This is a genomic window from Nocardia sp. NPDC057353 (assembly GCF_042667085.1).
Classification (GTDB): domain Bacteria; phylum Actinomycetota; class Actinomycetes; order Mycobacteriales; family Mycobacteriaceae; genus Nocardia.
The window spans coordinates 143,203-189,220 of the sequence record NZ_JBHVAK010000004.1 but is presented as its reverse complement, the minus strand read 5'-3'; the positions used below and the strand labels follow the sequence as shown (position 1 = coordinate 189,220).

33 protein-coding genes (1 of these 33 cut by a window edge) are annotated in these 46,018 nt (G+C 73.4%); 19 read left to right on the top strand and 14 right to left on the bottom strand.

What is annotated here, in order from left to right:
• The coding region (locus tag ACFUUZ_RS03825; RefSeq protein ID WP_378692233.1) for a protein kinase at window positions 1-1,653 on the bottom strand (1,653 nt) is incomplete at its 3' end.
• Window positions 1,654-2,026: 373 nt separating this feature from the next.
• On the bottom strand, window positions 2,027-5,614 hold the full coding sequence (gene metH / locus ACFUUZ_RS03820) for a methionine synthase (RefSeq protein ID WP_378692231.1): 3,588 nt from the start codon (window positions 5,612-5,614) through the stop codon (window positions 2,027-2,029).
• 100 nt (window positions 5,615-5,714) lie between these two features.
• On the opposite strand from metH, the gene ACFUUZ_RS03815 reads away from it, so the two are divergent.
• Window positions 5,715-6,599, top strand: a complete 885-nt coding sequence (locus tag ACFUUZ_RS03815; RefSeq protein WP_378692229.1) for a PAC2 family protein — start codon at window positions 5,715-5,717, stop codon at window positions 6,597-6,599.
• A 48-nt stretch (window positions 6,600-6,647) separates the two neighbouring features.
• On the opposite strand, the gene ACFUUZ_RS03810 is transcribed toward ACFUUZ_RS03815, so the two are convergent.
• Window positions 6,648-6,953: a hypothetical protein gene (locus ACFUUZ_RS03810; RefSeq protein WP_378692227.1), complete on the bottom strand. Its 306-nt coding sequence runs from the start codon at window positions 6,951-6,953 to the stop codon at window positions 6,648-6,650.
• Between the two features lie 299 nt (window positions 6,954-7,252).
• On the opposite strand from ACFUUZ_RS03810, the gene ACFUUZ_RS03805 reads away from it, so the two are divergent.
• Window positions 7,253-8,446, top strand: a complete 1,194-nt coding sequence (locus ACFUUZ_RS03805) for an XRE family transcriptional regulator (protein ID WP_378692226.1) — start codon at window positions 7,253-7,255, stop codon at window positions 8,444-8,446.
• Window positions 8,447-8,452: 6 nt separating this feature from the next.
• Here the strand turns inward: ACFUUZ_RS03805 and ACFUUZ_RS03800 are convergent, their stop codons facing one another.
• Both ACFUUZ_RS03800 and ACFUUZ_RS03795 read right to left on the bottom strand, forming a co-directional pair.
• Window positions 8,453-8,959 (bottom strand): M15 family metallopeptidase, encoded by a 507-nt coding sequence (locus tag ACFUUZ_RS03800; protein WP_378692269.1) that lies wholly within the window; start codon window positions 8,957-8,959, stop codon window positions 8,453-8,455.
• A 160-nt stretch (window positions 8,960-9,119) separates the two neighbouring features.
• On the bottom strand, window positions 9,120-10,796 hold the full coding sequence (locus ACFUUZ_RS03795) for a fumarate hydratase (protein WP_378692224.1): 1,677 nt from the start codon (window positions 10,794-10,796) through the stop codon (window positions 9,120-9,122).
• A 165-nt stretch (window positions 10,797-10,961) separates the two neighbouring features.
• Here ACFUUZ_RS03795 and ACFUUZ_RS03790 point away from each other — a divergent pair, with 165 nt between their 5' ends.
• Window positions 10,962-11,426, top strand: a complete 465-nt coding sequence (locus ACFUUZ_RS03790) for a MarR family winged helix-turn-helix transcriptional regulator (protein ID WP_378692222.1) — start codon at window positions 10,962-10,964, stop codon at window positions 11,424-11,426.
• Here ACFUUZ_RS03790 and ACFUUZ_RS03785 read toward each other — a convergent pair.
• Complete coding sequence (locus ACFUUZ_RS03785; RefSeq protein WP_378692220.1) at window positions 11,402-12,955, bottom strand: DHA2 family efflux MFS transporter permease subunit; 1,554 nt, start codon at window positions 12,953-12,955, stop codon at window positions 11,402-11,404. The two genes, ACFUUZ_RS03790 and ACFUUZ_RS03785, sit on opposite strands and share 25 nt — an antisense overlap.
• Before the next feature lie 144 nt (window positions 12,956-13,099).
• On the opposite strand from ACFUUZ_RS03785, the gene ACFUUZ_RS03780 reads away from it, so the two are divergent.
• The 3 genes from ACFUUZ_RS03780 (at window position 13,100) to ACFUUZ_RS03770 (ending at window position 16,663) form a co-directional block, all read left to right on the top strand.
• Window positions 13,100-14,161, top strand: a complete 1,062-nt coding sequence (locus tag ACFUUZ_RS03780; protein WP_378692218.1) for an AraC family transcriptional regulator ligand-binding domain-containing protein — start codon at window positions 13,100-13,102, stop codon at window positions 14,159-14,161.
• Window positions 14,162-14,300: 139 nt separating this feature from the next.
• Window positions 14,301-15,413, top strand: a complete 1,113-nt coding sequence (locus ACFUUZ_RS03775; protein WP_378692216.1) for a ferredoxin reductase — start codon at window positions 14,301-14,303, stop codon at window positions 15,411-15,413.
• A gap of 8 nt (window positions 15,414-15,421) precedes the next feature.
• Entirely contained in the window at window positions 15,422-16,663 is a 1,242-nt protein-coding gene (locus ACFUUZ_RS03770; RefSeq protein ID WP_378692214.1) for a fatty acid desaturase family protein, read from the top strand.
• On the opposite strand, the gene mftD is transcribed toward ACFUUZ_RS03770, so the two are convergent.
• Together mftD and mftE are read right to left on the bottom strand one after the other, a co-directional pair.
• On the bottom strand, window positions 16,664-17,875 hold the full coding sequence (gene mftD / locus ACFUUZ_RS03765; protein WP_378692212.1) for a pre-mycofactocin synthase MftD: 1,212 nt from the start codon (window positions 17,873-17,875) through the stop codon (window positions 16,664-16,666).
• Window positions 17,872-18,606, bottom strand: a complete 735-nt coding sequence (mftE, locus tag ACFUUZ_RS03760) for a mycofactocin biosynthesis peptidyl-dipeptidase MftE (RefSeq protein ID WP_378692210.1) — start codon at window positions 18,604-18,606, stop codon at window positions 17,872-17,874. The genes mftD and mftE overlap by 4 nt, the downstream gene beginning before the upstream one ends.
• A 54-nt stretch (window positions 18,607-18,660) precedes the next feature.
• On the opposite strand from mftE, the gene mftR reads away from it, so the two are divergent.
• From mftR to ACFUUZ_RS03730, 6 genes are all read left to right on the top strand, one after another.
• On the top strand, window positions 18,661-19,314 hold the full coding sequence (gene mftR, locus ACFUUZ_RS03755; protein ID WP_378692208.1) for a mycofactocin system transcriptional regulator: 654 nt from the start codon (window positions 18,661-18,663) through the stop codon (window positions 19,312-19,314).
• A 95-nt stretch (window positions 19,315-19,409) separates the two neighbouring features.
• The gene (locus ACFUUZ_RS03750; protein WP_067659190.1) at window positions 19,410-20,315 is read left to right on the top strand and encodes an STAS domain-containing protein; all 906 of its coding nucleotides are present in this window, start codon (window positions 19,410-19,412) and stop codon (window positions 20,313-20,315) included.
• A 16-nt stretch (window positions 20,316-20,331) separates the two neighbouring features.
• A complete protein-coding gene (locus tag ACFUUZ_RS03745; protein WP_357023549.1) occupies window positions 20,332-20,718 on the top strand; it encodes an STAS domain-containing protein in 387 nt (128 codons plus the stop codon).
• Window positions 20,708-21,121 carry an ATP-binding protein gene (locus ACFUUZ_RS03740; protein WP_378692267.1) on the top strand — a complete coding sequence of 138 codons (414 nt, stop codon included), beginning with the start codon at window positions 20,708-20,710 and terminating at the stop codon, window positions 21,119-21,121. The genes ACFUUZ_RS03745 and ACFUUZ_RS03740 overlap by 11 nt, the downstream gene beginning before the upstream one ends.
• The gene (locus ACFUUZ_RS03735; protein ID WP_378692205.1) at window positions 21,114-21,746 is read left to right on the top strand and encodes a SpoIIE family protein phosphatase; all 633 of its coding nucleotides are present in this window, start codon (window positions 21,114-21,116) and stop codon (window positions 21,744-21,746) included. The genes ACFUUZ_RS03740 and ACFUUZ_RS03735 overlap by 8 nt, the downstream gene beginning before the upstream one ends.
• A complete protein-coding gene (locus tag ACFUUZ_RS03730) occupies window positions 21,743-24,058 on the top strand; it encodes a SpoIIE family protein phosphatase (protein WP_378692203.1) in 2,316 nt (771 codons plus the stop codon). The genes ACFUUZ_RS03735 and ACFUUZ_RS03730 overlap by 4 nt, the downstream gene beginning before the upstream one ends.
• Here the strand turns inward: ACFUUZ_RS03730 and ACFUUZ_RS03725 are convergent.
• The 4 genes from ACFUUZ_RS03725 to ACFUUZ_RS03710 form a co-directional block, all read right to left on the bottom strand.
• Window positions 24,046-24,867, bottom strand: coding sequence for a TIGR03619 family F420-dependent LLM class oxidoreductase (locus ACFUUZ_RS03725; protein ID WP_378692201.1), 822 nt, complete (start codon window positions 24,865-24,867; stop codon window positions 24,046-24,048). The genes ACFUUZ_RS03730 and ACFUUZ_RS03725 overlap by 13 nt on opposite strands.
• Window positions 24,868-24,937: 70 nt before the next feature.
• The gene (locus ACFUUZ_RS03720) at window positions 24,938-25,081 is read right to left on the bottom strand and encodes a hypothetical protein (protein ID WP_378692200.1); all 144 of its coding nucleotides are present in this window, start codon (window positions 25,079-25,081) and stop codon (window positions 24,938-24,940) included.
• A gap of 138 nt (window positions 25,082-25,219) precedes the next feature.
• Window positions 25,220-26,038 (bottom strand): mycofactocin-coupled SDR family oxidoreductase, encoded by an 819-nt coding sequence (locus tag ACFUUZ_RS03715; RefSeq protein ID WP_378692198.1) that lies wholly within the window; start codon window positions 26,036-26,038, stop codon window positions 25,220-25,222.
• Between the two features lie 9 nt (window positions 26,039-26,047).
• The gene (locus tag ACFUUZ_RS03710) at window positions 26,048-26,704 is read right to left on the bottom strand and encodes a TetR/AcrR family transcriptional regulator (protein ID WP_378692196.1); all 657 of its coding nucleotides are present in this window, start codon (window positions 26,702-26,704) and stop codon (window positions 26,048-26,050) included.
• Window positions 26,705-26,846: 142 nt separating this feature from the next.
• Here ACFUUZ_RS03710 and ACFUUZ_RS03705 point away from each other — a divergent pair, with 142 nt between their 5' ends.
• The 6 genes from ACFUUZ_RS03705 (at window position 26,847) to ACFUUZ_RS03680 (ending at window position 43,444) form a co-directional block, all read left to right on the top strand.
• Window positions 26,847-27,266: a DoxX family protein gene (locus ACFUUZ_RS03705; protein WP_378692194.1), complete on the top strand. Its 420-nt coding sequence runs from the start codon at window positions 26,847-26,849 to the stop codon at window positions 27,264-27,266.
• A gap of 163 nt (window positions 27,267-27,429) precedes the next feature.
• Window positions 27,430-27,822, top strand: coding sequence for a hypothetical protein (locus ACFUUZ_RS03700; protein WP_378692192.1), 393 nt, complete (start codon window positions 27,430-27,432; stop codon window positions 27,820-27,822).
• Window positions 27,823-27,865: 43 nt separating this feature from the next.
• A complete protein-coding gene (locus ACFUUZ_RS03695) occupies window positions 27,866-40,873 on the top strand; it encodes an amino acid adenylation domain-containing protein (protein WP_378692190.1) in 13,008 nt (4,335 codons plus the stop codon).
• Window positions 40,870-41,829 carry an ATP-binding cassette domain-containing protein gene (locus ACFUUZ_RS03690; protein WP_378692188.1) on the top strand — a complete coding sequence of 320 codons (960 nt, stop codon included), beginning with the start codon at window positions 40,870-40,872 and terminating at the stop codon, window positions 41,827-41,829. The genes ACFUUZ_RS03695 and ACFUUZ_RS03690 overlap by 4 nt, the downstream gene beginning before the upstream one ends.
• Window positions 41,826-42,638, top strand: coding sequence for an ABC transporter permease (locus ACFUUZ_RS03685; protein WP_378692186.1), 813 nt, complete (start codon window positions 41,826-41,828; stop codon window positions 42,636-42,638). Before ACFUUZ_RS03690 ends, ACFUUZ_RS03685 begins: the two co-directional genes overlap by 4 nt.
• Window positions 42,638-43,444 carry an ABC transporter permease gene (locus ACFUUZ_RS03680; RefSeq protein ID WP_378692184.1) on the top strand — a complete coding sequence of 269 codons (807 nt, stop codon included), beginning with the start codon at window positions 42,638-42,640 and terminating at the stop codon, window positions 43,442-43,444. The genes ACFUUZ_RS03685 and ACFUUZ_RS03680 overlap by 1 nt, the downstream gene beginning before the upstream one ends.
• Before the next feature lie 78 nt (window positions 43,445-43,522).
• Here the strand turns inward: ACFUUZ_RS03680 and ACFUUZ_RS03675 are convergent, their stop codons facing one another.
• Window positions 43,523-44,059: an LppA family lipoprotein gene (locus ACFUUZ_RS03675; RefSeq protein ID WP_378692182.1), complete on the bottom strand. Its 537-nt coding sequence runs from the start codon at window positions 44,057-44,059 to the stop codon at window positions 43,523-43,525.
• Between the two features lie 56 nt (window positions 44,060-44,115).
• Window positions 44,116-45,678 carry an alkaline phosphatase D family protein gene (locus tag ACFUUZ_RS03670; protein ID WP_378692265.1) on the bottom strand — a complete coding sequence of 521 codons (1,563 nt, stop codon included), beginning with the start codon at window positions 45,676-45,678 and terminating at the stop codon, window positions 44,116-44,118.
• 318 nt (window positions 45,679-45,996) lie between these two features.
• Between ACFUUZ_RS03670 and ACFUUZ_RS03665 the strand changes: the two genes are divergently transcribed.
• Window positions 45,997-46,018 carry the 5' portion of a tellurite resistance TerB family protein gene (locus tag ACFUUZ_RS03665; RefSeq protein WP_378692180.1) on the top strand. The gene runs 476 nt beyond the window's last position, so 22 of the gene's 498 nt are visible here — the first part of the coding sequence; its start codon is at window positions 45,997-45,999; its stop codon lies off the right edge, out of view.

Below are 46,018 nucleotides of genomic sequence, written 5' to 3'. Positions count from 1 at the left end.
AGTGCCCGACGCGGCCCCGCTGTCCGCGGCGCCCGATGCGGCCCCGCTGTCCGCAGTGCCCGACGCGGCCCCGCTGTCCGCGGCGCCCGATGCGGCCCCGCTGTCCGCAGTGCCCGACGCGGCCCCGCTGTCCGCGGCGCCCGATGCGGCTGCGCTGTTCGCTGCGCCCTGCTTCGCGGAAGGCCCGTCCGTGGCGCTATCCGTCGCGTCGGCCCCCTCGGCGGCGGGACTGCTCGCGGCCCCTCCGGAGGCGGCCACCGGATCACTTCCGGACGCGTCGGAGCCGGTGGAGTCGCCTGCCTCGGAGGCCGCTGCGGCACCCCCCGCTCCGGCGAGCGCACCCGCCGCGGCGGAGCCGCCCCGCTTCTCGGTCAGCTCGACCCGCTCCTCGGAGCCCGCGGCCGCCGTCCCCCCGGTGCTCGCTGCGGAGTTCCCCGCGCCCGGCACCGAGCCCACGGCACTGCCCGGCCCGCTCGGCGGGCCCTGCGGCACCGGAGCGGGCCCGGAGCCCGGAGTTCCCGGGCCGTAACCCGGCGTCGCAGGCCCGTGTCCGGGGCTCGCAGGCCCGTATCCCGGGCTCCCGGGCCCGTGTCCGGGGCTCACGGGCCCGTACCCCGGAGTCGCGGGCCCGTTGGCCCCCTGCGCCCCCGACCCCGGCCCGTACGCGGGCCGGAAGGCATTCACCCGCGGCCCCGGCGGCACGCTGCGCGGATCACTCGGCGGCGGCCCGCTGAACCGATTCGGGTCGGGCAGGACCGTGGTCCCGCCCGGACCGGCGAGCACGGCGGTGCGCGGGTACCCGCCGGGCGGCAGCACCGGGGCGGGCCCGGCGGGCCGCCCGACGGCGACCCCTTCGAGCACCTCGGCGGCCTGCCGCATGGTCGGCCGCGCCTCGGGGGTGGGCGCGAGCAGCTGCATGAGCACCGGCCCGAGCGCCCCGGCGTGCTGCGGCGGCTGCACGTGCCCGCGCGCGACGGCGTGCAGCACCGCCAGCGGGTTGTCCCCCTCGCCGAAGGGCGGGCTGCCGGTCACGGCGGCGTACAGCGTCGAACCGAGCGCGAAGACGTCGGAGGCGGTCTCCCCGTTCTCCCCGCGCGCCACCTCCGGCGCCAGGTAGGCGGGCGTCCCGGCGAGGAACCCGGTGGCGGTGACGGTGACGTCGCCGACCGCCCGCGAGATCCCGAAGTCCGTGATCTTGACCGTGCCGTCGTCGGCGACCAGCAGGTTCCCCGGCTTCACGTCCCGGTGCAGGATCCCGGCCTTGTGCGCGGCGGCCAGCGCGGCGGCCGCCTGCGCCCCGATCCGCGCCACCTCCATCGGCGGCAGCGTGCGCCCGCCGGAGATCCGCGCGGCCAGGCTCGGCGCGTCCATGAACTCCATGACGAGCCAGGGCCGCCCGTCCTCCTCGGCCACGTCGAAGACGGTGATGGCGTTCGGGTGGTGCAGCCGGGCCGCGATCCGCCCCTCGCGCATGGCGCGGGCCCGCGCCTCGACGGTCTGCGCCGGCGTCAACCCCGGGTCCAGCCGCAGCTGCTTGACCGCGACGGTCCGCTGCAACCGGACGTCGGTCGCCTTCCACACGACGCCCATGGCGCCGGTGCCGATCGGGTCGGAGAGCCGATACCGTCCCGCGATCAACCGGTCCGACGTCATCTGATCGTGCTCCTTCCCGCCGAGCAGTACCGCAACTCGGCGCACGAGCCCCGGAGCCCGGCGAAAATCCTACGCCCCGAGCCGCTTCGACTCCGGGCGGGCCGCACGCCGCCGGGTGCGGCATACGACGGGCGCACCGGTGCGCGATGTCCGAGGAGTGGCATACCCGAATCGGGCCGTTCCATCGGCGGACCTCAGCACGGTACGCCACCGCGGCGCGCGCTCCCCGTCGAGCACGCCCCGCGCTGCTTCCGGCGCCGCGGCGAATCCGTTCCCCGGCACCCGGTTTCGGACGCGGCACGCCCGCGCCATGATCCGGTACGGACCGCCCTGGCGGGCGCGATTCCGGCGTGAAACCGCTCACACCCGGGTTTCAGGCGTTGAAGTACTTCGCCTCCGGGTGCAGCAGCACGAACGCGTCGGTGGACTGCTCCGGGTGCAGCTGCAGCTCCTCGGAGAGCCGGACCCCGAGCCGCTCGGCCGCCAGCAGGTCGACCAGCTTGGCCCGGTCCTCCAGCTCCGGGCAGGCACCGTAGCCGAAGGAGAAGCGCGCGCCCCGATACCCGAGCTTGAAGTACTCCTGCACGTCGTCCGGGTCGGACTCGGCGACCGCGTGCCCCTCCAGTACCAGCTCCTCGCGGACCCGGCGGTGCCAGTACTCGGCCAGCGCCTCGGTGAGCTGCACGCCGATGCCGTGCACCTCGAGGTAGTCGCGGTAGTTGTCGGCCGCGAAGAGCTGGTTGGCGAAGTCGGCGATCGGCTGCCCCATGGTGACCAGCTGGAAGGGCAGCACGTCGACCTGCCCGGTGCGCTCGGCGTACTCCCGCGACCGGATGAAGTCGGCGATGCAGAGGAAGCGGTCGCGCTGCTGGCGCGGGAAGGTGAAGCGGTAGCGCTCGGGGGCGTCCGGGCGCGGCTCGGTCAGCACGATCACGTCGTCGCCCTCGGAGACCGCGGGGAAGTAGCCGTAGACGACCGCCGCGTGCTGCAGCACGCCCTCGGTGCTGAGCCGCTCCAGCCAGGCGCGCAGCCGCGGCCTGCCCTCCGACTCCACCAGCTCCTCGTAGCCCGGCCCGTCGCCGCCGCGCTGCCCGCGCAGCCCCCACTGCCCGAGGAAGAGCGCGCGCTCGTCCAGCAGCCCGGAGTACTCGTGCAGCGCCAGCCCCTTGACAACCCTGGTCCCCCAGAACGGCGGCACCGGCACCGGCAGCTCGGCGGCCACGTCGGAGCGCGCGGGCACCTCGATCGGCGCCTCCTTGGCCTTGCGCTCCTCGGCGATCCGCTTGGAGCGCTCGTGCCTGGCCTTGCGCTCGGCCGCCTTCTCCCGCTCGGCGATGGCCTCCGGGCTGTCCGGGTCGGGGCCGCCGCCGCGCTTGCGGGTCATGATGGTGTCCATCAGCCGCAGCCCCTCGAAGGCGTCCCTGGCGTAGTGCACGTCGCCCTGGTAGACGGCGGTGAGGTCGTTCTCCACGTAGGAGCGGGTGAGCGCGGCGCCGCCGAGCAGGACCGGGAACTGGTCGGCCACGCCCCTGGTGTTCAGCTCCTCCAGGTTCTCCTTCATGATCACGGTCGACTTGACCAGCAGCCCGGACATCCCGATGACGTCGGCCTTCTTGTCGACGGCGGCGTCCAGGATGGTGGCGATCGGCTGCTTGATGCCGAGGTTGACCACCTCGTAGCCGTTGTTGGAGAGGATGATGTCGACCAGGTTCTTGCCGATGTCGTGCACGTCGCCCTTGACGGTGGCGAGCACGATCCGGCCCTTGCCGCTGTCGTCGGTGGCCTCCATGTGCGGCTCCAGGTAGGCGACCGCGGTCTTCATCACCTCGGCCGACTGCAGCACGAACGGCAGCTGCATCTGCCCGGAGCCGAACAGCTCGCCGACGGTCTTCATGCCCGCCAGCAGCGTCTCGTTCACGATCTGCAGCGGCGGCACCTCGCGCATGGCCTCGTCCAGGTCCGGCTCCAGGCCGTTCCGGTCGCCGTCCACGATGCGCCGCTCCAGCCGCTCGAAGAGCGGCAGCGCCGCCATCTCCTCGGCCCGGGACGCCTTGGACGACGCGGTGGAGACGCCCTCGAACAGCTCCATCAGCCGCTGCAGCGGGTCGTACCCCTCGCGTCGCCGGTCGTAGACCAGGTCCAGCGCGGCCTCCCGCTGGTCCTCCTGGATCCGCGCGATGGGCAGGATCTTGGAGGCGTGCACGATCGCCGAGTCCAGCCCGGCCTGCACGCACTCGTGCATGAAGACCGAGTTCAGCACCTGCCTGGCGGCCGGGTTCAGGCCGAAGGAGATGTTCGACAGCCCCAGCGTGGTCTGGACATCGGGGTGGCGGCGCTTGAGCTCGCGGATGGCCTCGATGGTCTCCAGGCCGTCGCGGCGCGACTCCTCCTGGCCGGTGCCGAGGGTGAAGGTCAGGGTGTCGACGATGATGTCGGACTCGTGCAGCCCCCAGTTGGTGGTGATGTCGGCGATCAGCCGCTCGGCGATCTCCACCTTCTTGGCGGCGGTGCGCGCCTGCCCCTCCTCGTCGATGGTGAGCGCGACCACGGCGGCGCCGTGCTCGGCGACCAGCGCCATGGTCTGCTGGAACCGCGATTCCGGCCCGGCGCCGTCCTCGTAGTTCACCGAGTTCACCGCGCAGCGCCCGCCGAGGTGCTCCAGCCCGGCGCGCAGCACCGGGGTCTCGGTGGAGTCGAGCATGATCGGCAGCGTGGAGGCGGTGGCGAGCCTGCTCGCCAGCTCGCTCATGTCGGCGGTGCCGTCCCGGCCGACGTAGTCGACGCAGAGGTCGAGCATGTGCGCGCCGTCGCGGGTCTGGTCCTTGGCGATCTCCAGGCACCGCTGCCAGTCGCCCGCCAGCATGGCCTCGCGGAAGGCCTTCGAGCCGTTGGCATTGGTGCGCTCGCCGATCATCAGGACGCTGGCGTCCTGCTCGAACGGGACCGCGGTGTACATGCTGGAGACGCTCGGCTCCGGCTCCGGGTGCCTGCGCTCCGGAATCGGCGGCAGCGCGCGCTCCACCTCGTGCACCGCGGCGCTGACCTGCCGGATGTGCTCCGGCGTCGTGCCGCAGCAGCCGCCGACCAGCGCCAGCCCGAACTCGCTGACGAAGTCGCGCAGCGCGATCGCCAGCTCCTCCGGGGAGAGCGGGTACTCGGCGCCGTTCGCGCCGAGTACCGGGAGCCCGGCGTTCGGCATGACCGAGACCGGCAGCCGCGCGTGCCGGGAGAGGTGGCGCAGGTGCTCGCTCATCTCGGCCGGGCCGGTGGCGCAGTTCAGGCCGATCATGTCCACCCCGAGCGGCTCGATCGCCGTCAGCGCGGCGCCGATCTCGCTGCCGACCAGCATGGTGCCGGTGGTCTCGACGGTGACGTGGGTGATGATCGGGATCCGCCTGCCCGCGGTGGCCATGGCGTGCCTGCTGCCCACCACCGCCGCCTTGACCTGCAGCAGGTCCTGGCAGGTTTCGATGAGGATGGCGTCGGCGCCGCCGTCGAGCATGCCGAGCGCCGCCTCGCTGTAGGCGTCGCGCAGCGCGGCGTAGGGGGCGTGGCCGAGAGTGGGCAGCTTGGTGCCCGGCCCCATCGAGCCGAGCACGTAGCGGGGGGTGCCGTCGGCGCCCGGCCCCATCTCGTCGGCGACCTCGCGGGCCAGCCTGGTGCCGCGCTCGGAGAGGTCGCGGATGCGGTCGGCGATGTCGTAGTCGGCCAGGTTGGGCAGGTTGCAGCCGAAGGTGTTGGTCTCGACGGCGTCGGCGCCCGCCTCGAAGTACGCGCGATGGATGTGCCGCAGCACGTCCGGCCTGGTCTCGTTGAGGATCTCGTTACAGCCCTCGAGGCCGCGGAAGTCGTCGAGCGTGAGATCCGCGGCCTGCAGCATGGTGCCCATCGCGCCGTCGCCGATCACGACGCGGCGCGCGAGGGTATCCAGCAGGGTGGTGTCGAACCGGGGCGCAGCCATGGGACCAGGGTAGTAGGCGGCTCCGACGCCATCGGCCGGACGCCGGGACGCGCCGTCACCGGGCGCCGCGCCCCGGCGTGGCACGCCGTAGGCTGACCGGGTGAACCGCAGTGAAACTCCCGATTCGGAACTGCCGACGTTGCGGGATCCGGTGCTCGTCGCGGCCTTCGAGGGCTGGAACGACGCGGGTGATGCCGCCAGCGGCGCGGTCGAGCACCTGGAACTGATCTGGGACGCCGAGCCGCTCGCCGAGCTGGACTCCGAGGACTACTACGACTACCAGGTCAACCGCCCGACGGTGCGCCAGGTGGACGGGGTGACCAGGGAGATCCAGTGGCCGTCGACCTCGCTGTCGGTGTGCTCGCCGCCCGGCAGCGACAAGGACATCGTGCTGCTGCGCGGCATCGAGCCGAACATGCGCTGGCGCAGCTTCTGCGCCGACCTGCTGGAGTTCATCGAGCAGCTGGGCGTGCAGACCGTGGTGATCCTCGGCGCGCTGCTCGCCGACACCCCGCACACCAGGCCGGTGCCGGTCACCGGCTCCGCCTACAGCCCCGAGGCCGCGGAGCGCTTCGCGCTCGAGCAGACCCGCTACGAGGGTCCGACCGGCATCACCGGCGTGCTGCAGGACCAGTGCGTCCGGGCGGGCGTGCCCGCCATCTCCTTCTGGGCCGCGGTGCCGCACTACATCTCGCAGCCGCCCAACCCCAAGGCCACCATCGCGCTGCTGCACCGGGTCGAGGAGGTGCTCGACATCGAGGTGCCGCTGGGCGAGCTGCCCAAGCAGGCCGAGGAGTGGGAGGAGACGGTCAACGAGATGACCGAGGGGGACGAGGAGATCAGCGAGTACGTGCGCTCGCTGGAGGAGCGCGGCGACGCCGCGGTCGACCTCAACGAGGCCATTTCGAAGATCGACGGCGACGCCATCGCGGCCGAGTTCGAGAAGTACCTGCGGCGGCGGGGTCCGGGGAACTTCGGGCTGTGAGGCGCGCCGGCCCCGCCGGGGATGGGGCGGGGCCGGGCGCCGGGCCGCTCACCCGTCCAGGGTGAGCACGTGTGCGGCGGCGTCCCGCGCCAGCCGGGCGATCAGGATCTCGCGCGGGATGGTCTGGCCGCCCAGGTGGTCCAGCGACGGCGTCAGCACGTGGTGTGCGTCGGCGCGCTGGAGTTCGTGGGTCAGCTCCGCCAGCGCCGTGCCGTCGCCGTCGCAGGACTCGTGGAAGGTCGCGGCGAAACAGAGGCCGCGGGAGCGGGCCAGATCGCGCAGCGCGCGCTCCAGCTCCTCCCCCCGCCCGTCGGCCAGATCGTCCCGCACGTACCCGTAGGTCAACGCTTGCACCGAAACCTCCGTTGGATCGGTATGTCTTCGCGTCCTGCGGTCCCCGGGAGCGCCTCCAGGGACCACCCGCCGGCTCCTACCCCTGCGCGTGCGCCCGCATTAGCGGATGCACAACCATCTGCACTTACAGGAACCTTCGGGCAAACTTCTCGCTCCCCTACAGGATGCCGAACGACATAGTGCGAATGCAGATGTCAACCCGGTGACATCGGGTTGCCCTATCGAGGACGCCGAAGGTTAACTGGTGCGATACTGGCGGCGTGGCCATAGCCGACGATCGACCCGTCTGGGCAGTCCGCATGCGCTCCGAACGCGACGCGAGGGGGTGGTCCCAAGCCGACGCGATCCGGGTGATGCGCGCCAAGTCCGCGCACAATCTGCCGACCGACAGCACGCTGCTGCGCAATTGGCGCAGGTGGGAGGCGGGCGAGTCGAAACCGGACGACTTCTACGCCCCCATCATCGCGGCGGCCTTCGACTCCGCCGCCGCCTCGTTCTTCCCCAAGGCCAGGCCGAACCGCGACGACGAGCTGCTCTCCGCGACCGGCATGGACACCCTGGAATTCGTCGGCAGGCTGCGGATGTCGGATGTCTCCGGCTCCACGCTGGACGCGGTGCGGATCACCGCGGAGCGGCTTTGCTGCGAGTACGCCTACGCCGACCCGATCGAGCTGCACAGCGAGGGCACGGCCTGGCTGCGGCGGATAGCCGCCTTGCTCGACGGCAGGCTCACGCTCGCCCAGCACCGGGAGATCCTCTCGCTGGCGGGCTGGGTGGCGCTGCTGGTCGGCTGCGTGGAGTACGACCTCGGCAAGCGCGCGTCGGCGGAGTCGACCCGGCAGGCGGCGCTGTCGCTCGGCACCGAGTCGGAGAACCCGGAGATCGTGGGCTGGGCCGCCGAGATGGCGTCCTGGTTCGCGCTCACCCAGGGCAACTACCGCGGCGCGATCGAGGCCGCCGAGCCGGTGCTGGAGTCCTGCCGCGGCTACGGGGTCGGGGTGCAGCTGGCCGCGCAGCAGGCCAAGGGCTGGGCCCGGCTCGGCGACCGGGCCAGGGTGGAGACGGCGCTGGAGCGCGGCCGCGCCATCCTCGACCAGCTCGAGCACCCCGCCGACCTGGACAACCACTTCGTGGTGGACCCGCAGAAGTTCGACTTCTACGCCATGGACTGCAGCCGCGTCGTCGGCGACGACCGGGCGGCGCGGGCCTACGCCAGGGAGGTCATCCGGGATTCGTTCCGGGTGGACGGCACCGTGCGCAACCCCATGCGCGCCGCCGAAGCGCACCTGACGCTGGCCGTGCTCGCCGCCCGCGAGCGCGACCTGGAGTGCGCGCTGGCCGAGGCGGAGGCGGCGTTCGGGCACGATCGGCGCTCGCTGCCCTCGCTCGGCTGGATCGCGGGCGAGCTGGCGCGGGAGATCAACGACCGGTTCCCCGGCGACCCGCGCGGCCAGGACTACCTGGACCAGCTCCGGGCGCTGGCCCGGGTGTGAGCGCGGTCAGTACCTGACGCTCGCGTCCGGGAAACGCGCCGGGCACGCCGTGCCCGGCGCGGTGGCGAGTTCGAAGTGCCACCACTCGTTGTCGAAGGTGCGGCAGAGCCCCCAGCGGAACCCGTTCGCCTCCAGCCACTGCGCGCCCGCGAGCGGCCCTACGTCGACCGCGTCCCCGCTGACGTGCGTCGACTCGTCCGGCGGCAGCACCCAGCGGCGCGCCTCCTCCGGGCTGCCGTAGGTGGCGAGCCCCTCGTCCCACAGCGCCTGCTGCTCGGCCGGGCTGCGGTACCCGGAGGTGATCGAGAGCGGCACCCCCTGCGCGTGCGCCTCCCCCTCGGCGAGGGTGTAGGCCAGCGCGAGCGCCGGGTTCAGCCCCTCGGTGCCGGTGGCCGACCCGATCCCCTCGCGCTGGTCGATCGCGCCCGCCCTGAGTTCGGGCGCGGCGCCCACGGGCGGTTCGGGCGCGGCGGTGGCGACCGGTGCGGTCAGCGCCAGCCCCGCGGCGAGCAGCAGCGCCGCCGATCCCCGGCGCGCACCGACCGGGAGGCCGCGCCCGCCGCGGTCACGGCCGGGTCGCGCGCATACCGCGGGCGGTGCGGCGGAGGCTCGCCGATCGTCCTGGACATCGGCACCGCGCTCCGCTTCGACCATGCGGCGATCGTAGGCGCGCTCAGACCCGCTCGGCGGACCGGGTCCGCACCCGCAGCGCGATCGGCTTCTGCGTCTCCGCGAAGAAGTCGTTCCCCTTGTCGTCCACCACGATGAAGGCCGGGAAGTCCTCGACCTCGATCTTCCACACCGCTTCCATGCCGAGCTCCTGGTACTCCAGCACCTCGACCGACTTGATGCAGTCCAGCGCCAGCCGCGCCGCGGGCCCGCCGATCGACCCCAGGTAGAACCCGCCGTGCTCCTTGCACGCCCTGGTCACCTGCGCGGACCGGTTCCCCTTGGCCAGCATGACGTGCGACCCGCCCGCCGCCTGGAACTGGTCCACGTAGGAGTCCATCCGCCCGGCGGTGGTCGGCCCGAACGACCCGGAGGCGTACCCGTCCGGCGTCTTGGCGGGCCCCGCATAGTAGACGGCCATGTCGCGCAGGTACTCCGGCATCGGCTCGCCCGCGTCCAGCCGCTCCTTGATCTTGGCGTGCGCGATGTCGCGCGCCACCACCAACGGCCCGCTCAGCGACAGCCGCGTCTTCACCGGGTACTTGGAGAGCTCCGCGCGAATGTCCGCCATCGGCCGGTTCAGGTCGATCCGGACCACGTCGCCGCCGAGGATCTCATCGGTCTGCTCCGGCAGGTACTGCGCGGGCTCCCGCTCGAGCTGCTCCAGGAAGACCCCCTCCGCGGTGATCTTCGCCAGCGCCTGCCGATCCGCCGAGCAGGACACCGCGAGCGCCACCGGACAGCTCGCCCCGTGCCGCGGCAGCCGCACCACCCGCACGTCGTGGCAGAAGTACTTGCCGCCGAACTGCGCCCCGATCCCGAAGGACTGGGTGAGCTTGAAGACCTCCTCCTCCAGCTCCAGGTCGCGGAAGGCGTGCCCGGCGAGCGAGCCCTCGGTGGGCAGCGAGTCCAGGTAGTGCGCCGAGGCGTACTTCGCGGTCTTGAGCGCGAACTCCGCGCTGGTCCCGCCGATCACCACCGCCAGGTGGTAGGGCGGGCAGGCCGCGGTGCCGAGCGAGCGGATCTTCTCGTCCAGGAACTCCAGCATCCGCGTGGGGTTCAGGACCGCCTTGGTCTCCTGGTAGAGGAAGGACTTGTTGGCCGAGCCGCCGCCCTTCGCCATGAACAGGAACTTGTAGGCCGGGTGCGCCGGGTCGCCGGGCGCCGAGTACAGCTCGACCTGCGCCGGCAGGTTGGAGCCGGTGTTCCTCTCGTCCCACATGGTGATCGGCGCCAGCTGCGAGTACCGCAGGTTCAGCTTCGTGTAGGCGTCGAAGACGCCGCGGCTGATCCACTCGGCGTCGTCCGCGCCGGTCAGCACGCCCTCGGACTTCTTGCCCATGACGATGGCGGTGCCGGTGTCCTGGCACATGGGCAGGATGCCGCCCGCCGAGATGTTCACGTTCTTGAGCAGGTCCAGCGCGACGAACCGGTCGTTCCCGCTGGCCTCCGGATCGTCGATGATCCGCCGCAGTTGCTGCAGATGTGCCGGGCGCAGGTAGTGGCTGATGTCGTGCATCGCCTCCGCGGTCAGCAGCCGCAGCACCTCGGGCTCCACCTGGAGGAAAGTGCGGCCGCCGACCTCGACGGTGGAGACCCCCTCGGTGGTGAGCAACCGGTACGGCGTCTCGTCGGCGCCGATCGGCAGCAGGTCGGAATAGCGGAACTCGGGCGCGGTCACGGAACGCACTCCTTCAAGCGGGCTGTCTGCGAAGTCACCGGAGCGTAACGACCGCGACCCGGGCGATCGTTGCTTAGGCTCCCCTATGCACGGCGGTGCACACCGAAGTTGTACCTTCAACTTCAAGCGCGACGACAGCGACCGGCGAGGATGGGAACACAGGCGGTGACCGACCCACAGTGGCTCGACGACCTGGAGATGCGGGCGTGGCTCGGCTACGTCCGCACCCGCGACCTGGTCGCCGCCGCGGTCGGGCGGGACTCCACCCGCGCGTCGAACCTGACCTTCGCCGAGTACTCGGTGATGGCCTACCTCTCACTCAATGGTGAATCGCTGACCTTCGCCGAGCTGGCGGCCAAGCTGGAGTGGTCGCAGAGCAGGCTCTCGCACCAGATCACCCGCATGGAGCGGCGCGGGCTGGTCGCCCGCGAGCCGCTCCCCGACGATGCGCGGCGCACCGCCGCCCGGCTCACCCCGGACGGCATCATGGCGCTCGGCGAGGCGGCGCCGATGCACGTCGCGAGCGTCCGGCGGAACATGATCGACGTGCTCGACCGCGCGCAACTCGCCGCGCTCGCCGACATCTACGACACCCTCCTCGCCCATCACCGGCGCTCCGCCGAGCCCTGACGCGGCGCCGAGGCCGAGCGCGTCGATGCGGTGCGGGGTGCGAGCAGGAGCCACCCCGCGATCGCGGCCAGCACCGCCACAGCACCGGCGACCAGGGCGGCCGCATGGAAGCCGTCCAGGAAGGTGGCCTTCACCAGGTCACCGAGCCGGTCGCCTGCGGGGCCGGGAAGCGCCCCCGCCACGTGTACCCCGGCCAACATCGAACTCGTCGCCGCGGCCTCGGCCGCCTCGGGCAGCGGGATGGCACCGAGCCCGCCCGCCACCTTTTCCGAGTACACCGAGGCGAGGACCGAGCCGAGGACCGCGACGCCCAGCGTCCCCCCGAGTTCCCGGCTCGTGTCGTTCACCGCCGACCCGGCCCCGACCTGCCCGGACGACAGCTCGTTGAGCACGGCGAAGGTCGCCGGACCGGAGACGAGCGCAACGCCGAGCGCCAGCGTCACCATGACCGGAACGATGACGCCCCAGTACGACGTGTACTGGTCGTAGCGGATGGTCAGCCAGAAGGCCACGGCCATCACCAGCGAGCCGAGCGCGGCCGCCCGGCCCGCCCCGAGCCTCGACCCCGCCCACATGCTCGGCCCGGCGAACACCGCCATCGCGATCGCGAACGGCAGGGTGCGGATTCCGGTTTCGAACGGCTCGTACTCCCTGATGCCCTGGAAATACTGGGTCATGAGAAAGACGAATCCCATCAGGGCGAACATGCCGAAGGTCAGCATCATCGCCGCCGTGGCGAAATTTCGGTCGCGGAACAATCGCACGTCGAACAGCGGCGACGAGAATCGTTTCTCCCACACCACGTAGGCGCCGATCACCGCGGCACCGACGAGCAATCCGGCGACGGTCCGCGTCGAGAGCCAGCCGTGGCCGGGCGCCTCGATCACGCTGTAGACGAATATCGAGATACCGACTATCGACAGCGCCATGCCGCCGAAATCGAATGCGTCCGCCTCGGGATTCCGGCTCTGCGGGAGAAGGAGCGCCGCGCCGACGAGGGCGATGGCACCGGCCGGTACATTGATCCAGAAGATCGACCCCCACGCATAGTTGTCGAGCAGCCAGCCGCCGAGCACCGGGCCGATGGCGGCGGCGACTCCGGCGACAGCGGCCCAGGCGGCCACCGCGATCGCACGCTCCCGCAGGTCGTCGAAGAGCAGTACGCCGATCGCCAGGGTCGCCGGGAACACGAGCGCGGCAAAGAAACCGAGCCCCGCCCGCGCGACGATCAGCTGTCCGAGGCTGTCCGACGTCGCCGCGAACACCGACAGCGCGGCGAACCCTACGATGCCGACGATGAGCAGCGTCTTGCGCCCGAAACGGTCTCCCAGATAACCGCCGGTGAGCAGGAATCCCGCGAAAACCAATGTGTAGACATCCACCACCATCTGCAATCCGGCCATATCCGCACCCAGATCGGTGGCGATCGTCGGTAGCGCGACATTCACGATCGTGTTGTCCACGAAAACCATCAGCTCGGCGAAGCACAATGCCGCCATACCGAGCCATCGAACAATCGGAGAATTCATCCGCAGCCCCTTCCGGTGGTGCCGGGCGGCGCGGAGACCCCCTGCCGCACCGCGCCGCCTTTCGCCCGGCACCACGTCACTGTAGGGAGCCGCGGGAAAGACCGAAATGCTCGATTGGGACACAACCATGATATTTTCGGGCCGGTGGAGCGACCTTCCTGGGACTTCAGGCGCGGCATCATCGGAGTCCGGCACATGGTGCGGGTCGGCATCGAGCACGGCGCCACGGAGCGCAGGCTGCTCGCCTCCACCGGCCTGCGCCCGGCCGACCTCGACGCCGACGATCTGGAGGTCGAGGCGATCCAGGAGCTGACGGTCGCCCGCAACCTGGTGCAGACCGTCGGCGACCGGCCCGGCCTCGGCACCGAGGTGGCGCGGCGCTTCTCCCTGACCAACTTCGGGCTGCTCGGCTTCGCCATGCTCAGCAGCCTGACCGCGGGCGAGGCGCTGCGGGTCGCGCTGCAGACGCTGCGGATCGGCAACCGGTTCATCGAGATCGAGGTCGGCCTCACCCCGACGACGGGGCGGATCGAGTTCCGCACCGACTCCCTGCCCGCCGATGTCCGCGCCTTCCTGCTCGAGCGGGACCTCGTGATCATCTTCGGCGTGCTCGTGCTGCGCTGCCTCGGCCCCGGACTCGCGGACCGGCTCGGCGACACCCGCCTCGAGCTGGCCCTGCCCGGCAGCACCGTGGCCACCGTGACCGAGGGCATGGCCCGGATGCTCGCCGATGTCGCGCACAACCCGGTTCAGCGGGTCCCGATCGTCGCGGACCGGCCGACGACCGCTCTGACGTTCCCCCTCGACCTCCTCGCCGAACCGATGTCCATGCCCGATCCCGCTACCGCCGCGCTCTGCGAGCAGCACTGCCTCGAGCTGCTGCAGCGGCGCAGCGAGCACGGTCGGCTCGCCACCAGGATCCGCGCACTGCTGCTGCAGCGGATCGACGCGCCGCCGACGGCGGAGGAGATCGCGCGGAGCCTGAACATGGACCGGCGCACGCTGCACCGGAGGCTCGCCGACGAGGGGACCACCTTCCGCGCGCTCGGCGAGGAGGTCCGCAGCGCGCTCGCGATCGACATGCTCGGCGTCCTCGGACTGACCGTGCAGGAGACCGCGGTTCGGCTCGGGTACTCCGGTGCCGCGGCGTTCAGCCGGTCGTTCACCCGGTGGACCGGTAGCCCGCCGAGTACCTACCGGCGGTGACGCCGCACCGCAATCGGTGTACAGACGTCTACTGACAATCGCCGCCTACTCGCGCATATTCGCGCGATCTCGGTGGTATACCCCTCCCATGTGCTCAGCAAGTGAGTGTACGGTCGTGCACAGAAGTTAGGGGCTGCCGATGGATCTGCTGAAGTGGAGCAAACGGCCGGCCGCGGACGTCGAGGCGACGAGGCCGCCGGTCAATATCGTGCGCGGCCTGGTGGCGCGGGCCACCACACCGCTGCTCCCCGACGACTACCTGCGCCTGATCAATCCGCTCTGGACCGCGCGCGAGCTGCGCGGCAAGGTCGTCGACGTCGTCAAGGAGACCGCCGATTCGGCCACGGTGGTGATCCGGCCCGGCTGGGGCTTCCCGGCGACCTACCGGCCGGGGCAGTACATCGGCATCGGGCTTCAGATCGGCGGCCGCTGGCACTGGCGCTCCTACTCGCTCACCTCGATCGGCGACACCGGGGACCGGACGCTCTCGATCACCGTCAAGGCGAATCCGGACGGGTTCCTCTCCACTCACCTGGTGGACGGCGTCGAACCCGGCACCATCATCCGGCTGGCCGCCCCCAAGGGCGACTTCCACCTGCCCGAACCGGTGCCGGGGAAGCTGCTGTTCGTGACCGCGGGCAGCGGGATCACGCCGGTGATGGCGATGCTCCGGGCGCTCACGGCCAAGGGGCAGGTGCCCGACATCCGGCACATCCACTCCGCGCCGACCCGGGACGACGTCATCTTCCTCGACGAGCTGGAGCGCAAGGCGGCCGAGGCCCCCGGCTACGACCTGACCCTGCAGCTCACCCGCGAGATGGGCAATGTCGACGCCGCGCGCCTGGACGAGTGGGTGCCCGACTGGCGGGAACGGGACTGCTGGGCCTGCGGCCCCGCCGGGCTGCTCGACGCCATGGAGTCGCACTACGAGGCGGGCGGGCTGCGGCACCGGCTGCACACCGAGCGCTTCACCATCGCCCGCACCGACCACGGCGGCGAGGGCGGCACCGTGCACTTCGCGGTCTCCGGCAAGGAGGCCGAGATCGACGGCGCGACAACGCTGCTCGAAGCCGGCGAGAACCTGGGCGTCCAGCTGCCCTTCGGGTGCCGGATGGGCATCTGCCAGACCTGTGTCGTCCCCCTGGCGGGGGGCTACGCGCGCGACCTCCGCACCGGCGAGGAGCGGCGCGAAGGAGAACGAATCCAGACCTGCATCAGCACCGTGTCCGGAGAATGCACGCTCGACCTGTAGGAGGTCCCGTGGCCATCACCGATATCGACGTCTACGCCCATCTGACCGCCGAGGACGTCGAGGCGCTCGGCGCCGAACTCGACGCGATCCGCCGCGATATCGAGGAGTCGCGCGGCGAACGCGACGCCAAGTACATCCACCGCACCATCGCGCTCCAGCGGGCGCTGGCCGCCGGTGGGCGCGCGACCCTCATGTTCAGCAATCGCAAGGCCGCGTGGGTGGCGGGCACCGCCATGCTCTCGGCGGCGAAGATCATCGAGAACATGGAACTCGGGCACAATGTCATGCACGGGCAGTGGGATTGGATGAACGACCCGGAGATCCACTCCTCCTCGTGGGAGTGGGACACCACCTGCCCGAGCGTGCAGTGGAAGCACTCGCACAATTTCGTGCACCACAAGTACACCAATATCGTCGGCATGGACGACGATGTCGGCTACGGCATCCTGCGCATCACCCGCGACCAGAAGTGGCTGTGGTGGAACGTCGGCAACCCCGTCTACAACTTCCTGCTGGCGACCTTCTTCGAGTGGGGCGTCGCCGCGCACCACCTCGAGGTGGAGAAGATCCGCAAGAAGGAGAAGACCTGGCGGCAGGTCTTCCGCGACCTGCGGATCATCGGCACCAAGGTCGGCAAGCAGGCGGCCAAGGACTACCTGATCTTCCCCGCGGTGGCCGGGAAGAACTGGAAGACCACGCTCACCGCGAACGCCACCGCCAATATCGTCCGGAACTACTGGGCGTACATGGTCATCTTCTGCGGCCACTTCCCCGACGGTGCCGAGAAATTCACCAGGGAGGAATTCGCCGAGGAGGACCAGCCGCGCTGGTACCTGCGCCAGATGCTCGGCTCCGCGAACTTCCACGCGGGCCCGCTCATGCGCTTCATGAGCGGCAACCTCAGCCACCAGATCGAGCACCACCTCTTCCCCGACCTCCCCAGCAACCGCTACGAGGAGATCGGGGTCCGGGTCCGCGCGCTCTGCGACAAGTACGACCTTCCGTACACCACCGGCTCCATCGGCCACCAGTACCTGCAGACCTTCCGGACCATCGCCAAGCTCTCGGTCCCCAACGGTCTGCTCTCCGCCACCTCCGACGACGCGCCGGAGACCGCCTCCGAACTCCGCTTCGCCATCCGCGAGGGGCTCTCGGACCACTTCGGCGTCGACCCGGTCACCGGTCAGCGCCGGGGCCTGCGCACCGCGTTGCGCGAACTGAACGAGGCCCCGGTGCGCTCGGGCGCGTGATCAGGCCGAGGCGGCGGTGTCCAGGGTGCGGGTGGGGGCGACCGGGGCGCCGAGGTCGCGGACGAAACCCTGGGGGATGACGATGTCGTCCCGGTCGAGGTCGTGGATGCTGGTCTTGCGCAGGCCGAGGAGGGCGGAGTCGATGCCGCCCTTCAGGATGTCGAGGACGTTCTCGACGCCCGCCTGGCCGTTGGCGGCGAGGCCCCAGAGGTAGGCGCGGCCGATGAGGACGGCGCGGGCGCCGAGCGCGACGGCCTTCACGACGTCGCTGCCGCGGCGGATGCCGCCGTCGAGCAGGACCTCGATCTGGTCGCCGACCGCGTCCGCGATGGCGGGCAGGGCGCGGATGGCGGCGGGGGTGCCGTCCAGGTTGTTGCCGCCGTGGTTGGAGACGGAGATACCCGCCACGCCCGCGTCGACGGCGCGCTGGGCGTCGTCGACCCGGATGACGCCCTTGAGCAGCACCGGGCCGTCCCAGTTGTCGACGACCCACTGCACGTCGGCCCAGTCCGGGGGCGGGGTGTTCATCCACTCGCCGTAGGCGGTGAAGAAGCCGGGGGCCTTGGCGTCGCCGGTGACCAGGTTGGGCACGGTGAGGTCGGGGAGGGTGCCCGACCGCAGGTAGGTGGTGAGCCAGCGCGGCTTGATCACGGTCGCGGGCGCGAACTTGAGCATGGTGCGGAAGTCGAGGCTCTGCGGGATCTCCGGGCTCCCCCAGTCCCGGCCGTGCGAGAACGACCAGTCCAGGGTGAGGATCAGCCCGACCGCACCGGCCGCCTTCGCGCGGGCCATGCGGGCGAGGATGTCGTCCTTGGAGCCGCACCAGTAGAGCTGGAAGAAGGTCGAGGGGTTGGCCGCGATCACCTCTTCGACGGGCTTGCTCGCGAACGAGCTGAGCCCCATCGCGACCCCGCGGGCGGCGGCGGCGCGGGCGACCGCGACCTCGCCGTCGGGGTGCACGGCCTGCACGCCGGTGGGCGAGATCAGCACCGGCATGGAGACGCTCTGCCCGAGCACCGTGGTGGCCTGCGAGCGCTCGCCGATGGGCCCGGCCACGTGCGGGGCGAAGCCGAGCTCGGTGAAGGCCTTCTGGTTGTCCTCGATGGTCTGCCCGCGCTCGGAGCCGGCGATGAGGGCGCCGTACACCGGCTTGGGCAGCCGCTTCTTCGCTCGCCGCTGGGCCTCGGCCACGGTCTCGAACCAGGGATTCATCGTCGGATCCTTTCCGGGGAGGACACCGGCCACCACTGGCCGGTGCGCTCGATCAGGTCGGTCACCAGCCGGTGCAGCAGGGCGCTGCCCTCGTCGGCGGTGGCGTCGGTGGGGTCGCCCAGTACGCCGTTGGCGCTGACGGCGCGGACGCCGCCCGCGCGCAGGGCGGGGAGCAGGTCGCGCAGGGGGCGGGGCTCCCCCGGTTCGGAGCGGTCGAGCCGCACCCGCCCGGGGTCGAGGGCGAGCTGCAGCGCGGTCTCGCTGCGTCCGGCGTGCGCGTCGCCGGGGTACTGCGGCAGATGGAACCGCACGTCACGCCCTTCGCCGCGGAGCAGCGCGCAGGCCCGCCGCAGCGGCTCGGCATTGCCGCCGTGGCCGCTGACCAGCAGCACCCGGTCGAGGAAGTCGGTGGCCGAGCGGCACAGCTCGACCAGTACCAGCTCCAGAGCGGCCTGGCCGATGGAGAGCGTGCCGGGGAACCCGGCGTGCTCCCCGCTGGACCCGTAGGGCAGCGCGGGCGCCACCAGCACATCCGGGCGGGCGGCGGCCAACCCGGAGCACAGCGCGACAGCGAGGTCGGTGTCGGTCGACAGCGGCAGGTGCGGGCCGTGCTGCTCGGTGGCCCCCAGGGGGACCACCAGGATCGCCGCGCGGCCGAGCGCACCCACCTCAGGCCAGGTGAGCGCGGCCACTTCGGCGTCCGCGCGACCCGGTGCTGTGAGTTCGGCCACGGCGCAAACATTATCGTCACCGACTGACATAATCAAGCCTGCGATAATCGCCCGGTGACCGAGCAGGGGAACACGCGCACCCGCGGCAGGCCGCGCGGGACCAGCCGCCGCCAACTCGAGCTCATCGCGCTCGAGCTGTTCACCGAGCGCGGTTTCGAGGACACCACGGTGGAGCAGATCGCGGCGGCTGCCGGGATCAGCGAGCGCACCTTCTTCCGCTACTTCCCCAGCAAGGGCGAGCTGCTCTGGTACCAGTTCGACGACGAGGTGGCGGCGCTGCGCGGGCTCTTCGCGACCGTGGCCGACGACGTCCCGCTGATGACGGCGGTGCGCCGGGTGGTGATCGCGGCCAATGTGTATCGCGCCGAGGACGTCCCGGAGCTGCGCACCAGGATGCACCTGCTGGCAACGGTTCCCGGGCTGGCCGCAACGGCGGGCGCGCACTACGACGCCTGGGAGCGCGCGGTCGCCGAGTTCGCGGCGCGCCGGATGGGGGGCGCCGCGGACGACCTGGTCCCGATGGCGGTCGGCCGGGCAACCCTGGCGACCGCGCGCGCCGCCTTCGACGCCTGGCTCGGCCGCGCCGACGGCGACCTCACGGTCTACCTGGACCGGGCGCTGGCCGCGCTCGCCGCGGGCTTCGCGGTGCCGGACCCGGTAGCCGCCGAGCTACCCGCAGGTTTGGGCGGCGGTGGAGATGGGGTATGAGTAGGCTCGGTGTCGGCGCGCGCCCGGCGCGGTGCGGGTCGCGGCGACCGGCAGCACAACCCCCATCCAACCGATGAGAAGGGGCCTGGAATTCCATGTCCGAGGTGTCCATGAGTCTTTCGGCGGATCCGCTGGTAGCGGGGCCGGTCGACAACCTGCTGCCCCAGCTCGTGGAGCACCTGCGGCAGAATCGCACCGCGCTGCGCGAGGAGTGGGCGCGCCGGATCACCGACGCGCAGCTGCTCACCGCGATGACCCCGGAGGAGATCTTCTCCGAAATCACCTCGGTCTACGACAATTACGTGGCGGTGCTGGAGACCGGCAGCGTCGAGGCGCTGCAGGCCTACGCCCGCGACCTCTCCGAGCGCATCATCCCGCGCGGCGTCGAGACCGACGAGGTGCTCGGCATCGTGCTGCTGCTGCGAGATGTGCTGGCCCGCTCGCTCTTCGAGAAGTACCAGTCCGACTTCAACCTGCTCAACCACGTGCTCGACGCCTACGAGCCCGCCGCGAACCGGATCGCCAGCACGGTGGCCATCTCCTTCGTGCAGGAGCGCGAGCGCGTCATCCGGCAGCAGCAGGAGGCCATCCGCGAGCTCTCCACCCCGGTGCTGCAGGTCCGTGAGCAGCTGCTCATTCTGCCGATCATCGGCGTGCTGGACAGCCAGCGCGCCCGCCAGCTCACCGAGCAGCTGCTGCGCGCCATCCGGGCCAACCGCGCCAAGGTGGTCGTCATCGACATCACCGGCGTGCCGGACATCGACTCCACGGTCGCCAACCACCTGGTGCAGACGGTCGACGCCTCCGGGCTGATGGGCGCCAACGTGATCATCACCGGGCTCTCCTCGGACATCGCGCTCACCCTGGTCACCATCGGGCTCGACCTGTCCAAGATGAACGCGGTCGGCGATCTGCAGGGCGGGATCGAGGAGGCGGAGCGGCTGCTCGGCTACGAGGTCACCCGGGTCACGGACCGGCTCACCGAGCGCGACGGCCGCTGACCGGGCGGGCGCGCAGATGCCGGTTCCGATTCTCAAGCAGGGCACCTACCTGATCGCGTCGGTGCAGTCCGCGCTGACCGACGCCGACACCGAGCGGCTGCAGGACGACCTGATGCGGCAGGTCAGCAAATACCGCGCCAACGGCATCATCGTCGACGTCACCGCCATCGACATCATGGATTCGTTCGCCGCTCGCTCGCTGCGTACCATCGCGCACATGACGCAGCTGCGGGGGGCCGAGACGGTGATCGTCGGGCTGCAGCCCGAGGTCGCGTTCGCCATGGTGCAGCTCGGGTTGACCTTCGAGGACATGCACACCGCGCTCGACCTCGAAGAGGGCCTCGCCTGGCTGAACGCGAAGACCTCCCGGCGCCAGCGAGACGGCCGTGACAGTGGCCGCTGAGAGCCACGTGATCCTGGTCAAGGTGTCGGGTGACATCGTGATCGCGCGTCAGGCAGGCCGCGAACTCGCGGCCGAGCTCGGCTTCTCGCTCACCGACCGCACCATGATCTCCACCGCCATCTCCGAGATCGCCCGCAACATCACCAGTTACGCCGGGAGCGGTGAGATCCGGCTGCTGGTGGACGAGCGCGAGGGCAGGCGCGCGCTCATCGTGCAGGCCGAGGACCAGGGGCCGGGCATCCGCGACATCACCCGCGCGCTGGAGGACGGCTACTCCACCGGCCGCGGGCTCGGGCTCGGGCTGCCCGGCGCGCGCAGGCTCATGGACCGGCTCACGGTCGACTCGAATCCCGGGCAGGGCACCCTCATCGAGATGTGGAAGTGGGTGCCGGAGAATGTTTGACCACGGTTTCGTCAACCGGGTCGAGTGGGCGGTCGCGGGCCGCGCCTACCCCGGCCACGAGGCCTCCGGTGACCGCGGCGTGGTGCTGGACGCGGGCGGCGGCCGGGTGCTCTTCGGCGTGCTGGACGGGCTCGGCCACGGCCGCGGCGCCGCCGAGGCGGCGGACCGGGCGGCCCAGGTGCTCGCGGAGAACCGCTCCGAGCCGCTGGACGTGCTGCTGGTGCTGTGCCACCGGGCCATGTCCGACACCAGGGGCGCGGCGGTCTCGCTGGCCTCGTTCGGCGCCGACGAGACGGTGCACTGGCTCGGCGTCGGGAATGTGGAGTCGCGGGTGCTGACCGCGGGCCCGGCCGGGATCTCGGTGCGCGCCACCATGCTGCTCACCGCGGGGATCGTCGGCTACCGGCTGCCGCCGACGCTGCAGCCGCAGAGCATCCCGGTGCGCCCCGGCGACCTGCTGCTCATGTCCACCGACGGCATCCTCGCCGACTCCGACGGCGCCATCGACCTGGCCCGCTCCACCGCCGACATCACCGCAGCCATCCTGGACACCTACGCCAAGGCCACCGACGACGCCCTGGTCCTGGCGGCGCGGCACCGCGGCGCCACCGACCCGGTGGCATGACGATGGCGGCCGGGGAGCGGGGCGACGACGCCGGGGCGGTGCTCACCGCGTTCCTCGACGACTACGCGGCGGTGCTGCGGCGGCACCTCGCCGCGCCGGAGCAGGGCGGGCTCGGCGAGGGGTACGAGCTGGGCAGGCGGGCGCTGGTGGAGCGGATCAGCCTGCTCGACCTCACCGAGCACCACTACCGGGTGGTGCAGGCCGCGCAGCGCGCGCCGGACGCCGGTGACCAGCGGATCGCGGAGAACGCGCTGGAGTTCCTGCTGCAGACGCTGGCCGCGCTGGACATCGCCACCCGCGGCTACCTGGACGGCACCAAGGCCTACGAGCAGCAGCGCACCCGCGCCGACGACCTGGCCGGGCGGGACGCCTTCCGCACCGCGCTGGTGGAGTCGCTGCAGGACGGCTTCTTCGTGGCCGAGGCGGACGGCACCATCACCGAGGTGAACTCGGCCTTCGGCGCGCTCACCGGCTACGGCCCCGGCGACGTCCCGTTCGCGCTGCCGCACCCGTGGTCGCCGCCGAACGCCCCGCGCTACCCCGACCTCGGCAGCGAGTCGCTGCGCTGGGTGATGCCGGTGCAGCACCGGGACGGCCGCAAGGTCTGGCTCGCGGTGAGCACCAGCTCGCTGGTGAAGCCGGAGAACGACGAGCGGATCTTCGTCGGCACCATCCGCGACGTCACCGCCGAGCACGACGCGCAGGCCCGCGACCAGGCCGCCTCCCGGCTGGCGACCGCGGTGGGCGCGGCCACCAGCGTGGCCGAGGTGCTCGCCGTCGGGCTGGACGAGCTGCGCCGCACCGCGGGCGCGGCGGCGGCCGTGGTCGCGGTCTGGCCCGCCCGCACCGCGGAGCCGGAGATCTACACCTCCGGCCCGGACCGCCAGGACGAGGACGAGTTCGCCGACCTCCCGGCGCGCGCCGTCCCCGACGGCCCGGACCCGGACACCAGGGCGCTGCTGGAGCGCGCCCGCCGCCGCTCGCCGCGCTCGCTGCAGGTGCTCCCCGACGGCCTGGACAGCGCCGCGGGCATCGTGGCCCCGCTCGGCGAGACCGGGGACGCCGCGCTGCTGCTGCGCTTCGCCGCCCCGCGCGTGGTCGCCGCCGCCGACCGCACGCTCTTCTCGCTGCTCATCGGGCACCTCAGCCTGGCGGTGCAGCGGGCCCGCAACTTCGACCAGGCCCGCGCGACCTCGCTCACGCTGCAGCGCGCCATGCTCGGCCCGATCGAGCTGCCGCCGCGCTTCTCGGTGCACTACGAGCCCGCGCTGCCGCCGCTGGAGATCGGCGGCGACTGGTACGACGTGGTCCCGCTGCGCGACGGCACCATCGGCGTCGTGGTCGGCGACTGCGTCGGCCGCGGCCTCTCCGCCGCGGTGGTCATGGGCCAGCTGCGCACCGCCGCGCGGGCGCTGCTGCTGCGCGGGGCCGGTCCGGCCCAGCTGCTGGCCGAGCTGGACACGGTGGCGGCGCGGATTCCCGGCGCCATGTGCACGACGGTCTGCGCGGCGGTGCTCGACCCGGTGCGCGGGGTGGTGCGGTACAGCAGCGCCGGGCACATGCCGCCGATCCTGGCCGACGTCGGCGAGGTCGGGCGGCTGCTGGAGGGCGGGCGCGCGGTGCCGCTGGCCACCTTCGACATGCCGCGCAGGCCGGAGGCGACGACCGCGCTCCCGCCCGGGGCCACGCTGGTGCTCTTCACCGACGGGCTGGTGGAGCGCAAGGGCGTCGACATCGACGACAGCTTCGCGCAGATCGCGCAGGTGCTGGCCGGGACGCCGGGGCGGCTGCCGCGCGAGGTCGCGGACGCGGTGCTGAGCAGGCTGCGCCCGGCCGCCGGGTACGACGACGACGTCGCCATGGTGGTCTACCGGCAGCCGCCCGCCCCGCTGCTGCTCGACGTGCCCGCCGCCGCCGAGCAGCTCACCGTGCTGCGCCGCACGCTGAAGGCCTGGTTCGCCGCCGCCGCGGTGCCGCACGACCTCGCCGCCGACCTGGTCGCCGCCGCCAACGAGGCGTGCAGCAACAGCGTCGAGCACGCCTACCTGCACAAGCGGCCGGGCCGGGTGATCCTCGCCGCGGAGTGCGACACCGAGACCGTGGTCATCGTGGTCCGCGACGACGGCGACTGGAAGCCGCGCGCCGCGGACCCCGGCTACCGCGGCCGCGGCATCGAGATGATGAAGGCACTCACCGAGGACGTGGAGATCGAGCACACCGCGGAGGGCACCAGGGTGCGCATGTGGGTCACGCTGCCCGCCATCACCTTCCCCACCGCGAACCCGATCCGCAGCGCCGGTCAGCCCGCGTAGCGGGCGGCGAGCTTCGCGAGGTCGTCGAGGACGCGCAGCGTCTCGTCCGCGGGCAGGGTCTCCAGCTTCAGCGTCGCGCGGACCGCGCCCGCCTCGGCGTAGGCGTCGAGCACCGCGGGGTCGGCCGGGGCCGGGGTGACCGCGATCGGCAGCCCGCTGTCCAGGAACGGCGCGAGCTGCTCGGCCACCGCGGCCGGGCTGCCGACGCCGTTCGGGATCCAGCCGAGGCCGAGCCGCCGCGCCCGCCTCGCCGCCGCCTCCGCACCGCCGACGAAGATCGGCGGGTGCGGCCGCTGCACCGGCTTGGGCCAGGCCTGGAACGGCGCGAAGTCCAGGTGCGTGCCGTGGAACTCGACCGTCTCCGCGGTCCAGGTCCGCGTGATCACCTGGAGCTGCTCGTCCAGCAGCGCGCCCCTGGTGCGCGGGTCGGTGCCGTGGTCGGCCATCTCCTCGCGGTTCCAGCCGACGCCGACGCCGAACACCACCCGGCCGTTCGAGATCCGGTCCAGCGTCGCGACCTCCTTGGCGGTGTGCAGCACATCGCGCTGGATCAGCAGCGTGACCCCGGTGCCGAGCACCAGCCGCTCGGTGACCGCCGCGATGGCGGCGAAGGCCACGAACGGGTCGAGCGTGCGGTAGTACACCCGGGGCAGCTCACCCCCGGCCGGGTACGCCGTCTCCCGACTCAGCGGGATGTGCGAATGCTCCGCGAGGAACAGCGATTCGAAGCCGCGCTCCTCGAGCGCCCGCCCCAGTTCGAGCGGGCCGATCCCCTCGTCGGTCAGGAAGGTGTTGATTCCGATCTGCATACCGATGCGGAACGGCCGTCCGCGCGGGGAAATTCCGTTTCGCGCGCGCTGCGCGCGACCCTTGCGCCCGCTACCGGGAGCGACCGTCCTCGCGGGCGACGGAGCGCTCGCCGCTGCTGAACACCGGCAGCGGAACAGCGGTCTCGGGGGCCGTGCCGGTGGCGACTGCGGCCTCGGCGTGGCTGAAGAGCGGGGCCTGATCGATATTGCTCACGACGGACTCCTTCGGGCGGAACGTGGCGATCGGGCACAGCATTACCCAACCCGCCGACATTATTCTCCCCGAAAAGCCGACTTCGTGGTGATGTATTCGCCTGGCGCGGATGAACATCTCGCCCGCGCCCGATGCCGGTCAGTAGTGCGAGGCGCCGCCGTCGATGGAGAGCGGGATCGAGGTGATGTACTTCGATTCGTCGCTGACCAGGAAGAGCACCGCGTCGGCGATCTCCTCGGCGGTGGCCGCCCAGCGCGGCAGGAACGGGGTTCCCATGCCGTTGAGCTGCGGATTGGTCTCGCCCGCCGCGGCGATGGCGGCCTGCATGTTGCCCGAGCCCATGGGCGTGTTCACCCCGCCGGGGTGCACCGAGTTCACCCGGATGTCGTGCGGGCCGAGCTCGGCGGCGAAGGCCCGCGCCATGCCGGTGACGGCGTGCTTGCTCGCCGTGTAGTGCACCATGAACGGCTGCATCTTGACCCCGGCGTAGGAGCTGATGAGCGCGATCGAGCCGCCGCGGCCGCCCGCGATGAGGTGCGGGGCGGTGACGGTGACGGTGTTCCAGACACCGATGACGTTGGTGTCGATGACGTCGCGGAACTCCTGCGGGCTGATCGCGTTCCAGGCGTTCGGGATGCAGATGCCCGCGTTGGCGATCACGATGTCGAGCCTGCCGAGCTCGGCGACGGCGGCGTCAGTGGCGGCGCGCATGGCGTCGATGTCGCGGACGTCGGCGATGCTCGCGACGATCCGGCCGCCCGCCTTCTCCACCAGCCGCACGGTCTCGTCGAGGTCGTCGGGGGTGGGCGAGTCGTAGGGCACGCCGGGCAGCGGGCCCGCGAGGTCGACGGCGACGATGTCGGCGCCCTCCTCGGCGAGCCGCACCGCGTGCGCGCGGCCCTGGCCGCGGGCGGCGCCGGTGATCAGCGCGACCTTGCCTGCAACACGTCCGGTCATGGGGTCCTCCTAGATGCGGATGAGCGTGGGGTCCGGGGCGAAGCCGCCGGGGGCGGTGACGGGGGCGGCGAGCATGCCCGCCGCCGCGTCGGTGAGGAAGCAGGCGAGCGCGGCGGGCTCCGGCTCGCGCTGCCCGGCGGCGAGCTCGGCCTCGTAGGCGGCGCAGACCTCGAAGACCATCCGGGTGAGCACCCAGCCGCGGCCGTCGAGCACCGCCGGGTCGACGTGGCACAGGCGGTCGCGGACCGCGGCCATGATCGCGGCGCTGGCGGCGCCCGCGACCGGCCGCTCCAGCAGCGGCGCGGTGGAGGGCGCGGCGCGCACCTGGTTCACGAACCGGGCCCGCCAGCTCGGCGCGGGGAGGTCGACCAGGCCGCGGACGGCGGGCAGCACCAGGCAGTGCAGCAGCGCCGGGAGCGCGGGGTCCGGGTCGAGCGCGGCCAGCAGGCGGGCGCGCAGCGGCTCGGCGCGCGCGGTGTAGCGGTCCAGCATGGCGGTGATCAGCCCGTCCCGGTCGCCGAAGTGGTAGGCGACCGCGGAGTGGTTGGCATTGCCCGCGCGCTCGGCGATCCGCCGGTTGGAGACCTGGTCGATGCCGTCCCGGCCGTACAGCTCCTCGGCGGCGTCCATCAGCGCGCCGCGTGCCGCCTCGCCGTGCCCTGCCATCGCGCTCCCATCGTCGACCGCGAGATTAAGTCACCTGACGTAATCTGTCGAGCGGCGACCGGGCGCAACCCCACACGGCGGGCCGAACGGGGATAGCCTGATCGCGAGTGATTGCCATGGTGACCAGCGACGGAGGACCGACATGTACGGCACACGCGACGCAGCGCACTTCCTGGCGCGGCTGATCCTCGGCTTCATCTTCATCATGCACGGCTGGCAGAAGCTGCACACCAACGGAATCAGCAACGTGGAGAAGGGCTTCGACGCGATGGGCATCCCCGCGCCCGCGCTCGCCGCCCAGTACGCCACCTGGGTCGAGTTCATCGGCGGCATCCTGCTGATCCTCGGCCTGCTGCTCCCCCTGGTCTCGCTGCTGCTCATCCTGAACATGCTCGGCGCCATCTGGTACGCGCACCGGGACGCGGGCTTCTGGAACGCCGACGGCGGCTGGGAACTCCCGCTCGCCCTGATCGCCGGGTTGCTGGCGGTCGGGCTGGCGGAGTCGGGGCGGTCCGCGGCCGACCACTACATCCGGCGCAGGCGCGGGGCGCGGGTGAACTGAGCCGGGGCGGCCGTTCGACGGGCGGCCGCCGCGGGATGCCCCACCCAGGGTGGGGTTTTCCTCCCCCTCGGAGGCGAGCACACCCTCGCTGGGGTCATATCGGGACGGGGTGCGCGCGAGGAGTATCGGAGACACCCCCTCGTCGTCTCCCGAAGGACCCCTCATGCCTTCCACCACACCACGGCCGCACGTCGACCCCGCGCTCGACCTGACCGCCGAAGAACTGCACCGCTGGTCCAACCGCATCGCCAGGATGCTGCTCGGCATGGGCGCCGAGGCCGGTGCGCCGATCGCCGTCGCCATCGACCTGCCGGTGGAGGCGGCGGTGGCGGAGCGCGCGATCGCCAAGGTGCGCGGGATCGCGCTGCCGGTGGCGGCGGGCGCCGCTGCCGCGCGCACCGCGCTGGGGATCACGCACCGGGCGCGCAGGCCGGAGCTGAGCGACGACGTGCGCTGGCTGATCCTGGACGAGCCCGCCACGCTGCGCCGCTACCTCGTCGGGTCGGACTCCACGATCACCGTGGCCGACCGCTCGGCGTCCCGCCGTTCCGCCTGATCCCGACCGCGCGCCCGCGGTAGCGGGCAGAAGGAACGTTCCCATGCAGCAGCTCACTCCCCCGGCCACCCGGATCCCGGAGGGCGCCTTCGAGCTCTCCGCGGCGCAGCTCGGTATCTGGTTCGCGCAGCACATCGCGGGCTCGGTGCCGATCTCGATCGCCCAGTACGTCGAGCTGAGCGGTGCCGTCGACGCCACCCTGCTGGAGCGGGTGGCGCGGCAGGCCGGCCGCGAGTTCGGTACCGGGTACCTGCGGATCGGCGAGGCCGACGGGCGGCCGTACCAGCTGGTCGACACCGCGCTCGACGACAGCCTCGACCTGGTCGACCTGCGCGCCGAGCCGGACCCGGCGGCGGCCGCACAGGCCTGGATGCAGGCCGAGTACCGGGCCCCGCTGGACCCGGCCGCGGACCGGCTGGTGCGGGTGGCGATGCTGCGGGTCGGGGACGACCGCTGGTTCTGGTACTCCCGGATCCACCACCTGGTGCTGGACGGGATGGGCGCGCTGGCCATGGTGCAGCGCACCGGCGAGCTGTACAACGCGGCGGTGGACGGCGTCGAGCCGCCCGCCGCCAAGGCCGACGACCTGCGCGCCATCGTGGCCGCCGACCGCGCCTACCGGGAGTCCGGCCGGTTCGCGGCCGACCGCGAGTACTGGCTGGAGCACCTGGCCGGGATGGCCGACCCGGTGAACCTGGCGGGCCGGGTGGCGGCGGTGGACGGGCACCCGAACCGGGTCTCCGGCGCGCTGCCCGCCGCGACCGCGGAGCTGCTGGAGTCGGTGGCCGCCGCGGTGAACTCCGGGGTGGCGCCGACCGTGGTGGCCGCCTTCGGCGCCTACCTCGCGGCCATGACCGGCGCGCCCGAGGTGGTGCTGTCGCTCCCGGTCTCGGCGCGGACCACCGCCGCGCTGCGGCGCTCGGGCGGGATGATCGCCAATGTGGTGCCGCTGCGGTTGGCGGTGCGGCCGGGGACAACGGTCGGCGACGTCATCCGTGCCGCGCAGGGCGAGCTGACCGGCGCGCTGCGCCGCCAGCGCTACCGCCAGGAGGACATTTTCCGCGACCAGGGCCGCGCCATGGACGAGACCGCCTCCTTCGGGCCGTCGGTCAACCTGATGATGGTCGACACCAGGATCCGGCTCGGCGCCGTCACCGGGCGGCTGCACGTGCTGACCTCAGGGCTGATCGACGACCTGTTCGTCAACCTGTACCCGGGGGTCGGCGGCGAGAGCACGCACATCGACTTCCAGGGCAATGCCCGGCTCTACAGCGAGGCCGAGCTGGCCGCGCAGCACCGTCGCTTCCTGCACTTTCTGCACCGCTTCCTGGCCGCGGGGCCGGACGCCCCGCTGGCCGCGCTGACCGTGCTCACCGATGCCGAGCGCGCGGCGCTGGCCCCGGTGCGCGGCGCGCGGGGGCCCGCCGTCCGCACGCTGCCCGAGATCATCGACGCCGGGTTCGGCATCGACCGCGGCGCGGTGGCGCTCGTCGGGGGCGACACCGCGCTCACCCACGCCGAGCTGGACGCCGCCACCGCGCGGCTGGCACGCGAGCTGATCGCCCGCGGCGCCGGACCGGAAACCGCGGTGGCCGTGTCGATCCCGCGCTCCCCGGAGTCGGTGCTGGCGACGCTGGCGGTGGCGCGCACCGGCGCGGCCTTCGTCCCGGTCGACCCCACCTACCCGGCCGACCGGATCGAGCACATGCTCGCCGACAGCGCCGTGGTCGCGGGTGTGACCGCCGGCGCGGTGCGCGCGGCGCTGCCGGACCGGATCGACTGGCTGGTGCCGGACGACCCGGCCACCGCGGCGCGAATCGCCGCGCACGACGCGGGCCCGATCGCGGTCGCCGCGCACCCGGACCAGGCAGCGTACGTCATCTACACGTCGGGCTCGACCGGGCTGCCCAAGGGCGTGGTGGTGACGCACCGCGGCCTGGCCGGGCTGGTCGCGGGCTCCGGCGACGGCTTCGGGGTCGGCGCCGGTTCCGTGGTGGCGCACGCGGTCTCGCCGAGCTTCGACATCTCGGTGGAGGAGATCCTGGTGGCGCTGGCCCGCGGCGCGACGCTGGCCGTCGTTCCGCCCTCGGCCTACGCGGGCGAGGAGCTGGCCGCGGTGCTGCGCGCGCACCGGGTGACGCACCTGAACGTCACCCCGACCGTGGTCGGCTCGCTGGACCCGGAGACCCTGCCCGCGCTGCGCACCGTGGTGGTCGGCGGCGACGCCTGCCCGCCGGAGCTGGTCGCGCGCTGGGCGGGCCGGACCCTGCTGAACGGCTACGGCCCCACCGAGACCACGGTCACCGCGACGCTCAGCGCCCCGCTCGACCCGGACGCGCCGGTCACCATCGGCGCCCCGCAGCCGGGCGTGGCGGCGCTGGTGCTCGACCCGTGGCTGCGCCCGGTGCCGGTCGGCACCACCGGCGAGCTGTACCTGGCCGGGCCCGGCGTGGCCCGCGGCTACCACCGGCGCACCGGGCTCACCGCGGCCAGGTTCGTCGCCGACCCGCACACGCCCGGCGGGCGCATGTACCGCACCGGCGACCTGGTGCGCTGGACCGGCGGCGGCGAGCTGGAGTACCTGGGCCGCGGCGACTTCCAGGTGAAGGTGCGCGGCTTCCGGATCGAGCTGGGCGAGATCGACGCCGCGCTGCACCGCCACCCCGACGTCGAGTGGGCGCTCACCGTCGGCGCCGCGACCCCGTCCGGCGCCACCGCGCTGGTCTCCTACGTGCTGCCCCGCCCCGGCGCCGCCCCGCACCCGGAGGCGCTGAAGGCCGCCGCGGGCGAGACGCTGCCCGCCTACATGGTGCCGTCGGCGGTGCTGCTGCTGGACAGCGTCCCGCTGACCCCGCTCGGCAAGGTGGACCGGAGGGCGCTGCCCGCCCCCGATTTCGGGGCCCGCACCGGCACCGGCCGGGCGCCCGCCACCCCGCGCGAGGAGACCATCGCCGCGCTCTTCGCCGAGGTACTCGGGCTGGACGCGGTCGGGGTGGACGAGAGCTTCTTCGCGCTCGGCGGCGACAGCATCGTCTCCATCCAGCTGGTCTCCCGGGCCAAGGCGGCCGGGCTCGGCATCACCGCGCGCGACGTCTTCGAGCGCAAGACCGTCGCGGCGCTGGCCGCGGTCGCCACCGAGGTCGCCGCGGTGGCGGTGCGCGAACTGCCCGGCGGCGGGGTCGGCGCGGTCGAGCTCACCCCGATCGTGCGCGCCATGCTGGAGCAGGGTGAGAACTGGCGGCGCTTCGGGCAGGCGGTGCTCGTCGGGCTGCCCGCCGGGCTCGACCTCGCGCCCGCGCTGCAGCGGCTGCTCGACCACCACGACCTGCTGCGCTCGAGCCTGCGCCGCATCGGAGACGACGGCGTCGAGCACGGCGCCCGGAACGACGCCGACGGCTGGACTTGGCAGGTCGCCGCCCCCGGCACCGTCGACGCCGCCGCGCTGATCGACACCGTCCCCGGCGACGCCGACCTCGACGCCGCGCTGGACGCCGCCGCGGACCGGCTCGACCCCGCGGCCGGGGTCATGCTGCGCGTGGTGGTGCTCGACCGCGCCGAGCCGCTGGCCTGGCTGGTGCTGCACCACCTGGTCACCGACGGCGTCTCCTGGCGCATCCTGCTCCCCGACCTGGCCACCGCCGCCATGGGCGGCCCGCTCGCCCCGACCGGAACCTCCTTCCGGCGCTGGGCGCACGGCGAGCGCGAACACGCCGCGGGCCGCGCCGCCGAGCTGCCGCTCTGGCAGCGCATCGCCGCCACCGACGACCCGCCGCTCGGCACCGCCGCGCTCGACCCGGCCCGCGACGTCGTCGCCACCATGGCGCAGACCGGCACCGTGATCGCGCCGGAGATCGCCGACGCCGTGCTCGGCCCGGCCGCCGACCGCTTCCACTGCGGCGCCGACGACGTGCTGCTCGCCGCGCTGGCGCTGGCGGTCGCGCGCTGGCGCGACCGCCGGTCCACGCTGGTCACCCTGGAGGGCCACGGCCGCGCCGAGACCGTCCTGCCCGGCGCCGACCTGGCCCGCACCGTCGGCTGGTTCACCACCGTGCACCCGGTGGCGCTGGACCTGACCGGCATCGACCTCGCGGACGCCTTCGCGGGCGGCCCGGCCGCTGGCGCGGCGATCAAGGCCGTCAAGGAGCAGCTGCGCGCGGTGCCGGACAAGGGCATCGGCTACGGCATGCTGCGCTACCTGAACCCCGAGACCGCGGCCGCGCTCGCCGGGGCGCCGACCCCGCAGCTGAGCTTCAACTACCTGGGCCGGGCCGAGACCGACGAGAGCGGCCCCTGGCTGCCCCGCCGGTTCGCCGCCACCCAGGACGACCGGGCCCCGCTGGCCGCCGCGATCGACATCAACGCGGTGCGCACCGCGGCCGGGCTGGAGGTCACCTGGGCGTACGCCGCCCGGCTGCTGACCGCCGCCGAGATCGCCGAGCTGGCCGAGCTCTGGGACGCCGCGCTGCGCGCCATCGCCGCGCACGCCGGCGACCCGGCGGCGGGCGGCCGGACCCCGTCCGACTTCCCGCTGGTCACCACCGCCCAGCCGCAGATCGAGGAGTGGGAGCGCGGGTACCGGGGGCTCACCGACGTCTGGCCGCTCTCGCCGCTGCAGTACGGGCTGCTCTTCCACGCCGTCTACGACACCGACACCGCCGACGGCTACACCGTGCAGTCGCTGCTCACCCTGGCGGGCACGGTGGACGCGGCCCGGCTGCGCACCGCCGCGCAGGCGGTGATCGACCGGCACGAGAACCTGCGGGTGGCCTTCGTGGAGACCGCGGACGGGCCGCGGCAGCTGGTGCTCGGCCGCGCCGAGGTGGGCTGGCACGAGCTCGACCTGCGCCGGGTCGCCGACGCCGAGGAGCGGCGGCGCGAGCTGGACCGGATCGTCGCGGTCGACGCCCGCACCCGGTTCGAGCTGGACCGGCCGCCGCTGGTCCGGTTCACCCTGGTCCGGCTGCCCGCCGACACCTACCGGCTGATCATGACCAACCACCACCTGGTGCTGGACGGCTGGTCGACGCCGCTGCTGGTGCGCGAGCTGCTCACCCTGTACGTCACCGCGGGCGACGCCGCCGCGCTGCCCGCCCCGCACTCCTACCGCGAGTTCCTGGCCTGGCTGGCCGAGCGCGACGACGCCGCCTCGCTGGCCGCCTGGACCGCGTCGCTGGCCGGGATCGACACCCCGACCCGCGCGCTGCCCAGCCTGGCGGGGATCGACACCGCCGAGACCGGCGCGGTGACCGTCGAGCTGCCGCGCGCCACCGTCGCGCGCTGGGAGGCCGCGGCCCGCGGGGCGGGCGCCACGGTGAACACCCTGGTGCAGGCGGGGTGGGCGCTGCTGCTGGCGATGCTCACCGGCCGCACCGACGTGGTGTTCGGCGGCACCGTCTCCGGGCGGCCGCCGGAGCTGCCCGGCGTCGAGGAGCTGATCGGGCTCTTCATCAACACGCTGCCGGTGCGGGTGCGGCTGGACCCGGCCGAGACCGCGGCCGGGCTGCTGGCACGGGTGCAGGCCGAGCAGGCCGCGCTGCTCGACCACCAGCACGTCGGGCTGGCCGCCATCCACGAAGCGGTCGGGCTGGCCGAGCTCTTCGACACCCTCACCGTCTTCGAGTCCTACCCGATCGACCGCGCCGCGCTCTCCCAGGCGCTGGACGTGGCCGGGATGCGGGTGCTGGACGTGGAGGGCACCGACGCCACCCCGTACCCGCTGAACCTCATGATCGTTCCGCAGCGCGGCGACGACGGCGACACCTGGCAGGTGACGCTGAAGTACCTGACCGGGCACCTCGCCCCGGACGCCGCGCGGCCGCTGCTCGACCGGTTCGTCCGGCTCACCGACCAGCTCGCCACCCACCCGGACACCCCGGTCGCGCACATCCGCACCTGCGACGACGCCGAACTCGGCGCGCTCACCCCGGTGCGCGGGCTGCCGCCGGTGCCGCCGCGCACGCTGCCCGAGCTGCTCACCGCCGGCGCGGCCGTCGACCCCGCCGCGGTCGCGGTGCGCTCCGGCGACCTCGCCATGACCTACGCCGAGCTGGACGCCTGGTCCAACCGGTTCGCCCGGATGCTGCTGCGCCGCGGGATCGGCCGCGAGGTCTTCGTGATCCTGGCGCTGACCCGCTCGCTGGAGTCGGTGGTGGCGGTCTGGGCGCTGGCCAAGACCGGCGCCGCCTTCGCGCCGCTGGACCCGAACCACCCGGTGGAGCGGATCGAGCACATGCTCGCCGACTCCCGCGCGCCGATCGGGGTCACCGTGACCGCGACCGGCGAGACGCTGCCGAGCAGCATCGACTGGCTGCTGCTCGACGACCTGAACACCATCCGCCGGGTGCTGACCGTCTCCGACGCGCCGATCACCGACGCCGAGCGCGGCGGCCCGATCGACCTGGAGCAGACGGCGTACCTGATCTACACCTCCGGCTCCACCGGCAAGCCGAAGGCGGTGCTGCTCAGCCACCGCGGCATCGCGAATCTGGTGACCGCGCAGCAGGAGACGCTCGGCGTCGACCCCACCGCGAGCATGCTGCAGGTCGCCTCGCCCAGCTTCGACGCCTCGGTCGCCGAGCTGCTCACCGCGCACACCGCGGGCGGCCGGCTCGTGGTCGCCCCGCCGGAGGTGTACGGCGGCGACGCCCTGGTCGAGCTGCTGCGCACCGAGTCGGTGACGCACGCCGTGATCACCCCCTCCGCGCTGGCCACCATGGAACCGGCCGGGCTGACCGAGCTGCGGCTGCTCGGCGTCGCAGGCGAGGCCGCGACCCCCGAGCTGGTCGAGCGCTGGTCGCCGGGGCGGCGCATGGTGAACCTGTACGGCCCCACTGAGTTCAGCATCTGGGCCACCGGTCCGGCGGAGCTGACCCCGGGCACGGGCATCACCATCGGCGGGCCGATTCGCGGCGCCGCCACCGTGGTCCTGGACGGCTGGCTGCGCCCAGTGCCGGTCGGCGTCCCCGGCGAGCTGTACCTGTCCGGGCCCGCGCTGGCCCGCGGCTACTTCAACCGGTTCGCCATGACGGCGGGGCGCTTCGTCGCCGACCCGTACGGGGCGCCGGGCAGCCGCATGTACCGCACCGGCGACCTGGTGCGCTGGGTGCCGGAGGGGAGCGGTCTGGCCCTGGAGTACCTGGGCCGCAGCGATTTCCAGGTGAAGATCCGCGGGCTGCGGATCGAGCTGGGCGAGATCGACGCCGTGCTGTCGAAGGACGAGCAGGTGGAGTACGCCGTCACCATCGGAAGGGCGGGCCCGGCCGGGGCGCCCGTGCTGGTCTCCTACGTGCTGCCCGCCGCCGATACCGCGCTCGACGTCGAGCTGCTGCGCGAGCGGGTGGCGGCGGTGCTGCCCGGGTACATGGTGCCCTCGCACGTGGTGGTGCTCGACACCATCCCGCTCACCCCCGTCGGCAAGCTGGACCGGGCGGCGCTGCCGACCCCGGACTTCGCGGGCGCCGCCCGCCCGTACCTGGCGCCGCGCACCCCGGTCGAGGAGGCGGTGGCCGCGGTCTTCGCCGAGGTGCTCGGCGCCGAGCGGGTCAGCGCGGACCAGTCCTTCTTCGAGCTCGGCGGGAACTCGCTGAGCGCCACCAAGGTGGTGGCGCGGGTGAACGCCGCGCTGGGGTCGCGGATCGCGCTGCGCGACCTCTTCGACGCGCCCACCGTCGCGCAGCTGGCGGCGCGGGTGGTGCCCGCGGGGGCGGGCGGGACCGCGCTCGCGGCCGGGGTGCGGCCGGACCGGATCCCGCTCTCCCCCGCGCAGCAGCGCATGTGGGTGCTGAACCGGATGGACCCGGACTCGCCCGGCTACAACATCGCGGTGGCGCTGCGGCTCACCGGCGCGCTGGACACCGCCGCGCTGCGCGCCGCCTTCGGCGACCTGGTGGCCAGGCACGAGAGCCTGCGCACCGTCTACCCGGCCGACTCCGAGGGGGCGCGCCAGGTGGTGCTGCCCGCCGCCGACGCCGTGCCGGAGGTCCCGGTGCTGGCGGTGGCGCCCGCCGCGCTGCGCGCCGCCGTCACCGCCGCGGCGGGCACCGGCTTCGACCTGACCGAGCAGACCCCGCTGCGCGCCACCGTCTTCCGGCTCGGCCGGGAGACGCACGTGGTGCTCCTGGTGGTGCACCACATCAGCGCCGACGGCGCCTCGATGGCGCCGCTCGCCACCGACCTGGTGACCGCCTACGCCCGGCGGACCGCCGGGCTCGCCACCGAGCCGGAGCCGCTGCCGGTGCAGTACGCGGACTTCGCGCTCTGGCACCGCGAGCTGCTCGGCGCCGAAGCCGACCCGGACTCGCTCGCCGCGCGGCAGCTCCGCTTCTGGACCGAGGCGCTGGCGGGCGCGCCGGACGTGCTCGAGCTGCCCACCGACCGCCCCCGCCCCGCGGTGCAGTCGCTGCACAGCGCCGACCTGGACTTCACCGTCGACCCGGTGCTGCACCGCGCGCTGCGCGAGCTGGCGGGGGCGAACGGGGCGAGCCTGTTCATGGTGGCGCACGCCGCGCTCGCGGTGCTCGCCGCGCGGCTGAGCGGCACCGGCGACGTGGTCGTCGGCACCCCGGTGGCCGGGCGCGGCGACCGGGCGCTGGACGACCTGGTCGGCATGTTCGTGAACACCCTCGCCCTGCGCACCCCGGTCGACCCGACCGCGACCTTCGCCGAGTTGCTGGCGACGGTGCGCGCGATCGACCTGGAGTCCTTCGCGCACACCGACGTGCCGTTCGAGCGGCTGGTGCAGGTGCTCGACCCGGCCCGCTCGACCGCGCACCACCCGCTCTTCCAGGTCTCGCTGAGCCTGCAGAACTACGCCGAGCCGGTGCTGGAGCTGCCCGGGCTGCGGGTCGAGGTGCAGGACTTCGACCGTAGCGCCTCGCAGTTCGACCTGACCTTCGATCTGCGCGAGCACGCGGACGGGCTGAGCGGGGTGCTCACCTACGCCACCGACCTCTTCGACGCCGCCACCGCGCGCGGCATCGCGGAGCGCTGGCAGCGCGTCCTCGCCGCGGTGGCCGCCGCGCCGGAGACCCGGCTGAGCGACATCGACCTGCTGACCGAGGCCGAGCGCGCCGCGCTGGTGCCGGTCACCGGCCCCGAAACCGTCGGCACCGCAACGCTGCCGGAGATCCTGACGAGCACCGCAGCGCGCGTCCCCGACCGCCCGGCGGTGGTCGCCGACGGCACCACCCTGACCTACCGTGAGCTGGCCGAGCGCGGCACCCGGCTGGCCCGGCTGCTGCGCGGCGCCGACACCGGCGCGGTGGTCGCGCTCGGGCTGCCGCGCGGCGCCGACCTCCTCACCGGCGTCTGGGCGGCGGCGCTGGCGGGCGCCGCCTTCCTCCCGGTGGACCCGAAGCACCCGGCCGAGCGGATCGCGCACATGCTCACCGACTCCGGCGCCCGCACCGGCATCACCACCGCCGAGTACCGGGACCTGCTGCCGGACACCGTCGACTGGCTGGTGCTGGACGACCCGGCCACGCTCGACCGCGTGGCGGCGGCGCTGCCCGCCGTGCACCCGGACGTCACCGCCTGGCTGATCTACACCTCCGGCTCCACCGGCACCCCGAAGGGCGTCGCGGTCGCGCACCGCGGCATCGCCGACCTGGTCGCCGCGCAGCGGGAGCTGCTGGCGCTGGACGAGACCGCGCGGGTGCTGCAGGTGGCCTCGCCGAGCTTCGACGCCTCGATCTTCGAGGCGCTCATGGCCTTCGGGCACGGCGGCGCCGCGATCGTCGCGCCGCCCGCGGTCTTCGGCGGCGAGCCGCTGGCCGCGCTGATCGCCGCCGAGGCCGTGAGCCACCTGGTGATCACGCCGTCCGCGCTGGCCACCATCGACCCGGCGGCCGTGCCCGGCGTGCGGCTGCTCGCGGTGGCGGGCGAGGCGGTCGGCCCGGAGCTGGTGGCCCGCTGGGCGACCGGGCGATCCCTGGTGAACCTGTACGGCCCGACCGAGAGCACCATCTGGGCCACCGCCTCCGAGCCGCTGGCGGCGGGCGCGCCGGTCACCATCGGCGCCCCGATCCGCGGCGCGGCGGTGCTGGTGCTGGACGACCGGCTGCGGCCGGTGCCGGTCGGCGTCGCCGGGGAGCTGTACCTGGCCGGGGCCGGGTTGGCCCGCGGTTACCACGGCCGTCCCGAGCTGACCGCGGCGCGGTTCGTGGCGAACCCGGTCGGCGGCGGCAGGCTGTACCGCACCGGGGACCTGGTGCGCTGGGTGCGCTCCGGCGGCGCGCTGCGGCTGGAGTATCTCGGCCGCACCGACTTCCAGGTGAAGGTGCGCGGCCAGCGCATCGAGCTCGGCGAGATCGACGCGGTGCTGAGCCGGGCCGACGGGGTCGGGCAGGCGGTCACGCTCGGCGTCGCCGGGCCGGGCGGCGGCACCGCGCTCGCCGCCTACCTGGTGCGCGCGCCCGGCGCCGCGGTCGACGTGGACCGGGTGCGCGCGGCGGCGGCCGCGGTGCTGCCCGGCTACATGGTCCCCGCCGCCTTCGTGGTGCTGGACGCGCTGCCGCTGACCCCGGTCGGCAAGCTGGACCGGGCCGCGCTGCCCGCCCCGGAGTTCGCCGCCGAGCGGGCGGGCTACCGGGCCCCGGAGACGCCGACCGAGCGGGTCCTGGCCGCGGTCTGCGCCGAGCTGCTCGGCGTGGACCGGGTCGGCGCCGACGATTCCTTCTTCGCGCTGGGCGGCGACAGCATCCTCGCCATCCAGCTGGTCTCCCGGGCCAAGCAGCACGGCGTGCTCTGCACCCCGCTGCAGGTCTTCGAGCACCGGACGGTGGCGGCGCTGGCCGCGGCCGCCGACGCGAGCGGCCCCGCGGTGACGCTGGACGAGCTGCCCGGCGGCGGGGTCGGCGAGTTCCCGCTGCCGCCGATCGGGCACTACATGCTGGAGCGCGGCGGCGATCACCGCCGCTTCGCGCAGACCGCGGTGCTGGAGCTGCCGCCGGGCATCGACGAGCCGGGCATCGTCGCCACCCTGACCGCGGTGCTGGACCGGCACGACATGCTGCGTGCCCGGCTGGTCACGCACGGCGAGCCGCGGGTGCTGGTCGCCGAGCCGGGTTCGGTGGACGCGGCCGCGCTGCTGCACCGGGTGCGGCACACCGCCACCGACCCGGTGGAGCTGCGCGAGCACGCGGCGAGCGAGCTGGACGCGGCGCTGGACCGCCTCGACCCGGCGACCGGCACCGTGCTGCAGTTCGTCTGGCTCGACCCGGCGGAGGGCGCGGGCAGGCTCATCGTCGTCGCGCACCACCTGGTGATCGACGGCGTCTCCTGGCGCATCCTGATCCCGGACCTGATCGCGGCGTGGGCGCAGGTCTCGGCGGGCGCCACCCCGGTGCTCGCCGAGACCGGGACCTCCATGCGCCGCTGGGCCACCGCGCTCGCCGAGGCCGCGCACAGCGACGCCCGCGTGGCCGAGCTCGAGCACTGGCGCGCGGTCGCCGCCACCCCGGACCCGCTGCTCGGCGACCGGGCGCTCGACCCCGCCGTCGACACCACCGGCACGCTCCGGCTGCTCGACCGCGAGGCCGCCCCCGAGGTCACCGCGGCGCTGCTCACCGCGCTGCCCGGCATCTTCGGCGGCGGCGTCGAGGACGCGCTGCTCGCCACCCTGGCGCTGGCCCTGCTGCGGCTGCGCGGCGACGGCGACCCGGTGCTGCTCCGGCTGGAGGGGCACGGCAGGCAGGAGGAGATCGTGCCCGGCGCCGACCTCTCCCGCACGCTCGGCTGGTTCACCAGCGTCTACCCGGCCCGGCTCGACCTCACCGGCATCGACCCGGCCGAGGCGCTGACCGGCGGGTACGCCATGGGCGCCGCCATCAGGGCCGCGCACCGGCAACTACGCGCCATCCCCGACAAGGGGATCGGCTTCGGGCTGCTGCGCTACCTGAACCAGGAGACGGCGGCGCGGCTACCCGATCGGCTGCCCGGCCAGGTCAGCGTGAACTATCTGGGCCGCTACGCCACCGGTGACATCCCGGCCGGGCTGGACGGCCTCGGCTGGCTGCCCACCGACGACCTCGGCGAGCTGCACCCGACCGAGCACGCGGACGTGCCGCTGCAGTCGGTGCTCGACATCAACGCCCTCGTGGTCAGGGACCGGCTGCAGATCACCGTCGGCTACCCGGGCGAGCTGCTGGACGAGGCGTTCGCGGGCAGGCTCGCCGACGAGTGGCTGGCCATGCTCGCCGCGGCCGCCGCCTTCGCCGGATCGGAGGCGGCGCTGGAGTTCGCCGAGACCCCCGTTCCCGACGCCGGATCCGGGCTCGGCCTGGACGTGGTGCTGCCGATCCGGGCCGAGGGCACCGCGCCCGCGCTGTTCTGCGTGCACCCCTCCTCCGGCATGGCCTGGACCTACCTGGGCCTGGCCGAGCTGCTCGAGCCGGGCCGCCCGATCTACGGGCTGCAGGCGCCGGACCTGAGCGGGCGGGAGCCGTCGGTGCGCAGCATCGACGAGTTCGCCGAGCGCTACATCCGGGAGATCAGGGCGCTGCAGCCGGAGGGGCCGTACCACCTGCTCGGCTGGTCCTACGGCGGGTTGATCGCGCACGCCATCGCCGCTCGCCTGGAGCGGGCGGGCGTCGAGGTCGGGGTGGTCGCGCTGCTCGATGCCGACACCGCCGATCTGGACGGCGACAGCTTCGAGCCGCTCACCCCCGGCGCCTTCGTGAACGCCTTCGGCTCGGTCTTCGGCATCGAGGACGTCCCCGCCGACGCCACCGCGGCGCAGGCGGCGGCGCTCATCGAGGAGCGACTCGGGGCCGCGCTGATCGACGCCGCGACCCTGGAGCGGATGGCGGCCTCGCACAACGCCACCGCGCACACCAGGACCGGCTACCGGCGCCCGGTCTTCCACGGCGACCTGGTCTACGTCTCGGCCACCGTGGACAGCTCGGAGATCTTCGGCGCGGAGAACTGGCGGCCCTACGTCACCGGCGCCATCACCAACCACGACGTGGCCGTCAGCCACGACGAACTCACCGCACCGCACGCGCTCCCGATCGTCGCGCGCGTGCTCGACCAGCACCTGGGAGGCCAGCGATGACCCACGGCGTCGTCGTCACCGGAATCGAGAAGTCCTTCGGTTCCGTGCAAGCACTGCGCGGCATCGACTTCCGCGCCGACCCCGGCGAGGTGCTCGGCATCCTCGGGCCGAACGGCGCGGGCAAGACCACCACCGTCAACATCCTCTCCACGCTGATCGAGCCGGACCGCGGCCGCGCGCTGGTGGCCGGGCACGACGTGGTCGCCGACCCGGCCTCGGTGCGCCGCTCGATCATGCTCACCGGCCAGTACGCCGCGCTCGACGACATGCTCAGCGGGCACCAGAACCTGGTGATGTTCGGCAGGCTGATGGGGCTGCGCAAGCGCGAGGCGCGGCTGCGCGCGGACGAGCTGATCGGCGAGTTCGACCTGGAGCGCGCCGCGGGACGCCCGGTCGGCACCTACTCCGGCGGCATGCGCAGGCGCATCGACATCGCCTGCGGGCTGGTGGTGCGCCCGGAGGTGGTCTTCCTCGACGAGCCGACCACCGGGCTGGACCCGCGCAGCAGGCAGGGGGTGTGGGACCTGGTCGCGGGCTTCAAGAAGGCCGGGATCACCACGCTGCTCACCACCCAGTACCTGGAGGAGGCGGACGCGCTCAGCGACCGCATCATCGTGATCGACCAGGGCCGGGTGATCGCCGAGGGCACCGCCGACCAGCTCAAGTCGCGCACCGGCGGCAGCTACTGCGAGATCGTCCCGCTCAGCACCGCCGACCTGCCCGCGGTCGCCCGCGCGCTCGGCTCGCTGCTGCCCGACGACCGGTACCCGGCCCCGGACGCCGACCGGATCGCCATCCCGGCCCCGGACGGCGCCAAGACGCTCGCCGAGGCGCTGCGCAGGCTGGATGGCGCCGGGGTCGAGCTGGTCGACATCGCGCTCCGCCGCCCCTCGCTCGACGACGTCTTCCTACAGCTCACCGGCCACCTCGCCACCTCCATCGAGGTGACGCCATGACCGCGTGGCTGGCCGACGGCACCGCCGTGCCGCGGGTGGCGCAGCAGTGGTGGGTGCTCACCACCCGGCTGGTGGCCCCGGCGCTGCGCTCCGGCGAGGTGGTCAACTCGGTGCTGGCGCCGGTGACCTTCACCGCGAGCTTCTACATTCCGCTGAAGACCATCATGACCTTCGCGGGCACCGGTTTCAGCAGCTACGCGCAGTACCTGATGCCGCTGGTGATCCTGCAGGCGTCCGCCTTCACCGCGGTGTCGGCGGCTTTCCGGGCCGCCTCCGACGCCGTCTCCGGGCTGAACCGGCGCTGGGGCTCGATGCCGGTCGGCCCGCTGGTGCCCGCCGCGGCCCGGCTCGCGGGCAATGTCTTCCGGCTGGTGGTCGCGCTGCTCACCGCGATCGCCTGCGGGCACGTGATCGGCTTCCGCTTCTACGCTGGCCCGGCCCACACCGCGGGCTTCCTGCTCTTCTCGCTGCTCATCGGCGTCGCGCTCTGCCTGGGCGCGGATGTCATCGGCACCGCCTCGCGCAGCCCGGAGGCGACCGCGCAGGCGCTGGTGCTTCCGCCGCTCATCTTCGGCATGCTCTCCACCGGGCTGGCCCCCGCGGAGCAGTTCCCGGAGTGGGTGCAGCCCTTCGTGCGCAACCAGCCGGTCTCGCAGTGGGCGGCCGCGCTGCGCGCGCTGGCGGGCGACTCGCTGCCGAACGCGGGCACCGTCACCTGGTCGCTGCTGGCGCCGCCGCTGGCCTGGGCGCTCGGCATCGTCGCGCTCTGCATTCCGCTGTCCGTCCGGCTGAGCCGCAGGAGGGCCTGATGATTCCCACCGCAAGCCGTGCGACCGTCGCCGAGTCCTCGCTGCTCGCCTTCGGTTCGCACACCCTGATCCAGACCCGGCGGCTGCTGGTGCGCTGGGTCCGCAATCCGGTCACGCTGCTGGAGACGCTGATCGTCCCGTGCCTGCTGCTGGTCATGCTCGACACCGTGATCGGCGGGCAGATCCGGCGCTTCACCGGGAGCGAGGCGCTCTTCGGCTCGGTGCCGCTGGTCGCGGTGGTCGGCGCGCTCTCCGGCGCGGTGGCGGGCGGCATCCTGCTCGGCCGGGAGCGGGACGCCGGGCTGCTCGCCCGGTTCTGGGTGCTTCCGGTGCACCGCGGCTCCGGGCTCGCCTCCCGGATCCTGGCCGAGGGCTGCCGCATCCTGCTCGGCACCGTCGCCATCGTCGCGGTCGGGTACCTGCTCGGCTTCCGGTTCCAGCAGGGGGTGCTGCCGTCGCTGGCCTTCTTCGGCATTCCGGTGCTCTTCGGGCTGGCCTTCGCCACCCTGGTCACCGCGGTGGCGGTCTTCACCGCGAAATCCACGCTGGTGGAGGGGATCACCATCGTCACCTCGCTGATGATGTTCTTCAGCACCGGTTTCGTCCCGCTCGCCGCCTACCCGCAGTGGATCCAGCCGGTGGTGCAGAACCAGCCGCTCTCCGCCGCCGTCGACACCATGCGCGCGCTCGCCGCGGGCGGCGCGCTGGCCCGCCCGCTCACCCTGACCCTGGCCTGGTCGCTCGGCGCCATCGTGGTCTTCGCGGTGCCCGCGGCGATCGGGTACCGGCGGGCGAGCAGGCGGTGATCGGCCGCAGGCCGAGCCAGGGGCGGGGCAGCCGACGCGGAGCGCCGCTTCCCGGGCAGCCGGGCCGCGGCGGAACGGCTACGGCAGCCTGCACCCGGTGTGCGCGGTGATCGTCAGCGATCGGTAGTCGGCGTACACCGAGATGCCGGGGTCACTCGCTCGGGCGCCCTCGAAGGTGACGTGGTGATTCGGCGGAGTCCCGGTGCCGGGGCGCATGTCGGCGGCGCCGATGGCGGCGGCGAGCTCGCGGGCGGTCTGCTGGAGCTCGGACCAGCGATCGGCGGGCAGCGTGCCTGCGGCGACCCGGCGCGCGAGGCCGACGTTCACGCCGCCGGTCGGGCCGTAGACGCCGGTGCAGCCGCCCTGGACGCGCGGGCGCTCCGGATCGGAGCGCCATTCCAGGCCGGGCGCGAGCGCCGTCGCCGCGGCGGCGATCCGCTCGACGGCGTCGAGCAGGGCCCGCTCCGACTCGGCGGCGCGCGGGAGCGCCGCGACCTCGGCGGCGGCCGCGTCGTACTCGGCCCGGCTCGGCGGGTCCGCGGGGTAGCCGAGCAGGGTGGCGCAGCCGCTCAGCGTGCAGGCCGCCGCGAGCAGGGCGGTGATGCGGATCGACATGGTTCCTCCCCCGATCGTCACCGGGGACTTCGCCGATCCGGGGCGCGGCGTTTCGCTCAGCCGACCGGGCCGGGCCTGGGCTCGATCCGGCCCGCGGCGCCGACGCCGAGCGAGCGACCGTGCCGGACGCCGGAGTCCGGGTCGGCGACGTCGAGCAGGTAGAACCAGTCCATCTGCGCCTGCCCGGCGTCCAGGTGCAGCACGCCGTAGCCGTGCGCGGCCAGGTCCAGGTAGCGCAGGTGCCGGTTGATGTCGCGCACCGCGTGCTCGGCGGCGGTGACGGCGCCGCGCGCCGCGGGCCCGGCGATGTCGCCCGGGCTCCCCGAGGTCACCGACGGGACGACGAACTCCGCGCCCACGACCGGCCCCGCCGGGTAGGCCGCGGCGTCCAGGGGGAGGTCGGCGGCCCAGGAGCTGTGGATGTCCCCGGTGAGGAAGAGGACCCCGTCGACCCCGCCGCCGTGCACCGCGCGGAAGAGCCGGTTCCGGTCGGCGGTGTAGCCGTCCCACTGGTCGGCGTTGAGCGGGAGGCCGCCCGCCGGGATCCCGAGCGTCCCGGCCAGCCCCGCCGTCACCGCGGGATCGAGCGGCGGGAAGAGCAGCGGGGCGATCATGACCGGGTTGCCGACCAGCTTCCACCGGACCGGCGCCGACTCCAGCCCGCCGATCAGCCAGTCCAGCTGGTCCCGGCCGGTGATGCTGCGCTCGGGGGCATCGATCTCCGGTCCAGGACGCACCTGCCGGTCGCGGTAGCTGCGCAGGTCGAGCAGGGAGAGCTCGGCCAGCGCGCCGAAGCGCAGCCGCCGGTAGAGCCTGCCGTCGGCGGTGTCGCGGACCGGCATCCACTCCCGGTAGGCCCGCGTCGCCGCGGCCCGGCGGGCCGCCCACCCGCCCTCGGTGGCCGGGTCGTGGTTCTCCGCCCCGCCGGACCAGGCGTTGTTGGCGGTCTCGTGGTCGTCCCAGGTGGCGATGAACGGCACCGACGCGTGCAGCAGCGCCAGATCGGGGTCGGTCTTGTACTGCGCGTGCCGGAGCCGGTAGTCGGCGAGCGTGGTGATCTCGTGCGCGGGGTCGTGCGCGCGCACCGCGCCCGCCTCGCCGCGCTCGTACTCGTACAGGTAGTCGCCCAGGTGCAGCACGGCATCCAGGTCGCCGCGGGCCGCCAGGTGCCGGTAGGCGCCGAAGTACCCGGCCTCCCAGTTCGAGCAGGAGACGACGCCGAAGCGCAGCCGCTCCGGGGTGTCGGCCGCGGCCGGTGCGGTCCTGGTGCGGCCGGTCGGCGAGGTGGCGCCGAGCGCGGTGAACCGGTACTCGTAGTCGGTGCCCGGCGCGAGGCCCGCGGCGTCGACCTTGACGGTGTGGTCGGAATCCGCTGTGGCCACCGCGGTTCCGGCGGCGACGGCGGTGCCGTCGCGAACCACCTCCCAGCGCACGGTGACATCGCCGCCGCGGCCGGAGCCGGGGGTGGCGTCCGGCGCGGGCGTCACCCGGGTCCAGAGGATCACGCCGGTCGGCAGCGGATCGCCGGAGGCGACGCCGTGCCCGAACACCGCGGGCTGCGCGACGGCACGCCCCGTTCCCGCCACGACGGCCGCCGCCGCGACCGCACCGCCCTTCATCACGGTCCGACGGCCGACCCGCGGCGCTTCGCTCGGTGCTCCCACGTTTCGCCATCCTGGACGGTCCCGACCGGAAACACCACCCCGGCCCGGCGGAATTCACCCGGGCTTCAACCGCACAATGCGGCATGCCGTCGAGATGTCCCCGCGCGCCCGTGCGCCTCGGCGCTCGCATCTCGGCCGCTCCCGCCCAGCGACCGATCGCGGCACCCGGCCGGTAGCGGCACCCGGCCGATCGCGGCGCACCGCACCCCCGCGTCTGCTACCTTCCGAACATTCGCCGGGGCGGAGCGCCGCCCCCTGCCGCGGGAGTCCGTCATGTCGTTCCTGAACAAGCTGC

What these genes read in the sequence shown, in the direction of transcription:
- ACFUUZ_RS03785 (WP_378692220.1), bottom strand. Translation starts at nt 12,955, where the DNA reads ATGAATTCTCCGATTGTTCGATGGCTCGGTATGGCGGCATTGTGCTTC.
- ACFUUZ_RS03725 (WP_378692201.1), bottom strand. Translation starts at nt 24,867, where the DNA reads ATGCAGATCGGAATCAACACCTTCCTGACCGACGAGGGGATCGGCCCG.
- ACFUUZ_RS03715 (WP_378692198.1), bottom strand. Translation starts at nt 26,038, where the DNA reads ATGACCGGACGTGTTGCAGGCAAGGTCGCGCTGATCACCGGCGCCGCC.
- ACFUUZ_RS03750 (WP_067659190.1), top strand. Translation starts at nt 19,410, where the DNA reads ATGTCCGAGGTGTCCATGAGTCTTTCGGCGGATCCGCTGGTAGCGGGG.
- ACFUUZ_RS03705 (WP_378692194.1), top strand. Translation starts at nt 26,847, where the DNA reads ATGTACGGCACACGCGACGCAGCGCACTTCCTGGCGCGGCTGATCCTC.
- ACFUUZ_RS03805 (WP_378692226.1), top strand. Translation starts at nt 7,253, where the DNA reads ATGCGCTCCGAACGCGACGCGAGGGGGTGGTCCCAAGCCGACGCGATC.
- ACFUUZ_RS03670 (WP_378692265.1), bottom strand. Translation starts at nt 45,678, where the DNA reads ATGAAGGGCGGTGCGGTCGCGGCGGCGGCCGTCGTGGCGGGAACGGGG.
- ACFUUZ_RS03775 (WP_378692216.1), top strand. Translation starts at nt 14,301, where the DNA reads ATGGATCTGCTGAAGTGGAGCAAACGGCCGGCCGCGGACGTCGAGGCG.
- ACFUUZ_RS03685 (WP_378692186.1), top strand. Translation starts at nt 41,826, where the DNA reads ATGACCGCGTGGCTGGCCGACGGCACCGCCGTGCCGCGGGTGGCGCAG.
- ACFUUZ_RS03675 (WP_378692182.1), bottom strand. Translation starts at nt 44,059, where the DNA reads ATGTCGATCCGCATCACCGCCCTGCTCGCGGCGGCCTGCACGCTGAGC.
- ACFUUZ_RS03690 (WP_378692188.1), top strand. Translation starts at nt 40,870, where the DNA reads ATGACCCACGGCGTCGTCGTCACCGGAATCGAGAAGTCCTTCGGTTCC.
- ACFUUZ_RS03700 (WP_378692192.1), top strand. Translation starts at nt 27,430, where the DNA reads ATGCCTTCCACCACACCACGGCCGCACGTCGACCCCGCGCTCGACCTG.
- ACFUUZ_RS03745 (WP_357023549.1), top strand. Translation starts at nt 20,332, where the DNA reads ATGCCGGTTCCGATTCTCAAGCAGGGCACCTACCTGATCGCGTCGGTG.
- mftD (WP_378692212.1), bottom strand. Translation starts at nt 17,875, where the DNA reads ATGAATCCCTGGTTCGAGACCGTGGCCGAGGCCCAGCGGCGAGCGAAG.
- ACFUUZ_RS03680 (WP_378692184.1), top strand. Translation starts at nt 42,638, where the DNA reads ATGATTCCCACCGCAAGCCGTGCGACCGTCGCCGAGTCCTCGCTGCTC.
- metH (WP_378692231.1), bottom strand. Translation starts at nt 5,614, where the DNA reads ATGGCTGCGCCCCGGTTCGACACCACCCTGCTGGATACCCTCGCGCGC.
- ACFUUZ_RS03735 (WP_378692205.1), top strand. Translation starts at nt 21,114, where the DNA reads ATGTTTGACCACGGTTTCGTCAACCGGGTCGAGTGGGCGGTCGCGGGC.
- ACFUUZ_RS03695 (WP_378692190.1), top strand. Translation starts at nt 27,866, where the DNA reads ATGCAGCAGCTCACTCCCCCGGCCACCCGGATCCCGGAGGGCGCCTTC.
- ACFUUZ_RS03730 (WP_378692203.1), top strand. Translation starts at nt 21,743, where the DNA reads ATGACGATGGCGGCCGGGGAGCGGGGCGACGACGCCGGGGCGGTGCTC.
- ACFUUZ_RS03710 (WP_378692196.1), bottom strand. Translation starts at nt 26,704, where the DNA reads ATGGCAGGGCACGGCGAGGCGGCACGCGGCGCGCTGATGGACGCCGCC.